The 55,288-nt window shown below is 52.7% G+C and carries 59 protein-coding genes and 1 pseudogene (1 of these 60 cut by a window edge); 39 read left to right on the forward strand and 21 right to left on the reverse strand.

The annotated features are described in order from the left end of the window. Positions 1-145: 145 nt before the first annotated feature. Positions 146-376, forward strand: a pseudogene (locus CJO09_RS12115) (integrase core domain-containing protein); the annotation flags it as partial. Positions 377-626: 250 nt separating this feature from the next. Here the strand turns inward: CJO09_RS12115 and CJO09_RS12120 are convergent. From CJO09_RS12120 to CJO09_RS12145, 6 genes are all read right to left on the reverse strand, one after another. Further along, positions 627-1,583, reverse strand: a complete 957-nt coding sequence (locus tag CJO09_RS12120) for a PDR/VanB family oxidoreductase (protein WP_119442582.1) — start codon at positions 1,581-1,583, stop codon at positions 627-629. A 96-nt stretch (positions 1,584-1,679) separates the two neighbouring features. After that, positions 1,680-2,390: an ABC transporter ATP-binding protein gene (locus tag CJO09_RS12125; protein WP_119442583.1), complete on the reverse strand. Its 711-nt coding sequence runs from the start codon at positions 2,388-2,390 to the stop codon at positions 1,680-1,682. Then, positions 2,387-3,136 (reverse strand): ABC transporter ATP-binding protein, encoded by a 750-nt coding sequence (locus CJO09_RS12130; RefSeq protein ID WP_119442584.1) that lies wholly within the window; start codon positions 3,134-3,136, stop codon positions 2,387-2,389. The genes CJO09_RS12125 and CJO09_RS12130 overlap by 4 nt, the downstream gene beginning before the upstream one ends. Before the next feature lie 9 nt (positions 3,137-3,145). Continuing rightward, entirely contained in the window at positions 3,146-4,156 is a 1,011-nt protein-coding gene (locus CJO09_RS12135; protein ID WP_179950537.1) for a branched-chain amino acid ABC transporter permease, read from the reverse strand. A 6-nt stretch (positions 4,157-4,162) separates the two neighbouring features. Further along, positions 4,163-5,044, reverse strand: a complete 882-nt coding sequence (locus CJO09_RS12140; protein WP_119442735.1) for a branched-chain amino acid ABC transporter permease — start codon at positions 5,042-5,044, stop codon at positions 4,163-4,165. A 76-nt stretch (positions 5,045-5,120) separates the two neighbouring features. Next, positions 5,121-6,275 (reverse strand): ABC transporter substrate-binding protein, encoded by a 1,155-nt coding sequence (locus CJO09_RS12145; RefSeq protein ID WP_119442585.1) that lies wholly within the window; start codon positions 6,273-6,275, stop codon positions 5,121-5,123. A 544-nt stretch (positions 6,276-6,819) separates the two neighbouring features. Here CJO09_RS12145 and CJO09_RS15610 point away from each other — a divergent pair. Next, positions 6,820-6,981, forward strand: a complete 162-nt coding sequence (locus tag CJO09_RS15610; RefSeq protein ID WP_158582755.1) for a hypothetical protein — start codon at positions 6,820-6,822, stop codon at positions 6,979-6,981. Between the two features lie 373 nt (positions 6,982-7,354). Here CJO09_RS15610 and CJO09_RS12155 read toward each other — a convergent pair whose 3' ends face one another. The 3 genes from CJO09_RS12155 to CJO09_RS12165 all read right to left on the reverse strand — a co-directional run bounded on the left by CJO09_RS12155 (position 7,355) and on the right by CJO09_RS12165 (position 10,225). Further along, entirely contained in the window at positions 7,355-7,762 is a 408-nt protein-coding gene (locus CJO09_RS12155) for a LexA family protein (RefSeq protein WP_245961324.1), read from the reverse strand. A 130-nt stretch (positions 7,763-7,892) separates the two neighbouring features. Next, positions 7,893-9,107 (reverse strand): tyrosine-type recombinase/integrase, encoded by a 1,215-nt coding sequence (locus CJO09_RS12160; RefSeq protein WP_119442588.1) that lies wholly within the window; start codon positions 9,105-9,107, stop codon positions 7,893-7,895. 176 nt (positions 9,108-9,283) lie between these two features. Further along, positions 9,284-10,225 carry a YicC/YloC family endoribonuclease gene (locus CJO09_RS12165; protein ID WP_119442589.1) on the reverse strand — a complete coding sequence of 314 codons (942 nt, stop codon included), beginning with the start codon at positions 10,223-10,225 and terminating at the stop codon, positions 9,284-9,286. 101 nt (positions 10,226-10,326) lie between these two features. Here CJO09_RS12165 and rph point away from each other — a divergent pair, with 101 nt between their 5' ends. The 6 genes from rph to ntrC all read left to right on the forward strand — a co-directional run bounded on the left by rph (position 10,327) and on the right by ntrC (position 17,187). Beyond that, complete coding sequence (gene rph, locus CJO09_RS12170) at positions 10,327-11,061, forward strand: ribonuclease PH (protein WP_119442590.1); 735 nt, start codon at positions 10,327-10,329, stop codon at positions 11,059-11,061. Positions 11,062-11,075: 14 nt separating this feature from the next. After that, positions 11,076-11,678 (forward strand): RdgB/HAM1 family non-canonical purine NTP pyrophosphatase, encoded by a 603-nt coding sequence (gene rdgB, locus CJO09_RS12175; RefSeq protein WP_245961325.1) that lies wholly within the window; start codon positions 11,076-11,078, stop codon positions 11,676-11,678. 5 nt (positions 11,679-11,683) lie between these two features. Beyond that, positions 11,684-12,922 (forward strand): radical SAM family heme chaperone HemW, encoded by a 1,239-nt coding sequence (hemW, locus tag CJO09_RS12180; RefSeq protein ID WP_119442736.1) that lies wholly within the window; start codon positions 11,684-11,686, stop codon positions 12,920-12,922. Between the two features lie 263 nt (positions 12,923-13,185). Next, positions 13,186-14,598 carry a type I glutamate--ammonia ligase gene (glnA, locus tag CJO09_RS12185; RefSeq protein WP_119442592.1) on the forward strand — a complete coding sequence of 471 codons (1,413 nt, stop codon included), beginning with the start codon at positions 13,186-13,188 and terminating at the stop codon, positions 14,596-14,598. Between the two features lie 10 nt (positions 14,599-14,608). Continuing rightward, complete coding sequence (glnL, locus tag CJO09_RS12190; protein ID WP_245961326.1) at positions 14,609-15,691, forward strand: nitrogen regulation protein NR(II); 1,083 nt, start codon at positions 14,609-14,611, stop codon at positions 15,689-15,691. Beyond that, a complete protein-coding gene (ntrC, locus tag CJO09_RS12195; RefSeq protein ID WP_119442593.1) occupies positions 15,688-17,187 on the forward strand; it encodes a nitrogen regulation protein NR(I) in 1,500 nt (499 codons plus the stop codon). Before glnL ends, ntrC begins: the two co-directional genes overlap by 4 nt. A 1-nt stretch (position 17,188) precedes the next feature. Here the strand turns inward: ntrC and smpB are convergent, their stop codons facing one another. Further along, entirely contained in the window at positions 17,189-17,647 is a 459-nt protein-coding gene (gene smpB, locus CJO09_RS12200; protein WP_114421626.1) for an SsrA-binding protein SmpB, read from the reverse strand. A 60-nt stretch (positions 17,648-17,707) separates the two neighbouring features. On the opposite strand from smpB, the gene CJO09_RS12205 reads away from it, so the two are divergent. From CJO09_RS12205 to CJO09_RS12215, 3 genes are read left to right on the forward strand one after another with little or no spacing between them, the layout of a single operon-like run. Beyond that, positions 17,708-18,139, forward strand: a complete 432-nt coding sequence (locus CJO09_RS12205; protein ID WP_119442594.1) for a type II toxin-antitoxin system RatA family toxin — start codon at positions 17,708-17,710, stop codon at positions 18,137-18,139. Next, positions 18,132-18,464, forward strand: a complete 333-nt coding sequence (locus tag CJO09_RS12210) for an RnfH family protein (protein ID WP_158582756.1) — start codon at positions 18,132-18,134, stop codon at positions 18,462-18,464. Before CJO09_RS12205 ends, CJO09_RS12210 begins: the two co-directional genes overlap by 8 nt. Next, a complete protein-coding gene (locus CJO09_RS12215; protein ID WP_119442595.1) occupies positions 18,445-19,572 on the forward strand; it encodes an enoyl-CoA hydratase/isomerase family protein in 1,128 nt (375 codons plus the stop codon). The genes CJO09_RS12210 and CJO09_RS12215 overlap by 20 nt, the downstream gene beginning before the upstream one ends. 16 nt (positions 19,573-19,588) lie before the next feature. Here the strand turns inward: CJO09_RS12215 and ygfZ are convergent, their stop codons facing one another. Then, positions 19,589-20,587: a CAF17-like 4Fe-4S cluster assembly/insertion protein YgfZ gene (ygfZ, locus tag CJO09_RS12220; RefSeq protein WP_119442596.1), complete on the reverse strand. Its 999-nt coding sequence runs from the start codon at positions 20,585-20,587 to the stop codon at positions 19,589-19,591. Positions 20,588-20,716: 129 nt separating this feature from the next. On the opposite strand from ygfZ, the gene mltG reads away from it, so the two are divergent. The 5 genes from mltG (at position 20,717) to CJO09_RS12245 (ending at position 25,117) form a co-directional block, all read left to right on the forward strand. Next, entirely contained in the window at positions 20,717-21,727 is a 1,011-nt protein-coding gene (gene mltG, locus CJO09_RS12225; protein ID WP_119442738.1) for an endolytic transglycosylase MltG, read from the forward strand. A 2-nt stretch (positions 21,728-21,729) separates the two neighbouring features. Next, the gene (tmk, locus tag CJO09_RS12230) at positions 21,730-22,365 is read left to right on the forward strand and encodes a dTMP kinase (RefSeq protein ID WP_119442597.1); all 636 of its coding nucleotides are present in this window, start codon (positions 21,730-21,732) and stop codon (positions 22,363-22,365) included. Between the two features lie 11 nt (positions 22,366-22,376). Further along, a complete protein-coding gene (gene holB, locus CJO09_RS12235) occupies positions 22,377-23,411 on the forward strand; it encodes a DNA polymerase III subunit delta' (protein WP_119442598.1) in 1,035 nt (344 codons plus the stop codon). A 61-nt stretch (positions 23,412-23,472) separates the two neighbouring features. Continuing rightward, complete coding sequence (locus CJO09_RS12240) at positions 23,473-24,267, forward strand: TatD family hydrolase (RefSeq protein WP_119442599.1); 795 nt, start codon at positions 23,473-23,475, stop codon at positions 24,265-24,267. Continuing rightward, the gene (locus CJO09_RS12245) at positions 24,260-25,117 is read left to right on the forward strand and encodes an ankyrin repeat domain-containing protein (protein WP_119442600.1); all 858 of its coding nucleotides are present in this window, start codon (positions 24,260-24,262) and stop codon (positions 25,115-25,117) included. The genes CJO09_RS12240 and CJO09_RS12245 overlap by 8 nt, the downstream gene beginning before the upstream one ends. A 24-nt stretch (positions 25,118-25,141) precedes the next feature. Here the strand turns inward: CJO09_RS12245 and trxA are convergent, their stop codons facing one another. Together trxA and CJO09_RS12255 are read right to left on the reverse strand one after the other, a co-directional pair. After that, positions 25,142-25,531, reverse strand: a complete 390-nt coding sequence (gene trxA / locus CJO09_RS12250) for a thioredoxin (RefSeq protein WP_119442601.1) — start codon at positions 25,529-25,531, stop codon at positions 25,142-25,144. Positions 25,532-25,638: 107 nt separating this feature from the next. After that, the gene (locus CJO09_RS12255; RefSeq protein ID WP_119442602.1) at positions 25,639-26,934 is read right to left on the reverse strand and encodes an NCS2 family permease; all 1,296 of its coding nucleotides are present in this window, start codon (positions 26,932-26,934) and stop codon (positions 25,639-25,641) included. A 143-nt stretch (positions 26,935-27,077) separates the two neighbouring features. Between CJO09_RS12255 and tsaD the strand changes: the two genes are divergently transcribed. Then, entirely contained in the window at positions 27,078-28,115 is a 1,038-nt protein-coding gene (gene tsaD, locus CJO09_RS12260) for a tRNA (adenosine(37)-N6)-threonylcarbamoyltransferase complex transferase subunit TsaD (protein WP_119442603.1), read from the forward strand. A gap of 9 nt (positions 28,116-28,124) precedes the next feature. On the opposite strand, the gene plsY is transcribed toward tsaD, so the two are convergent. Further along, positions 28,125-28,787, reverse strand: a complete 663-nt coding sequence (plsY, locus tag CJO09_RS12265) for a glycerol-3-phosphate 1-O-acyltransferase PlsY (RefSeq protein ID WP_119442604.1) — start codon at positions 28,785-28,787, stop codon at positions 28,125-28,127. A gap of 119 nt (positions 28,788-28,906) precedes the next feature. Here plsY and surE point away from each other — a divergent pair, with 119 nt between their 5' ends. From surE to rlmD, 6 genes are all read left to right on the forward strand, one after another. Then, positions 28,907-29,665, forward strand: a complete 759-nt coding sequence (surE, locus tag CJO09_RS12270; RefSeq protein ID WP_119442739.1) for a 5'/3'-nucleotidase SurE — start codon at positions 28,907-28,909, stop codon at positions 29,663-29,665. Continuing rightward, positions 29,650-30,489 (forward strand): protein-L-isoaspartate(D-aspartate) O-methyltransferase, encoded by an 840-nt coding sequence (locus CJO09_RS12275; RefSeq protein WP_119442605.1) that lies wholly within the window; start codon positions 29,650-29,652, stop codon positions 30,487-30,489. Before surE ends, CJO09_RS12275 begins: the two co-directional genes overlap by 16 nt. Before the next feature lie 10 nt (positions 30,490-30,499). Further along, a complete protein-coding gene (locus CJO09_RS12280; RefSeq protein ID WP_119442606.1) occupies positions 30,500-31,297 on the forward strand; it encodes a peptidoglycan DD-metalloendopeptidase family protein in 798 nt (265 codons plus the stop codon). A gap of 14 nt (positions 31,298-31,311) precedes the next feature. Next, positions 31,312-32,085, forward strand: coding sequence for a 3'-5' exonuclease (locus tag CJO09_RS12285; protein ID WP_119442607.1), 774 nt, complete (start codon positions 31,312-31,314; stop codon positions 32,083-32,085). A 107-nt stretch (positions 32,086-32,192) separates the two neighbouring features. After that, positions 32,193-32,759, forward strand: coding sequence for a hypothetical protein (locus tag CJO09_RS12290; protein WP_119442608.1), 567 nt, complete (start codon positions 32,193-32,195; stop codon positions 32,757-32,759). A 64-nt stretch (positions 32,760-32,823) separates the two neighbouring features. After that, positions 32,824-34,137: a 23S rRNA (uracil(1939)-C(5))-methyltransferase RlmD gene (gene rlmD, locus CJO09_RS12295; RefSeq protein ID WP_119442740.1), complete on the forward strand. Its 1,314-nt coding sequence runs from the start codon at positions 32,824-32,826 to the stop codon at positions 34,135-34,137. Here the strand turns inward: rlmD and argH are convergent. Beyond that, positions 34,134-35,555 carry an argininosuccinate lyase gene (argH, locus tag CJO09_RS12300; RefSeq protein ID WP_119442609.1) on the reverse strand — a complete coding sequence of 474 codons (1,422 nt, stop codon included), beginning with the start codon at positions 35,553-35,555 and terminating at the stop codon, positions 34,134-34,136. The two genes, rlmD and argH, sit on opposite strands and share 4 nt — an antisense overlap. A 72-nt stretch (positions 35,556-35,627) precedes the next feature. On the opposite strand from argH, the gene CJO09_RS12305 reads away from it, so the two are divergent. From CJO09_RS12305 to CJO09_RS12330, 6 genes are all read left to right on the forward strand, one after another. Then, positions 35,628-35,966: a P-II family nitrogen regulator gene (locus tag CJO09_RS12305; RefSeq protein WP_114421643.1), complete on the forward strand. Its 339-nt coding sequence runs from the start codon at positions 35,628-35,630 to the stop codon at positions 35,964-35,966. Between the two features lie 52 nt (positions 35,967-36,018). After that, positions 36,019-36,918 (forward strand): amino acid ABC transporter substrate-binding protein, encoded by a 900-nt coding sequence (locus CJO09_RS12310; RefSeq protein WP_119442610.1) that lies wholly within the window; start codon positions 36,019-36,021, stop codon positions 36,916-36,918. Positions 36,919-36,944: 26 nt separating this feature from the next. Beyond that, complete coding sequence (locus CJO09_RS12315) at positions 36,945-37,685, forward strand: amino acid ABC transporter permease (RefSeq protein WP_119442611.1); 741 nt, start codon at positions 36,945-36,947, stop codon at positions 37,683-37,685. 9 nt (positions 37,686-37,694) lie between these two features. Then, complete coding sequence (locus CJO09_RS12320; RefSeq protein WP_119442612.1) at positions 37,695-38,384, forward strand: amino acid ABC transporter permease; 690 nt, start codon at positions 37,695-37,697, stop codon at positions 38,382-38,384. A gap of 15 nt (positions 38,385-38,399) precedes the next feature. Then, positions 38,400-39,134: an amino acid ABC transporter ATP-binding protein gene (locus CJO09_RS12325; RefSeq protein ID WP_114421647.1), complete on the forward strand. Its 735-nt coding sequence runs from the start codon at positions 38,400-38,402 to the stop codon at positions 39,132-39,134. 84 nt (positions 39,135-39,218) lie between these two features. Then, positions 39,219-39,977 (forward strand): pseudouridine synthase, encoded by a 759-nt coding sequence (locus CJO09_RS12330; RefSeq protein ID WP_119442613.1) that lies wholly within the window; start codon positions 39,219-39,221, stop codon positions 39,975-39,977. Here the strand turns inward: CJO09_RS12330 and CJO09_RS12335 are convergent. Beyond that, entirely contained in the window at positions 39,950-40,852 is a 903-nt protein-coding gene (locus CJO09_RS12335; RefSeq protein WP_119442614.1) for a 23S rRNA (adenine(2030)-N(6))-methyltransferase RlmJ, read from the reverse strand. The genes CJO09_RS12330 and CJO09_RS12335 overlap by 28 nt on opposite strands. Positions 40,853-41,020: 168 nt before the next feature. Here CJO09_RS12335 and CJO09_RS12340 point away from each other — a divergent pair, with 168 nt between their 5' ends. Continuing rightward, positions 41,021-42,994, forward strand: coding sequence for a SurA N-terminal domain-containing protein (locus CJO09_RS12340; RefSeq protein ID WP_119442615.1), 1,974 nt, complete (start codon positions 41,021-41,023; stop codon positions 42,992-42,994). Here the strand turns inward: CJO09_RS12340 and CJO09_RS12345 are convergent. Next, entirely contained in the window at positions 42,964-43,638 is a 675-nt protein-coding gene (locus tag CJO09_RS12345) for an arylesterase (protein ID WP_119442616.1), read from the reverse strand. The genes CJO09_RS12340 and CJO09_RS12345 overlap by 31 nt on opposite strands. On the opposite strand from CJO09_RS12345, the gene CJO09_RS12350 reads away from it, so the two are divergent. From CJO09_RS12350 to CJO09_RS12360, 3 genes are all read left to right on the forward strand, one after another. Continuing rightward, complete coding sequence (locus CJO09_RS12350; RefSeq protein ID WP_119442617.1) at positions 43,637-44,308, forward strand: ABC transporter ATP-binding protein; 672 nt, start codon at positions 43,637-43,639, stop codon at positions 44,306-44,308. The two genes, CJO09_RS12345 and CJO09_RS12350, sit on opposite strands and share 2 nt — an antisense overlap. A 75-nt stretch (positions 44,309-44,383) precedes the next feature. After that, positions 44,384-45,256 (forward strand): DMT family transporter, encoded by an 873-nt coding sequence (locus CJO09_RS12355; RefSeq protein WP_119442618.1) that lies wholly within the window; start codon positions 44,384-44,386, stop codon positions 45,254-45,256. After that, entirely contained in the window at positions 45,253-46,113 is an 861-nt protein-coding gene (locus CJO09_RS12360) for a peptidoglycan DD-metalloendopeptidase family protein (RefSeq protein WP_119442619.1), read from the forward strand. The genes CJO09_RS12355 and CJO09_RS12360 overlap by 4 nt, the downstream gene beginning before the upstream one ends. A 4-nt stretch (positions 46,114-46,117) precedes the next feature. On the opposite strand, the gene CJO09_RS12365 is transcribed toward CJO09_RS12360, so the two are convergent. The 4 genes from CJO09_RS12365 to CJO09_RS12380 are packed head-to-tail and all read right to left on the reverse strand — an operon-like array spanning position 46,118 to position 49,656. Then, a complete protein-coding gene (locus tag CJO09_RS12365) occupies positions 46,118-48,403 on the reverse strand; it encodes a RelA/SpoT family protein (RefSeq protein WP_119442620.1) in 2,286 nt (761 codons plus the stop codon). Positions 48,404-48,423: 20 nt separating this feature from the next. Further along, positions 48,424-48,627, reverse strand: coding sequence for a DNA-directed RNA polymerase subunit omega (gene rpoZ, locus CJO09_RS12370; protein WP_114421656.1), 204 nt, complete (start codon positions 48,625-48,627; stop codon positions 48,424-48,426). A gap of 32 nt (positions 48,628-48,659) precedes the next feature. Continuing rightward, positions 48,660-49,295 carry a guanylate kinase gene (gene gmk, locus CJO09_RS12375; RefSeq protein WP_119442621.1) on the reverse strand — a complete coding sequence of 212 codons (636 nt, stop codon included), beginning with the start codon at positions 49,293-49,295 and terminating at the stop codon, positions 48,660-48,662. A 34-nt stretch (positions 49,296-49,329) separates the two neighbouring features. Then, positions 49,330-49,656, reverse strand: a complete 327-nt coding sequence (locus CJO09_RS12380) for a hypothetical protein (protein WP_114421658.1) — start codon at positions 49,654-49,656, stop codon at positions 49,330-49,332. Positions 49,657-49,720: 64 nt separating this feature from the next. On the opposite strand from CJO09_RS12380, the gene CJO09_RS12385 reads away from it, so the two are divergent. The 6 genes from CJO09_RS12385 to CJO09_RS12410 form a co-directional block, all read left to right on the forward strand. Beyond that, positions 49,721-50,518 (forward strand): exodeoxyribonuclease III, encoded by a 798-nt coding sequence (locus tag CJO09_RS12385; protein ID WP_119442622.1) that lies wholly within the window; start codon positions 49,721-49,723, stop codon positions 50,516-50,518. A 1-nt stretch (position 50,519) separates the two neighbouring features. Next, on the forward strand, positions 50,520-51,293 hold the full coding sequence (locus CJO09_RS12390; protein WP_119442623.1) for a class I SAM-dependent methyltransferase: 774 nt from the start codon (positions 50,520-50,522) through the stop codon (positions 51,291-51,293). 44 nt (positions 51,294-51,337) lie between these two features. Next, positions 51,338-52,306, forward strand: a complete 969-nt coding sequence (locus CJO09_RS12395) for an ABC transporter substrate-binding protein (protein WP_119442624.1) — start codon at positions 51,338-51,340, stop codon at positions 52,304-52,306. 13 nt (positions 52,307-52,319) lie between these two features. After that, on the forward strand, positions 52,320-53,213 hold the full coding sequence (locus CJO09_RS12400) for an ABC transporter permease (RefSeq protein WP_119442625.1): 894 nt from the start codon (positions 52,320-52,322) through the stop codon (positions 53,211-53,213). A gap of 2 nt (positions 53,214-53,215) precedes the next feature. Then, positions 53,216-54,010: an ABC transporter ATP-binding protein gene (locus CJO09_RS12405; RefSeq protein ID WP_119442626.1), complete on the forward strand. Its 795-nt coding sequence runs from the start codon at positions 53,216-53,218 to the stop codon at positions 54,008-54,010. Between the two features lie 157 nt (positions 54,011-54,167). After that, positions 54,168-55,288 carry the 5' portion of an efflux RND transporter periplasmic adaptor subunit gene (locus tag CJO09_RS12410; RefSeq protein ID WP_119442627.1) on the forward strand. 130 nt of this gene lie beyond the right edge of the window, so only the first 1,121 of its 1,251 coding nucleotides appear in the window; it begins with the start codon at positions 54,168-54,170; its stop codon lies off the right edge, out of view.

Below are 55,288 nucleotides of genomic sequence, written 5' to 3' on the forward strand. Positions count from 1 at the left end.
AGGCGAAAAGGTATTTTGTTTCTTCATAGCTTCATTCTCTCAGGAAATGAAGCCTCCTCAAAACCCGGTTTGATTCACCTGTCCTTCAGTGTTGTTAGTCGGTCTCGACAGTATTGACGAAAAGCGACTGACTTTTAAAGACTTACTCAGAAGGTACTACGGTCCGGAGTTTGTGAGCACGCAGCTGTTGCAATGGGCCGTGGATGAAAAACTCGAAACGGTTCTGATCGAACCGGGCAAGCCATGGCAGAACGGCACCAACGAGAGCTTTAACGGAAAATTCCGCGACGAATGCCTGTCGATGGAATGGTTCCGCAATCGCTTGGAAGCCCGGGTCATCATCGAAGACCGATGTCGCCACTACAATGAGATCCGACTGCAACAAGACATTTTTTGGGGGTGCTGGTGAGGCCAACATCCTACATATTTGAAATCTGAGCAGGTCTAACTATATTTGTACAGTGGTGCTTTTGCTTGAGTCCATTGTTCTGGTTCATGGCCTGGACCCCAGCATTCGATCGCTGTGCCATCGCGACGAACGACTGGGCCGCATTTTTGTTAGGTGGAGCTTATAATTCCCGGAAGAGAAGGGCTTGCTTTGTGCCATTTGAGGAATGGTTGACGACCTACAGATCAAGCGTAAGCATTGCTGACTTAGCTCTAGAGCAGCAGGGCAGAATCTGGTTGTTAGCTGTTTTCTCTGCATCCGTCAGGTATAAATCACGGTGATCAGGTTCACCTTCGATAACGCGAGTAAGACAAGTTCCGCAAACGCCCTCCTCACAAGACACGGGTATGAATACGTCATTCTCTTCCAGCACCCTTGTAATTGACTTACCCGGTGCGACATCAAGAATAGTTCCCGAACTAGCGATTTTTACCTTGAAGACTTTGTCGCCGCTGGTATCGATTTCCCCTGCTCCGAAGTATTCAAAATGGATTTGGTCACTCGACCACCCGGCTTCTTTGGCTGAGTCGACGACATAGTCGATAAATCCTTTTGGGCCGCACACATAAAGATGAGTTGTTGGCGAAGGTTTAGCCATTAATGTTTTGAGATCAAGTTTCTGAGCATCATCACCGTCGTCGAAGTGGAAATGAACGCGGTCTGAAAACTCTGATGATTGAATCGTGTCCAGGAATGCAGTACGTTCACGTGACCGAGTACAGTAGTGCATTCTGAAAGCAGCATTGGTGCGATTCAGTTGGTGTGCCATACTCAAAATCGGGGTTACACCAATACCACCAGCTAACAGCAAGCTTTGATTTGCACTAATGAGCGGAAAGTGATTTTTCGGCGTGCTAATTCTTAGTACGTCGCCCACTTTGATTTTTTTATGGATAGCGACTGAGCCCCCTCTTGACTCGGCATCTTTCAGTACAGCGATTACATAGCGGTGACTTTCGGTGGAATCGTTCAGCAGTGAATACTGCCTAACGATTCCACCAGGCAGGTGTACGTCTATATGCGCACCCGCGGTGAAGTATGGTAGTTGTTTTCCGTCTACTTCGGCTAATTCAAGGCTGATGATATCAACGGCTTCAAAGATTTTATTGACAACAGTTACTGATAATTGATTCATTACATTTAAAGGTTTAGTTGAGAAACTAGGCTTAAGAGCGAATTGAGTTGAATAGAAAGGTGAGCATCTCGGGCTCTGTATGCTTTTGGAGGTATTTCAAACGCCTAGATATTGAGTTAACAATTCAGGTTGTTGAATTAGGGCTGCACTCTGTTTTTCATGGACAACCACACCTTTCTCAAGGACAACGCAGCGGTCCGTGTTGGCCAGTACCTTGCGATAATTCCGATCAACGATCAGGGTGGCTACGCCAGTTTCACGAATCGTGCCGATAATGCGCCATATCTCGGCGATAATGAGGGGCGCTAGTCCCTCTGTTGCTTCATCAAGGATTAACACGTCCGGGTTCGTCATTAAGGCACGACCAATCGCTAGCATCTGCTGTTCACCCCCCGACAGCTGTTGTCCACCGTGCCCAAGCCGCTCTGTAAGCCTTGGAAATGTCTCTAGAACACGATCGTAGCTCCAGTCGTTGCGTTCGTTAACTCCGGGACGAGCTGCGACCAGTAGGTTTTCGCGAACATTTAGGTTTGGAAAAATACCTCTGCCTTCGGGTACATAAGCTACGCCGAGGCGTGATACTTGATGAGGTGCTGAGCGTGTGTGGTCATCACCTCGGATTTTGATTTGTCCAGAGCTAGGTCGTACATGTCCCATAAGAGTTCTGATCAATGTGCTCTTTCCCATGCCGTTTCGACCTAGTAGACCAACAGATTCACCAGGATTAATTTTAAAATTGACATCAAACAGAATATGGCTCTCACCGTAGTGGGTGTTTAGACTTTTTGCTTCGATCAAACTGCTCATGCTTCATCCCCCAAGTAAGCTGTTTGCACATCGGGGTTATTGCGGATTTCCTCAGGTTCACCATGAGCGATTACGCATCCGTTCACCATAACGGTGATTTCGTCGGAAATGCGAAAAACAGCATCCATGTCATGTTCGACTAGTAAGACAGCATGTTCTTTCTTTAGGTCGTTTAATAGGCCAAGCATGCGATCGGTTTCTTCTGCCCCCATGCCAGCGAGTGGCTCATCGAGTAGGAGCACTTTGGGTCGAGTGGCGAGACACATCGCGATTTCGAGTTGGCGTTTTCCACCATGAGAAAGAAGGCCAGCTTTGCGATGGGCAAACTGTGATAAACCCGCGAGCTCCAGTGCGTGACTGGCAGCTTCATTAGTAAAGTCACATTTTGTATGTGGTGTGCCCCAATTCCAGAATTTCTGGTGCTTGGATTGCGCGGAAATTCGACAGTTTTCGTGGACTGATAAGGAGGGGAAGATTGTTGTGCGTTGATAGCTTCGTCCGAGGCCTGCTTGAGCTCGATCTGGTTGTGACCAGTCTGTTATGTCTTTATCCAACATCTTAATTTGACCCTCGTTGGGTGGGATTTCACCTGATAGCACACTGACAAGTGTGGACTTTCCCGCACCGTTCGTACCGATCACTGCATGGACAGCACCCTGATTTAGGTTGAGTGATGCGTTGTTAATGGCGATTAAGCCTCCGAAGCGTCGTGTTATGTTTTTTGCTGATAAAAGTGTTTGAGACATGCCTAGACCTTAATGTACTGTTGCTGAGCGTACTGTTGGTGATGGTTTTTTTTTGCCACGTCTTTTACTGAGCTGTTTCGGCAGACCGATCAAACCTGTCGGCATAAGTGCCACCAGCGCGATCACGGTGAGACCAAAAGTTAGGTGCCAGTGGACGGCAAACGCGCCAAAAATTGCTTCTGATTGGAAGAGTTCTTGCAGAAAAATGAGGCCAGCTGCTCCGATCATCGCACCCCATAGTCGACTGGTCCCCCCCAGAATGACCATGAATAGAACAATGCCCGATTGCTCCCAGCTCAGCAATTCCGGATTGACGTAGCCGTCCTTAATCGCGTACAGCACTCCTGCAAGGCCGCCAAATCCTGCCGCTACGATGTAAGCGGTGAGCTTGTAACCAAAGGTCGAATACCCGACAGCTCGCATACGCTGTTCGTTGACGTGTATACCTGTTAGCGCCGCTCCGAACCGTGAACGCATGAGGATGGTCAGAAAACCCCAAGTAAATATCAGGCATCCGAGGGTAAAGACATAAAACGAGTAATTGCTACTGATGTCGAGAAGAACAGCGTCTCCGATTCGTAATTCTGGGCGCGTATTCAGATAAATGCCGTCAGTACCACCCCCGAGTTTGGTGTCGTGAAAGACGTAGTAGGCCATTTGCGCAAATGCTAGCGTGACCATGATGAAGTACACCCCTTTGGTTTTCAGGGCTAAAGGACCTGTGATTAAGGCGTAAACCATGGCAGATATCACCGCTACAGGCACAAGCCATAAAAGGTTGCCAGCCGCGAATTCGGGCGACAGTAGCGTGACTGCGTAAGCAGAAACTCCAAAAAAAGCGGCGTGTCCTAGGCTGATCAAACCTGTGCATCCAACCAGTAATTGAAGGCTCAGTGCAAAAATACTGTAGATCATGACTTTGATGATCAACGTCGTGTAGTAGGCGGTTGTTATCATTGGTAAAAAGGCGATAACAATAACCAGTGTTAGCATCAAAAGAGTGCGAGATTTTGAATTCATTTCGCATCAGCCTTGTTTAAATAGCCCTTCAGGCTTGAAGAGGAGAATGGTTGCCATCATTATGTAGACGAGAACTCCGGCGACCTGAGGAAATAGAATTTGACCGAAAGTGTCGACAAATCCAATCAACATTGCGGCGATAAAGGCACCCTTAATCGAGCCGATGCCACCGATGACCACGACGACAAAGCAGATAATGATGACGGCATTCCCCATGCCTGGATACACCGATGAAACTGGTGCTGCAATTGCCCCCGCTAGTGCAGCCAAAGCAACGCCAAGTGCAAATACGACACGAAACAGTTGATTGATATCGATGCCCAGTGAGTTGATCATTTCCCGATTGCTGGCGCCGGCTCGGATCATCATGCCTAGTCGGGTGCGTGACAGTAGCCAATACATGAAGACAGCAACAATGATGCAAACCGCCGATATGAAAAGTCGGTAAGTTGGGTATGTCATGAGATCGCCAAGTTGAATAGAACCGCTGAGCCATTCTGGGGCCGATACGCCGTGTACATCGTTGTCGATGATAATGCTGCGTAGTTCCTCAAAAACCAAAATCAGCCCATAGGTCATAAGGACCTGTTGAAGGTGGTCGCGTGTGTACAGATAGCTGTAGAAGGCCCACTCAAGAAAATAGCCGAGTAGGGCAGCCAGAACAATGCAGACCAGAACAGTAGTAATGAAGCCCCCTCCCAGGTACTGCGCCACCAAAGGCTGGAGAGCAAAGGCCATATAGGCACCGATCATGTAGAAACTACCATGTGCCAGGTTAATAATGCCCATGATGCCGAAGATAAGTGTCAGTCCACTGGCTACTAAAAATAGCAGTAATCCATATTGGACAGCGTTCAGGCACTGAATAAGGTAAGTGGTCACGTCCACAACCGTTCCTTTTCTAAAGATTTGTGCCTCTTTCTTGACGATAAATTGATCATTGTCAAAAAAGAGGCGAGACAAATTAGAGTTTGCAGCCCCGTGCTGGGTCGGCAAGTTTCTCTACAGCAACTTTAACGATTTCATTTTTGCCATTCTTTACTTGGCGAAGATAAATATCTTGGATCGGATTGCCTGCAGCGGACAACTTGAATTGACCTCGGGGGCTGTCGACCACGGCGTTGCTCATAGCTTCATGCATTTGGTCGCGTTTCTTAATGTCGCCACCAACTGCTTTCAGGCCTGCGTCAAGTAACTGCGCCGCGTCGTAACCTTGCATCGCGTATACGTCAATCGGATTGGATGGATAGCGCTTCGAGAAACTAGCGCGGAAAGCATTGTCACGTGGAGTGTTTAAGTTGTCGGCGTAATGAAGCGTTGTTAAAAGGCCATCAGCTGAAGCACCTTGGGCTTCGAGAGTACCGTCGGTTAAGAAGCCGCTACCTAATAGTGGAATATTGGCAGCTAGGTTTGCGCCGGCATAATCTTGTACAAATTTGACTGCGCCACTACCCGCAAAGAAGGCATAAACAACGTCAGGCTTAATTGACGCAATTTCCGTCAATAGAGGCTGGAACTCAACGGTAGGGAAGGGTACAGTCAGGTGTCTGATTACTTTTCCGCCTTTCTCTTCAAAAGCCTCTTTGAATCCATCGGTCGATTCTTGGCCGGCAGCGTAGTTCCAAGTGATTGTGACGGCAGTCTTGTAACCCTTATCGATAGCGACCGGTCCCATCGCGTAGCCTGGTTGCCAATTTGAAAATGATGTTCGGAATACACCTTTGCTGCACAGTGGGCCAGTAATCGCATCAGCACCTGCATTAGGAATAATTAGTGTTACACCCGCATCCTTAGCAGCCTTTGCTAAGGCCATTGCTACGCCTGAGTGCACCGACCCGACCAGCACATCAACTTGGTCTCGTTTAATGAGTCTATTTGCATTGTCAGGACCTTTTGATGGATTGGATTCGTCATCGACCCGAAAGTACTGGATATCTTGACCTGCCAGTTTTCCACCTTGCTCTTCAACATAAAGCTTGAAGGCATTTTCGATCGTTTGTCCGATTGTTCCGTAAGCGCCACTGTACGGAAGCATGAAACCAACCTTTACAGTTGCTGAAGCTTGAGCGCAAGCGACTGTAAAGAGCGTTGCCGTGGCAAGAATCTTCAATTTCTTCATTTGTCTACTCCAGGTTATTTATTGACGCACAATACCGTCATTTTCAAAATGTCCATTAGGTGGACATTAGTATCATTTTAAGTGAAGAGGTTTGTATCCGCTAGTCTTATAGGTAGGCACCTAGGGAAATCCCCACGTTGATCCGACGTTTTGCAGCACTTAGGCCATTTTGTTTTATGACGGGTTAGTTGATGTGGCCTGTCCCGGCTTTTTCGATCTACGGTAACTTGAGATAATGGTCTCTTGGACGGAGAGAGGCACATGAAGAAGAACCGATACAGCGACTGGGTATTTCGGAGCAACGTGACCACTGATTTCGGCCGAACGTGACCGACGGTTTCGCTCCAACGTGACCGCCCATTTCGGCTGAACGTGACCGATTTTTGCCTTTGACCGAAATGGGCGGTCACGATAGCGAAATGGCCTGTCACGATGCCGTGACGGCATCCTACAGCGGCGTGACGGTGTTGCGCATAGAACGAACTTAAAGCGGGTACGCTTGCCGGTTTCCACGGAGAAGCCAATGCCCGCGCAAAGGATGACTATGCGTAAGATTAAAAATGTACTGTGCCTCAAATTGCAGGCAAGGTTGTCGCGTGAACACATTGCTACGGCCTTGCACATATCCAAAGGGGTCGTTGCCAAATACATCGGCCTGGCCGGCGCGGCGGGGCTGGACTGGACTGGACTGGGCGTCGATCCGTGACCTTGACGAAACGCAACTAGAACACCGTTTGCTGAGCAAGCCGGTCAAGCGGTCGGACTACGTGCTGCCAGACTACGGTCGAATCTAGCAGGAGTTGCAGCGAAAAGGCGTGACCCTCATGCTGCTGTGGGACGAATACCAGACCGAGTATGCAGTCATTGATTTCATTGCGCTCCTTTTACCCCCTAGACCTTGACCTGCTACTCGCCCACAAGAGACGATGAACCCCGATATCAAGAGTCGGAAAAGCATGACGCATGCTACTAACAAACTTGATCCATAAGATCGTTGTTGCTGAGTCCCACCAGGGGTTTGCCTTCGAGGCTTGGGCGCATCACGCGCTCGCAGGAGCAGTAAAAGCTGTTGCCGTCGATCAGGGCGATACGCTGCTGGTGTGTGGTCGAAACGTCCATGTCACTACTCTCCAGACATACAGCTCTTGCCCGTCCTTAAGCTCAATGTTGGCAAACGTAGGGTTGGCGCAGTCCAGCCGAACCACGCCTTTGCACTTGTAAAGGCGTTTGACGGTGTATTCCCCATCAACTACCGCCACCACAATACGTCCATGAGCCGGTGTGACTGACCGATCCACGAAGACGTAATCCCCGTCTTGAATGCCAGCGTCGCGCATGGAGTCGCCACGCACGCGCATGAAGAACGTGGCGTCGGGCTGCTTGACCAACAGATCATTTAGATCAAGCCGTTTCTGGGCATGGTCCTGAGCAGGGCTAGGAAAGCCGCATTGCACTGTGCTGGGTATGCCCCAGACAGTTACCGGCATTTGATTTACTGGAACGGGTTTGCCCATATTTTTACTGTGTATAGAAACAGTATTTTAGCGTTATATGAGCAACAAATTAATCGTCGGCAGAAAATTCCTAACGAGGAAAACGGGTCGATCCCTGCCTAGGCTAACCTGACATCATTGGTGCGAGCTTCTTGGCAAGCAGCTCCAAAGCTTCCCTTCGTTCATTGAAGTAGTCATGACGATTGTAAATGCCCTCTACACCTTTGAGTTTATGGTTCAAGCACCGCTCTGCCACGTGCCCAGGAACGCCTAGCGAAGCTAACAAGCTCCGGCAGGTGCGTCGTAAGTCGTGAACGGTGAAATGCGCCAGATCTTCCATTTTGTTTTCAGGTTGCACATCTTTGCCAGGGTCCCTACCAAACAGTTTGCATATCGCCCGATTCAGTGTGTCTTTACCCATGTGTGGCATTTTGCTCGACCGCCTATTTGGGAAAACATAGTCAGACCCAAATGCACGCACTTTAAGCTCGTTTAGCCACTGAATGGCTAAGTCAGGTAATGGGATGTCAATGGCAATACCCGACTTGCTTCGTTCTTTGGGCAGGTACCAAACCTTTTCGTTCAGGTCGAATTCGCTCCACTTTGCTTCCGTTAGCTCGCCTTTTCTGACGCCCAACAAGACTAAAAGCCCACAGGCCAAGTAGTTTTCCCGGGTAAAGCTAGTTGCTTCTTCTCTGAACTTCTTGAACGCAAATGTAAGCTCTTCGAAGCTCAGGGCTCTATCTCTGCTTTTTTCTATACCGCCAGCATCGTCTACCGAAAAGGCAAAAGCAGGGTTGCTGGAAACGATGTCTAGTTTGATGGCGTGGTTAAACATCTGCTTGCAGTACAGCAACGCATCGTTGGCAATCGTTGGCCTGCCGCTTTCCGTAATGTTACGCAGAATCTGCCTGATATCGCGCCCCGTAACAGCCGCTGGTTGTATTTGCCCAATGACTGGGGCGATGTCTTTTGTGTAGACCCGGAAGGGGATGTGGTGGTGCTTCAGGCGCTTTTTATTGCCTTCGTGCCAGTCCTTGAAAAGGTCATCGACGCAGTTGATCTCGCCATAACTGGCTCTCTTCTTTGCAACGAGGGGGTCAAGACCCTCTCGGAGTTGCTTCATCTGCAAAGCCGCCGCCACTCGGGCATCTGCAAGCGAAAGGTCGTCCACCTTGCCTAGAGTCATTTCTTTGCGCTTTGCGTTGGATGTGTAACGCAACATCCAGTACGCACGACCAACTTTGGGAACGACAAGGTAAAGGCCATTGCCATCGGCGAACCGTCCGGGCTCCCCCCTAATTCGTGCGCTGACGGCCTTGCTGGTAAGTTCTGCCATAACCCCCTCCAAATGTACCCACCACCAGGCTTGGTGGGTATTACATCATACTCACCATTATACCCACCGATTTAGACTTGATTCTGGTGGGTATCAGTAGACACCCATGGAGTTTGTTTTTTATATAAACTATTGATTTTATTTGTTATGTTGATATAGGTTGACATCGATTTACATCACTCAATATTCTGGGCCTGCTCGCGCATTTGCTCAATAAGCAATTTCAAATCAATGGCCGCGCGCGTAACGCTAATGCCCGCCGCTTTCGAGCCCAGGGTGTTGGCTTCACGGTTCATTTCCTGAAATAGGAAGTCCAGCCGTTTCCCGGTGCTGCCTTTATTTCGCCGGGCGTTATTAGCCGGTGCTTCGGATTCGTCACCGGCCAATAATTCACGCAATTCCGTTAAATGTGATTGCAGGCGGGTGAGTTCTTCGGCAACATCGATTCGTAAAGAAAACAGTGCGCTTTCCTGTGCGATACGGGCGGTAAGTTCTTCGCCGCTAATATTGGTGAAACCGTTGGGGTTGGCATTTTCCAGCGTTTCACGCAGCTTGCCGGTGAGCTTTTGGCGGTGTTCGTCCAGTAACTGGGGCAACACATGGCCAACACTTTCCACAATTTCATTAATCTGGTCGGCGCACTCCAGCAGCATGGTGGCCAAACGAGTCCCTTCACGTTCGCGGTTGGCCTGCATGTCGGACAGCGCCTGGTGTAAGGCTTGTTGTGCCAGCGTGACCCAGAAGTCGGGGGCCGTTTCTTCAGTGTCCTGTCCCGACGCGCCTTTAATTAAATCAGTTAAAGAGGGTGCCCCTGTGTCGGGTAAAACCTGGCGTGCCAAACGCAGCTGTTCAGCCACTTTTTTCACGTACTCGTGGTCCAGTTTATCCATAGGGTCGGTGCGTTGGCGACTATAGGACAGCCGGATTTCGACCTTGCCGCGTGACAAAGTACGGGCAATTTGTTCCCGCAAGTGTGTTTCCACCACACGTAACTCGTCGGGCAGACGGAAATTGATGTCCAGGTAGCGGCTATTGACACTGCGTACTTCCAGCGTCACGAAGCCGTCAGGGCCTTCTGCGCGGGCGGTGCCGTAGGCTGTCATGCTGCGAATAGTCATAAATATTCCATTCCCTGTTACGAGGTTGCAAAAGTTTGCGGGGCATTATGAATTAACATTGATGCATTCGCCAAACTATAGAAAGGATTGTTTTGACCGATATGACGCATGCCCGATCTGCCGGGCGAACACCCAATCAATTACGGTCGATGTCTTTGGTAACGGGCTATACCCGTTATGCCGAGGGATCAGTGTTAATCAAGGCGGGTGAAACGCATGTGCTTTGCAATGCCAGTGTACTCGACAAGGTCCCGCCTTTTTTGAAAGGCAAGGGGCAAGGCTGGGTGACGGCTGAATACGGCATGTTGCCGCGCTCCACGCATACCCGCTCCGACCGTGAGGCGGCACGGGGCAAACAAAGCGGGCGAACTCAGGAAATTCAGCGCCTTATTGGGCGCAGTCTGCGCGCCGTGTTTGATTTGGAAGCACTGGGCGAGCGTACGCTGCACCTTGACTGCGACGTAATTCAAGCCGACGGCGGTACGCGTTGTGCCAGTATTACAGGCGCCTGGGTGGCGGCGGCGTTGGCGGTTCATACGTTGATGCGTGAGGAAGTGCTAACGCAGAACCCTATTCGGGATCATGTTGCCGCGGTATCTGTCGGCTTGGTTCAAGGCAAACCGGTGCTTGATCTTGACTACAACGAAGACAGCAACTGTGATGCCGATATGAATGTGGTGATGACGGGTTCGGGCCATTTTGTGGAAGTCCAGGGAACGGCCGAGGGCGCGGTGTTTGGGCGCACGGCCTTGAACGGGTTGCTCGATATGGCAACGGCCGGAATCGCCGAACTGGTCAAGCATCAGCGTCAGGCGCTGGATTTGGCAACTGAGTGAAAGTGGGCGGTAACGTGAGAAAAGTTGTTCTGGCTTCAAATAACGCGGGAAAATTGCGCGAGTTTGATTCTTTGTTGGCACCGAAAGGGTGGACACTGGTGCCGCAGGGTGAATTGGGTGTGCCCGAAGCACCCGAGCCTCACCTTACATTCGTGGAAAATGCGCTGGCAAAGGCGCGCCACGCTTGCGAATTTACGGGCTTGCCGGCATTAGCCGACGATTCGGGGCTGTGTGTATCTGCGTTGAATGGTGCGCCTGGTGTTTATTCAGCACGCTTCGCCGCAATGAATGGGGGGGAAAAGTCGGATCAGGCGAACAACCTCTACCTGCAGCAGCAGCTTAAGGGCGTTACAGACCGCCGGGCGCATTACGTAGCGGTGCTTGTTTTCATGCGTGCCGTCAACGATCCTCAGCCTGTTATTGCGCAAGCGCAATGGCACGGCGAAATCATTTCCGAACCTATAGGAACAAACGGTTTCGGCTATGACCCTTATTTTTATGTGCCCCAATTCAATAAAACCGTAGCGCAACTGGAGCCGGGCGAAAAGAATGCGAATAGCCATCGCGCACAGGCATTGCAGTTACTGGTTGGGCAACTTGGCGGTCATTCAATTTAATGGGTATGCGTCGCATTATTCCGGTTGTGCAAGAGGGTGTGGTCTCGGCTGGTCGAGTACAAACACCGGTTAAAGCCATTGATAAGGGTAGTACTGCGCTTACCAGCTTGCCGCCTTTGGCGCTTTATGTGCATGTGCCGTGGTGTGTGCGCAAGTGTCCTTATTGTGATTTCAATTCTCATGAACTTAAGGAAGACTTGCCGGAAGACGCCTATTTGCTGGCGTTGCAAGCTGATCTGGAACAGTCGCTACCGGATATTTGGGGGCGTTCCGTGATATCGGTGTTCATTGGCGGCGGCACGCCCAGCTTGCTATCAGCCCGTGCCATTGATCGCATGTTGTCATTATTTCGATCGCATTTGAATTTATTGCCCGATGCTGAAATTACGATTGAAGCGAATCCCGGTACCGTTGAAGCCGGTCGATTCGATGATTACGCGCGCAGCGGCATTAACCGCATCTCTCTTGGTGTGCAAAGCTTCAACAATGCGGCGCTTCAAGCCTTGGGGCGTATTCACACAGCCGAGCAAGCGGGCCGCGCTATTGAACTGGCTCAACGCGCTGTGGGCCGGGTGAACCTCGACGTGATGTTTGCTTTGCCGAATCAAACTTTTGCACAATGTGAGGAAGATATCCGTCAGGCGGTAGCCTGGTCTACGTCGCATTTGTCGTTTTATAACCTGACCCTTGAGCCGAACACCGTGTTCGCCAAGTATCCGCCGGCCATTCCTGATGATGACGCCGCGGCGGTCATGCAGGAGACGGTGGCGCAACGTTTGCAGGATGCAGGTTATGAGCGCTACGAGGTTTCCGCTTATGCCAAACCCGGTGCCCGGTGTGTTCACAATGTGAATTACTGGGAGTTTGGTGATTATCTGGGTTTGGGCCCAGGGGCCCACGGAAAGCTCTCATTTCATCATGGCATTATCCGGCAGGCGCGCCTTAAAAACCCGGTTTCCTGGATGGAAAACGCAGTGAAGCGCAACGGTTCGCATCTGGCACAGTCCGGCCCGGTTGATGGCGCCGATTTGCCATTTGAGTTCATGTTGAATGCCTTGCGCTTGCGTCATGGGGTGCCGGCGCATTATTTTGAGGATCGAACCGGCTTGCCGCTGATTCAGGTTTCAAAGACCTTGCAGCAGTTGACGGACCAAGGACTATTAAGGCCGGATCCTTCGCGTTTGTGTGCGTCCGATCACGGTTGGCAATATTTGAATGAGGTGTTGGCCCGTTTCCTTCCTTGAGGCGGTGTGGGAATACGTATTTTTGCATGTCCAAAACCGGCTTTGTCGCACCAAAATGTAAAACACGTTGGTTTGCACCATCATTCGCACCATAATAGTGCATTCGCACCGAAACGAGGCGCGCGTGACGTGTTTTGATCACCGTTTAATTCGATTCGACTATAAAAGTGATCTGTTTTGGCGCGTTAAAAGTTGGCACGGATATTGCTTTATTTCAAGCAGTAGTATTTGTTTCGTTGAACGCTTTTTGCTCAGGAGTTTTTATGTCCACCCCAGAAGAAGTCATTAAATTGATGCAAGACAAAGAAGTCGCGTTTGTGGACTTCCGCTTTACCGATACGCTTGGTCGCGAGCATCACATGACCGTGCCGTCACATACTGTTGATGAAGAAAAATTGGAGTCAGGCCAGGCTTTCGACGGCTCATCGATTAGCGGCTGGAAGGGCATCGAAGCGTCTGATATGTTGCTGGTTCCCGATACTGGGTCGGCACGGATGGATCCTTTCCGCGAAGAGTCAACCTTGATTCTGACTTGTGATGTCGTTGAGCCTTCCGACCTCAAAGGCTATGATCGCGACCCACGTTCGCTGGCCAAGCGCGCGGAAGCCTACCTGAAATCCAGTGGCTTGGGCGACACCGCTTATTTCGGGCCGGAACCCGAGTTTTTCATCTTCGACGGCATTACCTGGAACGATGACGCGTCGGGTTGCTTTGTAAAAATCCAATCGGAAGAGGGCTCCTGGTCGCGCGGTATGGAACTTGAGGGCGGTAATCTGGGCCATCGCCCCAGCGTGAAAGGCGGTTATGTTCCCGTCCCCCCCGTGGATTCCTTCCACGATATGCGCTCCGAAATGTGCTTGCTGCTGGAGCAGCAAGGTGTGCCGGTTGAAGTGCACCACCACGAAGTGGCCGGCCCGGGTCAGTGTGAAATCGGTACCAAGTTCAGTACGCTGGTTCAGCGCGCTGACTGGAATCAGATTCTGAAGTACACGGTACACAATGTGGCCCATGTTTACGGTAAAACCGCGACATTCATGCCTAAGCCGGTAGTGGGTGATAACGGTTCCGGTATGCACGTGCACCAATCCGTCTGGAAAGACGGCCAAAACCTGTTTGCCGGTAACGGTTATGCCGGGCTTTCTGAGTTTGCCCTGTATTACATCGGCGGCATTATTAAACATGCCCGTGCACTTAACGCCTTAACTAATCCGGCTACCAACTCGTATAAGCGCTTGGTACCGCATTTTGAAGCGCCCGTTAAGTTGGCTTATTCGGCCCGTAACCGCTCGGCTTCCATCCGTATTCCCTACGTGGGTAGCCCGAAAGCACGCCGTGTTGAAGCCCGTTTCCCAGATCCTCTGGCGAACCCATACCTGGCTTTCTCCGCGTTGCTGATGGCCGGTCTCGATGGTGTACAAAACAAAATTCATCCCGGCGATCCGGCCGACAAGAACCTTTATGATCTGCCTCCCGAGGAAGACGCAAAGATTCCAACGGTGTGTGCATCGCTTGAAGAAGCCGTTGCTGCGCTGGATGCTGATCGTGAGTTCCTGACACGTGGCGGTGTGTTCAGCAACGATATGATCGACGCGTATATCGATCTGAAGATGGCTGAAATTACGCGGTTGCGCATGACGTCTCACCCAGTTGAGTTCGACATGTACTACAGCCTGTAAGGGGTAGGAAATGGCAAGTCGTGACAGAGCCATGATCGACAGTTACGACTTGCTTGCCACCGCCGTGTTGTTGCTGGATGACAAAGGGGAGGTGGTCCATGCCAACAATAGCGCCGAGGAGCTGTTCGGCCTGTCCCGAAGGCAACTTAAAAGCTTGTCGGTAGCCGTGCTGTTTGGTCCTGATCCCATTTTGCAGGGGCGTTTCCAGGAAGCCTTGCAAGGGCGGTTCGGGATTTTGCGACAAGACAGCACGATTCGGGCGCCGGGAGGCCAGTCGATATCGGTCGGTTTGGCCTTGGTTCCGCTTGATCACCAGCCATGGGCGGCCTTGCTCGAGGTTCGGGGTTTTGATCAGCACGATACGCTCGATCGCACGCTTCAGCTTACCCGTGAGTTAAGCGTCCAACGAGAATCCCTTAGAAACCTGGCCCATGAAGTCAAGAATCCTTTGGGGGGGATTCGCGGAGCGGCTCAATTACTTGAGAGCGAGCTGGGCGATTCTTCACTGCAGGAATATACCGGCGTTATTGTGGCCGAGGCGGATCGCCTTGGTGCCCTGATTGATCGTTTGATCGCGCCGCAAGGTGAGGGTTTGGCCACGACGCAATTCAATGTCCACGAAGTGTGTGAGCGCGTCTACACCCTGGTGAAGGCGGAGTACGCCAATCAGATTGAGTTCGTGCGCGACTACGACGCGTCGGTGCCGGATATTGAAGGAGACCAGCCGCGTCTGGTACAGGCCTTCTTGAATGTTGTGCGAAACGCGGCACAGGCTTTAACCGAACAACGCAATCCAGACCCTGAAGCGCCGCCTTGCCTGACATTGCGCACGCGTATTGGTCGTCAACTCACCCTGGCGCGGCAAACGGTCCGGCTTGGCGTCATTGTGTCGGTGATCGACAATGGGCCAGGTATTGCAACAGAGTTACGGGAAAAAATTTTTCATCCGCTGGTAACGGGTCGCGCCAGCGGCAGTGGCCTTGGCTTAAGCCTGGCTCAAGAGTTTGTACAGCAGCATGGTGGCGTGATTGAGTTTGACTCCCGTCCGGGGCATACGGAATTTCGCCTCATTCTACCGTTGGAGCAGTCATGAAACCGGTCTGGATAGTTGATGATGATCAAAGCATTCGCTGGGTGCTTGAAAAAGCGTTGGCACGCGAGGCCATCCCCGCGCAAGCGTTTTCCAGTGCCGATGAAATGCTGGATGCGTTAACTGATCAGGCGCCATCGGTTTTGGTCACGGATGTTCGCATGCCGGGTAAGGACGGATTGGCCTTATTACAGGAAATCAAAGCGCGTTATCCCGATTTGCCCGTGATTGTCATGACGGCGTATACCGATCTGAGCAGCACCGTGTCGGCCTTCAAGAAGGGCGCTTTCGATTATCTGGCAAAGCCTTTTGATATTAATGACGCCGTCGCCTTGATTCAGCGGGCCATGCCGGTATCATTGCATTCCGATGCCCCGGGTCCAGAAGCAAACATGCCTCACGTCGAGCGCGCAGAGCCTGATACGACGTCGCAGGTCATGATGAAATCGGCATCGGTTGCCATGCAGGAAGTGTTTCGCGCGATTGGTCGTTTGGCTGTGTCACCGGCGACCGTGCTGATTACCGGTGAGTCAGGCACAGGAAAAGAATTGATAGCACGCGCTTTGCACACGCATAGTCCGCGGGCTTCAGGGCCGTTTGTGGCGCTCAATGCCGCGGCGATTCCCCGCGACCTGCTAGAGGCGGAGTTGTTCGGCCATGAGAAAGGGGCATTTACGGGTGCCACCCAGCAACGCCGCGGGCGGTTCGAAGAGGCTAACGGCGGCACGCTATTCCTTGATGAGATCGGCGATATGCCGTTTGAGCTGCAAACACGCTTGTTACGCGTGTTGGCCGAAGGCAGTTTTTATCGCGTGGGGGGGTCCCAGGCGATAAAAGTCGATGTACGCATCGTCGCCGCCACTCACCAGCCGCTGGAGCAACGAGTGGCGCAAGGGCAATTTCGTGAAGACCTTTTCCATCGTCTGAATGTGATTCGTTTGAGGTTGCCGCCGTTGCGCGAGCGTAAAGAAGACATTCCCGCGCTAACAGAGTTATTTCTCGCAAACAGCGCTCGCGCGCTTGGGGTGAAGCCAAGGCGTCTAACGAATTCGGCAATGGAAACGCTCAAGGCGTTTGATTACCCTGGAAATATCCGGCAACTCGAGAATTTCTGTCATTGGCTGACGGTGATGTCTTCAGGGCAGACGGTTGACATAAAAGATTTGCCACCCGAAGTGTTGTCTGCAGCTGGACAAAATGACAATAGCGAGTCGGCGATGAGTAAACCGTCGGCTCTTAGTGAAATACAACCCCAGGTTACAACAAGCGACGATCAGGCCGATTGGGTGAGTTTGCTTGTAAAAACAGCCCGAAGCAAGCTGGAACGCAATGAGCCTGCGATTATGGCGACGTTAACACGAGAGTTCGAAAGTGCTTTGTTGAAAACGGCGTTAAGCCATTGTCGTGACCGTAAGGCTGAAGCGGCACAGCGCTTGGGTATCGGGCGCAATACCTTGACGCGAAAGTGCCAGGAATTGGATGTGTATACCGATATGTAGGTTAATCGCGATTACGCGTGTCGTGCTTCATTAAACGTTCTTTCTCGCGTGCCCAGTCTTTATCTCGAGCCGTGTCGCGTTTGTCGTGGTGCTTTTTACCCCGCCCCAGCGCAATATCCAGCTTAATGCGACCGTTTTTATAATGCAGGTTCAAAGGCACCAGCGTGTAGCCTCGCTGTTCGGTTTTACCAATCAGCTTATTGATTTCCTCCGCTTTTAATAGCAGCTTGCGGGTTCGGGTGGCGTTGGGATGGATATGCGTTGAAGCAGTTTTCAGCGGGCTGATATGCATGCCAATAACAAAAATCTCGCCATCGCGCACAATGACGTAGCTTTCCTTTAGCTGTACTTGCCCGGCGCGGATGGCTTTTACTTCCCATCCCTCCAGAACAAGACCGGCTTCAAAGCGGTCTTCAATGAAATAATCGTGCCGGGCCTTGCGGTTTTCAACAATGCTCATGAATAAGTAAAGCTATAGAAGGTAAAATCAACCTTACATTCTAGCGATTAAAAAGATTCAATGCATACAGTCCAAAGATCAGTCCTGGTTCCTTACACGTGCGCGCAAATGTTCGATTTGGTCGCCGATGTTGAAAAGTATCCACAGTTTATGCCTTGGTGTGGCGGGGCGAGTGTTCAGTCGCGCGATGAACACGGCATGCAAGCGTCCATTACCATTAGTTTTGCGGGTATTCGGCAATCGTTCACGACGCGCAACGAACACGATTACCCCCGGCAGATTACATTTAATCTGGTCGATGGTCCGTTTTCCGAGCTAACGGGAAAATGGGAGTTCATAGAATTGTCTGCCGATGCCTGCAAAGTGGTGTATACCATGCAGTATGCGTTCTCCAGTCGGGGGCTGGAGCGTGTTGTCGGCCCGGTTTTCAACCGCATTGCCAGCAGCTTTATCGATTCCTTCACCCAGCGTGCCCAAGCCTGCTATGACTGAATCGCACACCTGCGACGCTTCGTGTATTCATGTTGAGGTGGTGTTTGCGCAACCCGACACGATCTGGCGGAAAACGCTTCAAGTGCCTATCGGAACCACAGCGCGTCAGGCGCTGGATCTAAGTGGTTTTGACCAGGCATTTCCCAACGAAGTGCGGCAGGTTGGTGCGATGGGTGTCTATGGTCAACACTGCCAAGACGATTATGTTTTGGTAGACGGTGACCGGTTGGAACTGTATCGACCCTTGCAGTTTGATCCCAAAGAGTCGCGTCGTCGGCGTGCAATGCATAAACAACGAGTGAAAAATGGAAACAGTGCTGTTTGAGCGGATCCCCGCCGCCAACGGTAGTGAGGTTGGCGTTATTGTTTTGAATCAGCCCAAATGGCTGAATGGGTTGTCGCTTGAAATGGCGCAGGCGGTGACACGGCAATTAGCGCTCTGGCGCGACGATGACCGTGTGCGAGTTGTTCTGTTGCGGGGGCAGGGTGAAAAAGCTTTTTGCGCTGGTGGCGATTTGCAATCTTTTTATCGCCATATTCCCGAACCAGGAATGCCGATTTGGTCTTCTGAATATTTGCGAACCTTTTTCCGAGACGAATATATTCTCGATTACATGATTCATACGTATCCAAAACCCATCGTATGTTGGGCGAATGGTTATGTCATGGGTGGCGGTGCGGGCTTGATGATGGGTTGCAGCCATCGGGTTGCCACTGAAACAACTCGATTTGCCATGCCGGAAATCAGTATTGGTGTTGTGCCCGATGTGGGCGCAAGCTGGTTTTTGAACCGTATGCCCGAGTTTTTCGGACGCTTGCTGGGTATGACGGGTATGAGTATCAATGCGGCCGATACGCTTTTTTTGGGGTTAACGCAGTACGTTGCACACAGCAGTCAGTGGGAACAGCTTTTACACGATGTTCAGGCCGAATCCTGGGCAACGCGTCGTGAGGCTAATGATGTCTTGCTTGAACAGATAATACGTCGGTTAACATCCGCAGATATCCCTGACGGTGTTATGCAACGCAGCACAAAGACGATTCAATCGGCATGCAGCGGGCCGGATTTCCTCGCGATTTACGGCAATATTCTGCGGTGGGAGTCGGAGGATGAAGAAGTTCTTGGGCAGGCGGCACAGCGCATGAAGGCGGGCTCTCCCGGATCCGTGCGACTAACTTTCGAGCTGTTGAAAAAGGGGCGCTTTCTTAGTCTGGCCGACGCGTTCAGGCTGGAATATATTGCGGCGTTGAATTGCGCCGGCAATCCTGATTTAAAAGAAGGGATTCGTGCCCTGTTAATTGACAAAGATCGCACGCCGGCCTGGATGCCCGCCACCATTAACGAAGCCGATGCGGGCTTTGTCGCGCGTTATTTCGAGCCGCCCTGGCCGTCGGGTGAAGCGCACCCGCTGGCTTCCTTGGGGGCCGGGTAGGCGGGTGCCTTAATTGTTACTGTTCGCCGGGCTCAATGCTATAAGGCAAACTTGCCGGCGTTATTACTGGGCCATTGGGTTCGCCCAGCCGATACTGTGCCTGATTCATGTCGGCCAGTTTTACCTCAAGCAGTAACTGTGCCTGCGTGTCGTCGTGAGCTGCGTTTATAACGCGCCCTGCGGGTGAGTCGGGGTGTGCCGAATGTGCATCGAATATGTCTTGCCCGGCCAGCGATGCGATATGCTCGACTGGCACATGGGCAGTGCCTCGAGTCATTCTGCGTTTGACCGTACCCCGGTAATGACTGCGTGCCACGACTTCCTGGCCCGGATAGCAACCTTTGGTAAAGCTTACGCCGTTTATCAGATCAAGATTCAATGTTTGGGGAATAAATGCTTCTTGTGTGGCATGTTCAACCCAGGGCAGGCCGGCCAGAATGTCGGCTGTTTGCCATTTGCTTAACGCGTTTGCATTTGGCTCTAACGCAGTGGGGTGCGTGTCGGCGGGGATGAACCACCACCTTTGCGACTCCGGTTGGCTTTGCGGCGCGGCAATGCTAACGCCGCCGGGGTGTGCAATAACCCGATAAGGCTCAAAGGCATCAGGTAGTGCCCCCAGGTTCAGGCCGTTGACTTCGGGTACGGCGACATTGGCCGCCGTGTTGCCGCTTTCCAGCTTGAGCCCGATCGCTTCAGTGGACAAGCGGCGGATTTTTACCTTCGATCGCAAAACAAACATGGTTAAACGTTTGACCAAGGCGTCGGCAATGTCTGCTTTTACAAGGGCCTGGAATACGGGCTCATTGTTTTGGGTGTCGGGCATTTTCCATAAAACAAGCGTTGCCAGCGTTCTGCCTTTTGGGTTGCAATAGGCGGCCAGCATGGCTGTATCGATCGTGGCGGCCATGACATCGTTGCTGAGCTGGCCCTGCAAAAAGGCGGGCGTGTCGACACCTGCAAACTCAAGTATGGCCAAGTCGGAAAGTACGGTAGCGGAACTGACGGCAAAATTCATTGCGAGCCTACAAATAATAAGGAAAATGAAGTGTTCAACACTTTATGATAGCGGTCTTTGTCTTGCGTTGCAGAGCACCTTGCGGTGCTTGCGTACAATAACGCTGGTTATATAACTTATAGTGGCGCCATGTTGAAAATTATCAAGTCCTGGTTGCTTTGGTCGGTAAGTCTTTTGCTCGTGCTGGCCGGGCTGGTTGCGGGCGCTGCCTGGTATTGGGCAACGTCACCGGTAACCATGCAAGTTGATCCTGCCGATTACCGTATTGAGTCAGGTACGGGGGTGCGCGGCGTGGCGCGCGCCATGAGCGATGCAGGTATTCAGGTGAATGAAGATTTATTTGTCATGATGGCCCGGTTATCCGGCCGCGACATCATGATCAAGGCGGGTGCCTATGAAGCGACACAAGGTGATTCGCCCTGGACGCTACTCGAGCGCATGGCCAACGGCGATATGACACAAACTCGCATTACCCTGCTGGAAGGCTGGACATACCAGCGAATTCGTGAGGCGCTGGCAGCGCATCCCGATGTCCGTCAAACGTTGGATGGCGTTGATGATGCTCAATTGCTTGACAAGCTTGGGGTTGAGTATCCCAGCCCGGAAGGCCTTTTCTTTCCTGATACTTATGTTTTTACGCCGGGCACGACTGATTTCGACATTTTGCGACGGGCTCATGTGGCGCAAAAATCGTTGCTCGATCAATTGTGGTCGCAGCGTAACGCCGATATTCCACTTAAGACACCCTATGAAGCGTTGATCATGGCATCGATTATTGAAAAAGAGACCGGGCACGCGGCAGACCGCGATCGGGTCAGTGGGGTGTTTGCCAACCGGCTGCGTTTGGGTATGCCGTTACAAACCGATCCCACGGTGATCTATGGCATGGGTGATAAGTACCAGGGCAGAATCCGAAAGCGGGATCTGACAACCGACACCCCCTGGAACACGTATACACGAAATGGTTTGCCGCCTACGCCCATCGCCAGCAGTGGTCGTGCCGCGTTGGAAGCCGCATTGAATCCCGAGCAGCACAAGTTTCTGTACTTTGTGTCAAGGGGCGACGGAACGAGCGAATTTTCAGAGAACTTGCGCGAGCATAATCGCGCCGTTGCAAAATACATTTTGGGGCGAGACTGATAATGGCTCATAAAACAGGCATGTTTCTCACGCTGGAGGGCCTTGATGGCGCGGGTAAAAGCACCCATGTTCCCTGGCTGGTTCAGGAGTTGTCCCGGCGCGATATCAATGTGTTGAATACACGCGAGCCCGGTGGCACGCAGTTGGGGGAACAACTGCGTCAGATATTGTTGAATCAGCCGATGACGCTGAAAGCGGAAACCCTGCTCATGTTCGCTGCTCGCGCCGAGCACGTTGAAGCTGTCATTAAACCGGCATTGGCACGAGGGCAATGGGTGTTGTGTGATCGCTTTACTGATGCAACTTTTGCTTATCAGGGTGGCGGGCGTCAATTAGGTGGCGGGGCGGTGAATGTGCTTGAAGAGTGGGTGCACCCCGATCTGCAACCCGATTGCACTTGGTTTTTCGACGTGCCATTGAGTGTGGCGCGAGATAGGTTGGCCCGGTCGCGCGATCTGGACCGTTTCGAGAAGGAAGGAGCGGACTTCTTCGAGCGTACACGTGCTGCCTATCATGAGCGTGCCCGGCAATTTCCGGCTCGTATCAGGGTGGTGGACAGTGCGCGCGCTATTACCGACATTCAAACTGAACTAGCCGAGCAAGTCGATGAGCTGCTAACGCGGTGGCGTTCCGGTTAAGGGGCATGAATATGGCGCTGCCGCAGTTCCTTCCCTGGCAAAAAGAGATGGCACGAACATGGTTGGCCGGGCGAAACAATTTCGCCCATGCGTGGCTTATTCATGGCTTGGCCGGTATTGGCAAGCAACAGTTTGCTTTGGCGGCTGCGGCAGCGCTGTTATGTGAGTCGCCGCAAGAGCAAATGGCCTGTGGTCGTTGCTCGGCATGCCAGTGGGTCGCGGCAGGCAGTCATCCAGACTTGCGGCGTATCCGTCCAGATGCGGTTGCCGCCCTTGAAGGGGATGAAACAGAGGACGACGCAGCGACACCTAAAAAGTCATTGTCGCGCGAGATCCGTGTTGAACAGTTGCGGCAGTTGCACCACTGGTTCAACACGGCAACACATCGCGGCGGCTTCCGCGTTGCCGTACTTTATCCGGCAGAGTCATTAAATATGATTTCCGCCAATGCTATGTTGAAAGTGCTCGAAGAGCCACCGCAGGGTACGGTGTTTTTGTTGGTGTCGGACACGCCGGATCGTTTGTTGCCCACGTTGGTATCACGCTGTCGTCGATTCCCGTTGTCAGTGCCTGCGCCTGAAACAGCGCAAAAGTGGCTTCAACAGCAGGGGCTCGCAGAGCCGCACAGTTGGCTTGCAGCAGCAGGCGGCGCGCCTTTGAAGGCGCTCGCGTTGTCTGCTGAATCCGATACGGCATGTCCGGTATGGTTGCGGGCGCTTGTTGTTGGTTTGACGCAAGACAAGGAGGCCGACCCAGGCGGGGTTGCCGATGCGCTTGAGAAGCAACCTGTCACTATGTGGGTGGATGCTCTGCAACGTTGGTGGCTTGATTTAATGCTTGTCGCGCAGGGTGTTGAGCCCCGGTATTATCCAGAACTTACCACCTTTACCCGACAAATCGCATCGCGTGTCACTGCGTCTACCATGGCTGAAATGGCGCGCTGGCTGGTGCAGCAGAAAGCGGTGTCAACCCACCCATTAAGTACGAAGTTGTTTATTCAAACCGCACTTCAACGAGTGGTTCTGGCTTGTCAGTCGGCCGGCTGATTACGACACGGTAAGCGCGTTAGAATAGTACGTTTCAGTTTTAGAAAGCGGGTTGCTATTTATGTACGTTGACTCTCACTGCCATCTGGATTTTCCCGCTCTGTCGGAAAATCTAGATACCATTTTGGCCGACATGAAGCGTAATCAGGTCAGTCATGCACTGGTGGTTAGTGTGAACTTGCCCGACTGGCCACGTTTAATCGAGATGGTTAAACCGCATCCACAGCTTTTTGCCTCTGTGGGCGTCCACCCCGATTACGAAGACACAACTGAGCCAACCGTTGATGATCTCGTCGATCGGGCCGGCGCCAACGACAAAGTGGTGGCAATTGGTGAAACCGGGCTTGATTATTTTCGTTTAAGTGAACCGTTGAATTGGCAAAGGGAGCGGTTTCGTACGCATATTCGGGCAGCGCGCACCAGTAATTTGCCGCTGATTATTCATACCCGCGCGTCGCGTGAAGATACGCTGCGTCTTATGCGGGAAGAGGGTGCGGCTGAATGCGGCGGCGTAATGCATTGCTTTACAGAGTCTCTGGAAATGGCGCGTGCTGCAATCGACATGAATTTTTATATTTCTTTGTCGGGGATCGTCACGTTCAAGAAAGCCCAGGAAGTGCAGGAGCTTGCCAAGGTGCTGCCGCTCGACCGCCTACTAATAGAAACCGACTCGCCGTATCTTGCGCCGGTGCCGTATCGCGGAAAAACCAATGACCCCTCCAAAGTCATTCACGTGGCGGAAAAAATAGCCGAACTGAAAGGCATACCGGTCGCGCAGGTCGCCCAACAATCCACCGAGAATTTTTTCCGCTTGTTCGGAAAGGTTCCTCGCCCTGCGGAGCTGACGCATGCCTAAAATCAACCGCCCTCATCATTTCCGTTTTTTAACAAGCCTGGCACTTGCGAGTGTCTTGCTTACCGGAACAGCGGTGAATGCAGCATCGGATAACTGGTGGATTGATATCGCCAATGACCGGGTCGAAGCCGTAAAGACGGAGCTGGCACTGGGTGAGGACCCCAATGTGCGCAACGAAAAGGGGCAACCCGCCATCATGCAGGCCATTCAGGATCAGGCTTGGGGCGTTTATGATTTACTGGCCCGACATCGCGACCTGAACCCTAATATTGCCAATACTTACGACGAAACGCCGTTGATGTATCTGGCGATAGTAGGCGATGTCGAGCGCGCCAGGGCTTTGATTCAACGCGGTGCGAAGGTCAATCGTCTGGGCTGGACGCCGCTGCATTATGCCGCTTCGAAAGGCCATATTGAAATGGTGAATATGTTGATTCATGCAGGAGCCATCGTTGATGCACCTGCACCTGACGGTACAACGCCTCTCATGATGGCTGCTTATTCGGGCGATCAGGAAACGGTAAGGGCGGTTCTGGCTGCGGGAGCGGAACCGACGACTCAAAATCTTCAAAAGCTGGATGCCGCCGATTGGGCGCGAAACAAAGAGTTCTCGTCGCTGGCCGATCAGCTTGAAGACCTGATTCAACGCACGTTGGCACAGCGCGGATCGGGCCGTGCCCGGGGCACAGTACCCGGTATCGTGGGTACCACCCCTCCCAGCAAAGCGCCAAGCGCGCCCTCCGCCGCTAAAGCAACGCTGGAACCTTCCGGTACGCAAGCAGAAACCGGCAGTTCCACTTCGCGTTATTTCGACCTCGATCGCTTCGAGCGCGACGACACTCAGTTTTAATTGCGTGCGCCCGGGGCCGATGAGTTATTGCGGCCCTGGGTTTTGCTCTTGCTGCTGTTGTTGGGCTGCGATTTCAGCGTGAACCTGTTCCATATCCACGCTTTTCACCTGAGTTAGTAATTCTTCCAGTTGGCCGGCTGAGAGCGCACCCGCCTGGTTGTACAACAGAACTTGTTCGCGGAAAACCATTAAGGTGGGAATGGAGCGAATACCCAAGGCGCCGGCCAGTTCCTCTTCGTCTTCCGTATTCACTTTCGCAAAAGTGATGTCGTCGTGTTGTTCGGATGCTTTATCGAAAACCGGTGAAAAAGTCTTGCAAGGCCCGCACCAGGGCGCCCAAAAATCAACGATAAGCGGTTTGCTATCGAGAACGGCTTGTTGAAAATTATCTTTGGTGAGTTCTATTGTGCTCATGAGACTCCTGAAATAAAAAAGCGGCTATTGAAGCCGCTTGTAAAAATGGGTGTTTTGCGTTTTACCAGTGTACTGGTTTGTTCGCGTTATTGCATCTCTCGTTTGTATTAGTGTCCGCCGAAGAAGGCATATTTGATAACAAACAAGATGGCCACGATGAGTGTTGCCATGTGGATTTGGTTGAAACGACCGCTGAGTACTTTTAAAGCAACGTAGCTGATGAACCCGAATGCCAAACCATTTGCGATAGAGTAAGTGAATGGCATGGCAATCGCGGTAAGCGCAGCGGGCGTGGCTTCGGTGGCGTCGTCCCACTGTACATCGGCGACTTCACGAAGCATTAAGCCGGCAACATATAACAGGGCGGGCGCTGTCGCGTAGGCCGGTACCGAGCCGGCAAGCGGTGCCAGGAACAAGGCCAGCAGGAATAGAATGCCGATAGTAAGCGCGGTAAGGCCTGTACGCCCGCCCGCTTGCACACCCGAGGTGCTTTCAATATAGGCGGTAGTGCTGCTGGTCCCCAGGAATGAACCGGCCACGATGGCGGTACTGTCGGCCATCAGAGCGCGACCCAGGCGGTTGGGCTTGCCTTCAGGCATAAGGTTCGCACGTTTGGCGACGCCAATCATGGTGCCGGTTGCATCGAAGACCTCGACCAGTACAAGAACCAGAATGACGTGCACAAAACCAAATTGCAGCGCGCCCAAGATGTCGAGTTGGAAGAAGGTGGGAGCCAGGCTGGGTGGCATGTCGAAGATGCCGCCAAACTGGGTGTAACCCATAATAATTGACAGAATGGTGATGGCCAGGATACCGATCAGGATCGCGCCGCGCACCTTCAGGGCGTCGAGTGCACCGATAATGAAAAGCCCCAGAATCGCGAACAAAGCTTGCGGTGAGGTGAGGTCGCCCAGTGTGACGAGGGTGGCGTCACTGCCCACTACGATACCGGCGCTTTTTAGTGCGATCAGGCCCAGGAACAAGCCGATACCGGCCACAATACCCGAGCGTAGCGATTTGGGAATACCTTCAATAATCCAGGTACGAACGCCTGTAACCGTAAGAATGACGAAAATAATGCCGGAAATAAATACGGCCCCCAATGCTTGTTGCCACGTGTAACCCATGGCGCCAACCACGGTAAACGCGAAAAATGCATTCAAGCCCATGCCCGGCGCCATACCGATAGGCCAGTTGGCCAGGAAGGCCATAATAAGAGAACCCAGCGCGGCTGCCAGGCAGGTTGCAACAAATACGGCGCCGCCGTCCATGCCGGTGGTGGACAGGATTTGCGGGTTAACGAAAATAATGTATGCCATGGTCAGGAACGTGGTCACCCCGGCTAAAATCTCCGTTCGGACATTGGTTCCGTGTTCACGCAGCTTGAATAAACTTTCTAGCATGCAAAGCCCCCCCTTTATTAGTGTTAGGCAAAAAACAAATCGGTTTAAACATAAAATAATGCGACGATGCAATTCTAAGCCTTTATTGTTCTGATTTGTAGCTGTTTTTAGTCGTAATAACCCCAAGTTGTACACTGCGATAAATGATAGTAATTGGATACGAAAGTTCTTGTGATGAAACTGGTGTGGCGTTGGTGTGTTCCGAACGCGGCTTGCTGGCGCACGCCTTGCACAGCCAGGTTGCCATGCATAGTGAATATGGCGGGGTTGTGCCGGAACTAGCCTCACGCGACCACATACAGCGTATTTTGCCGCTTACGAACACGGTATTGAAAGAGGCGCGGCTATCTTTGAACGACGTTCAGGCCGTTGCCTATACGGCCGGTCCGGGTTTGGCAGGGGCATTGCTGGTAGGGGCCTCGGTGGCGCGATCAATTGCCTGGGCGCTGGGGTTGCCGGCGATTCCGGTCCATCACCTAGAAGGTCATTTGCTGTCGCCCCGTCTTGCCGACCCGGCGCCCGAATTTCCCTTTGTGGCTTTATTGGTGTCGGGTGGGCATACGCAGTTGATGCGGGTGGACGTCGTCGGCCAATACGAAATGCTGGGCGAAACGCTTGATGACGCCGCTGGTGAGGCTTTCGATAAATCGGCCAAGCTGATGGGGCTGGGTTATCCGGGTGGCCCTGCCTTATCGCGTTTGGCGCAAGAGGGCGACAGTACGGTTTACTCATTGCCAAGACCCATGTTGCATAGTGGCGATCTTGATTTTAGTTTCAGCGGCTTGAAAACCGCAGTGCTGACACAAATGAAAAAGCTTGAGTCGGCCGCAGGAGAAGGTGTGGTAACGCATCAGCAAAAGGCCGATCTTGCGGCGGCCACTGAGGCGGCTATCGTCGATGTTCTGGCCGCGAAAGCGATTCGTGCCATGGATCAAACCGGTATGAAGCGTTTGGTGGTGGCCGGCGGAGTTGGGGCTAACCGGCGCTTGCGTGAACAGTTGCACAAAGCAATGCATCGTCGCGGCGGGCAGGTTTTCTTTCCGCCGTTGGCATTATGCACCGATAACGGTGCCATGATTGCCTATGCCGCATCACAGCGTATTGATGCCGGCCTTGCCGACCTAACCGTGGGAGATCACGCCTTTACGGTACGCCCGCGCTGGCCGTTGCAGGACATCTGAATCGCTCATTCAGGTTTTGGGTTTACCCGCTTGACTCTTTGATTTGCCGATTTTCGGCTCTGTTCCTTTCATTAACCGGGTAATGTTGGCGCTGTGGCGATAACAAAGCACGACTGCAATGATAATTAATACAAACGTGACGCTACCTTGTAAACGCCATGCGATGTTGGCGCCGAATAAATAGTAAAGCGGTGCAAAAATAGCAGCCAGCACGGCCGCCAACGATGAGTAGCGGCTTGCGTAGGCCACAATGAGCCAGGTCACCAACGTGGCTAATGCCAGCACAGGCTCCAGACCGGCGAGCACGCCTAATGCCGTTGCAACGCCTTTGCCGCCTTTGAATTTCAGAAATATCGGATACACATGGCCCAGAAACGCAGCCAGGGCGGCGGCGGCAGGCAGGGCGGCACCCAGACCGAATTGTGTTGCAATTAAGGTGGCCAGAAATACCGCTACCCAGCCTTTCAGCGTGTCTCCAACCAAGGTAAAGATGGCTGCTTTTTTATTTCCCGTTCGAAGGACATTCGTGGCACCGGGGTTGCCCGACCCAAAAGTGCGGGGATCGTCCAGCCCCATGAGCCGGCTTACGACGACCGCAAACGAAATTGAGCCAATAATATAGGCGCCCAAAATAACAACAAGGCTGATCAGAACGGAGGTTGCGGATGCCATTAAGGTTATTCCTTTGTCACAATTGCAAGGCATTCTACCCCGACTCTGTTTTACCAGCCAAAGTCATGGCAAGCGGGTACAATTGGCAACGTTTTCTTAAGTACTGAGATGGAATGCAAATGCGGATATTGGTGTCAAACGACGATGGGTACAATGCGCTCGGAATCGAGGCGTTGGCCAAAGCCTTGCATGGTTTGGGCGAACTAACCGTTGTCGCGCCGGAAACCAATTGCAGCGGGTCTTCCAATTCTCTGACACTGAATCGTCCGTTGTCCGTGCGCCAAGCGCCGAACGGCTATTTCTTCATTAATGGTACACCGTCCGATTGCGTTCATATTGCCTTAACGGGTTTGCTTGATTTTCGTCCCGATCTGGTTGTTTCCGGTATCAACAACGGGGCAAATTTGGGCGATGACACCCTGTATTCAGGTACCGTCGCTGCGGCGACGGAGGGCTATTTGTTTGGTATTCCCGCCATTGCTTTTTCTTTAGTGAAAAGGGGTTGGGAGCATTTGGAAACGGCGGCGCAGGTGGCGCGTCAAATTGTTGCACATCACGTCGAGCAGCCAATCGACGCAAAGGTATTATTGAACGTCAATATCCCCGCCGTTCCTTATGAGGCGCTCGATGGGATCCATGTCACCCGTCTGGGCAAACGTCACCCGTCTGAGCCGGTTGTGAAAACCACCACACCCTACGGCGATCCGGTTTATTGGATCGGGCCGGTAGGCAATGTCTCCGATGCCGCGTCTGATACGGATTTTGGGGCAATCGAAAACAATCGTGTTTCGGTCACGCCTTTGCGTCTTGATCTTACCTACCATGAACAACTCGACGCCGTGCGGGGTTGGGCGGGGCCGTTATGCGTAAACCGGTAAACTCCTTTCCCTTCGCGACGGGAACCACAAATCGGTTTGGCCGTTCCCGAATTGGTCATGGGCTTACGGCGCGCAACAGCAATACCCGCATCAGTCCGCCGGGTATGGGGCCACGCTCCAGCGCGCCTGCCGAATCTAAAACCTTGACTGAAGCAACCGGCGCACTGGGGCAAGGCAATTTGGGCTTGAATTCCGAACGTTTGCGCGCCCAAATGGTTGAGCGTGTTCGGGAGCAGGGCATTACCGACCCACGGGTGCTCAATGCCATGATGGCCGTGGCGCGCCATTACTTTGTCGATCAGGGGTTGGCGAGCCGGGCGTATGAAGACGCTGCTTTGCCAATCGGTTTCGGGCAAACGATTTCCCAGCCGTGGGTGGTGGCACGCATGATTTCCGCCGTTTGCGAAGAGTCGCTGCCCAAACGGGTGCTTGAAGTGGGGGCGGGCTGCGGTTATCAGGCTGCCGTGCTGGCTCAAATTGTGCCCGAAGTTTACGCAATCGAACGCATCCGTGGTTTGTACGACCTTGCGCGTGAACACCTTCGAACGCTAAAGTTAAATACCCGGGTAAGGCTTTCGTTCGGTGATGGTATGCTTGGTTTGCCCAAATCCGCCCCGTTCGATGCTATTGTTGTGGCGGCAGCCGGTTTGCATATTCCGCAGGCATTGCTTGATCAGTTGGCTGTCGGGGGCCGTCTGATTGCGCCTGAGGGCACGTCGGCGCAGCGTTTAGTACTCATTCGACGTACCAGCCCTACCAGTTGGCATCGTCAGGAATTGGAATCGGTTCGTTTTGTTCCTCTTCGTTCAGGAACTCAGTTGTAGGAGATGATTTATGGTTGCAGGAACGTCCGGGCTTTCAGCATTGTCGGCTGCGTCGCAGTTTCCCAGGCGCATGCCGCGTATCTGGCTGGTCATGGTCGTTATGTCAATGGCAGTGCTGGCGGGTTGCGCGTCCCGCGGAACCCAGGCACCTGTCGCCGATATGTCGAGTGGGTCGGCATCCGTTCCGTCAAGCGGGCTATATGTTGTCAGGCCAGGTGACACTTTGTACAAAATTTCGCAAATGTATAACGTTGATGTCAGCACCTTGGTGCAACTCAACAACATCTCCGACCCCGGTCAATTGCGTGTCGGCCAAACATTGCGTTTACGTGGCGACGCGCCACAGGTGGCAAGTAGTGCGGGAATGGGTTCCGATAGTGGCGCGGCTGTTGAGCCGGCTAAAGCCTCTGAACCTGCAAAACCGTCGCGTGCCGGCGATGCCGGCTTGATATCTTGGGGCTGGCCTGCTCAGGGCAAAGTGATTCAGGGTTTCAGCTCCAACACAAAAGGTGTTGATATCGGCGGCAACGTTGGCGATCCGGTAATTGCTGCGGCGTCTGGCAAAGTCATGTATGCCGGAAATGGTGTTCGTGGCTTGGGTAACCTGGTGTTGATCGGTCACAGCAACAGCTTTATTACTGCGTATGCACATAACGAAAAGCTGCTGGTGAAAACCGGGCAGGAAGTTAAGAAGGGCGATCGCATTGCATTAATGGGGCAAACCGACACCACCAGTCCACGCTTGCATTTCGAGATCCGGCGTAGTGGCACGCCTGTTAACCCGCTGGCCTATCTTCCCGAGCGGTAAACCGGGGCGCTTTAATGATTCCCACCCTTGTTTTCGATCTTGAAACCATTCCGGATGCCAATGGACTCAGGCAACTGAATGATTGGCCCGACGCCTTTAGTGATACGGAGGTGATCGAAAAAGCGTTGGCGCAAAGGCAGGCTTCACATGGTACCGACTTTTTGCCCTTGCACTTGCACAAGATTGTGGTGGTAGGGTGTGTTTTTCGCGATGCCCAGGGTTTTCGAATCAAAACATTAGGTCAACCGGACGACCCGGAGGCTTCTCTCATTACGGGTTTTTTTAAAACAATTGAGCGGTATACCCCGCGATTGGTCAGTTGGAACGGATCGGGCTTTGATCTTCCGGTGTTGCATTACCGTAGTCTTATTCATGGGGTGCCGGCGCCCCGTTATTGGGACACCGGTGAAGAAGACCGCGATTTCAAATTCAACAACTACATTAGCCGCTATCATAATCGCCATATCGATTTAATGGATTTACTGGCGAAATATAATGGCAGGGCGAACGCTCCGATGGACGACCTCGCCAAATTATGCGGCTTTCCTGGTAAATTGGGGATGGATGGCAGTCAGGTATGGCGAGCATGGTCTGAAGGGCGCCAGGACGAAGTCCGGGCCTATTGCGAAACCGATGTGGTGAACACGTGGTTATTGTTTTGTCGGTTTCGTCTGTTGCGTGGTGAGCTTGATGCACAGTCTTACCAGGAAGAGATTGATCTTGTACGTGAAACACTTGCGACTTTAAATGGCGATCACTGGGTTGAGTATCTGAACGCCTGGGCTTAGACGCCGATTTCGAAACGCGTTGAAACGAAAGTGCTTGTTTGTGCAACAGGTTTGAAATCAGTTTGCGCGCATGATGAAGGCTCTTATCATTATGAAGGAGCAGTATTATGCCCGGCAAAAAATCCCGTCTTGCCTACTCTTTGGCTACAGTGGCAGCCATGATTGCCCTGCAGGCCCCGCTTGCTGCGGCTGCAGAGCCCAATAATGCAGAAACACAGGTTGATCGCATTGAGCGCACCGGCAAGTATGATCGACACGAGCATCAACGCCACGCACGTTCGCAACAACGTGATATTGCATTCATGATTCCCGGCTACGGTCCGGTCGGAAAAAAAACACTTGATTCGCTGAAGCTGACTGATTTACAGCAACAAAAAGTCAACGCTGCGCAAGCTGAACAGCAAGCGCTTAGGGCTGCTCATAAAAGCACGATGAAATCGAATATGCAGGCGCGCTTTGCACAACTCGAAGAAGGGCGGATTGATCCCCGCGCGGCGCTGCAAGCTATGCAAGCAACCCAGCAAGAGATGTCTCAACATCGCTTGGATGTCGCCGAAAAATGGTTGCAAGCTTGGGAGGCGCTTGACGCCGACCAGCAGAAGGTGCTCACTCAGGCGTTGGCCGATCGGCATGAGCATAGAAAAGACAAAATGCAGCGTCATTCCGCTTCCTGATTCGACTTGGCGGCGTTAGGGTGTCAAAATTCGGTCCTTGCCGGTTTTGTTTGCCCTAACGTTTATGTCTGAAGAAATATTATCAATTGAATCACTCGACCTCGAGGCCCGTGGTGTCGCACGTCTTGATGGCAAAGTCGTTTTTGTTCAAGGCGCTTTACCGGGAGAGCGGGTGGAAACAAGAATAGTGCGGCGAAAGCCCTCATTCGACGTCGCTCATACCGAAAAAATCCTGAAATCTTCGTCTCAACGCGTCACTCCGCGATGTCCGCATTATGGTGTGTGTGGTGGTTGTGCCATGCAGCATCTTGATGCCGCCGCCCAGGTTGCAGTGAAGCAAAGAGCGTTGGAAGATGCGTTATGGCATATTGGCAGGGTGCGTCCGGGGCGAATGTTAACGCCGATGCATGGTCCGACGTGGGGTTATCGTTACCGGGCTCGTTTGTCGGTTCGTTACGTACAAAAAAAGGGCGGCGTGTTGGTGGGCTTTCGTGAGAAGAAAGGGGCCTATGTTGCCGATATGCACGAGTGCCACGTTTTGCCGAGGCACGTTTCCAACTTGATTACACCATTGCGCGAATTGGTGGGGGCACTTTCGATTCCCCGCAGCATTCCCCAAATTGAAGTCGCGGTTGGTGACGACATCGTTGTGCTGTTGATGCGCCACATGGAAGCATTGAGCGAGCAGGATCAGCAGCTTTTGAAGCAGTTCGCTGATGCGCACAATGTAAGCTGGTGGTTACAGCCCAAGGGCCCCGATACGGTTCATCCCCTTAATCCAGACGACGTCGATTGCCTATCGTATCGTTTGCCGGAGTTTGGGTTGCGCATGGGGTTCAAGCCAACGGATTTTACTCAGGTAAATCATGCGATTAATCGCGCGCTGGTCTCGCGGGCCTTGGCTTTGCTGGATATTGCGCCCGAACACCGTGTACTTGATCTGTTCTGTGGTCTGGGTAATTTCACTTTGCCTTTGGCAACGCGGGTCGCTGAGGTGGTGGGTGTAGAAGGCAGCCAAACGTTGGTCGGCCGAGCCAATGCGGCGGCACGTGATCATGGCCTGGAAAAGAAGGCACAGTTTTCTGTTCAGAACCTGTTTGAGGTGGACGCCGGATGGTTGAACGCCTTGGGCCGATTCGACCGGTGGCTAATTGACCCGCCTCGTGACGGTGCCGAAGCCATTGTCCAATCATTGGCACAGCTTGATGCATCGCTTCAACCAGACAGAATCGTTTATGTGTCGTGCAACCCCGCCACGCTGGCGCGTGATGCGGGGATTCTGGTGCGTGATGCGGGTTATCGGCTTGAGGCCGCCGGTGCGATCAACATGTTCCCCCATACAGGGCACGTTGAGTCGATAGCGGTCTTTCAGCGTTAGTTTTGCGTTTCCCACAGTATCCGGTTGGCCTCTTCGCGAACACGCTCAGGGGCTGTGCCGCCGATATGATTACGAGCGGCCACGGATCCTTCCAATGTAAGTACGTCGAAAATATCGTTTTCAATTGAGGCATGGAACGACTGCAACTGTTCCAGCGTCAGGTCGGCCAAATCACAATTTTGTTCTTCGCACGTGCGCACCGCCAGAGCAACGGTTTCGTGTGCATCGCGAAAGGGCAGGCCTTTTTTCACCAGATAGTCGGCTAAATCGGTGGCAGTGGCGAAACCTTGCATGGCGGCGGCGCGCATGGCGTCGGCTTTCACGGTAATGCCGTTAACCATGTCGGCGAAGATCGTTAGCGTGTCGCGTATCGTGTCGGCGGCATCGTACAGCCCCTCTTTGTCTTCCTGATTATCTTTGTTGTAGGCCAGGGGCTGTGCTTTCATCAACGTTAGCAAAGCAACCAGATGGCCGTTTACGCGCCCGGTTTTGCCGCGTGCCAACTCCGGGACATCCGGGTTCTTTTTTTGCGGCATGATTGAGCTGCCAGTGCAAAAACGGTCGGCTAGCTGAATAAAGCCCACCCGAGGACTCATCCAGATAATCAGCTCTTCCGACAGGCGTGAAACATGCATCATGATAAGCGCCGCGGCAGCGCAAAACTCGATTGCAAAGTCGCGGTCGGAAACGGCGTCGAGCGAATTACGGCACACCGAATCGAACCCCAGTGTGCGGGCAACCCTTTCACGGTCGATAGGATACGACGTGCCGGCCAGAGCGGCAGCGCCCAGTGGTAAGCGGTTGACGCGCTTTCGGCAGTCTTGCAGGCGCTCGGCGTCGCGGGCGAACATTTCGGCGTAGGCCAGCAGGTGATGTCCGAATGTAACGGGTTGTGCAACCTGCAGGTGCGTGAAGCCGGGTAAAATTGTTTCGGCGTGCTTGAGCGCCAGTGCCGCGAGGTTGTGGCGCAATTGGCGCAGCAGTTCCAGCGAAGTATCAATTTCCGCGCGCAACCAAAGGCGGATATCGGTGGCGACCTGGTCGTTGCGCGACCGGCCCGTATGAAGCCGTTTGCCCGCATCGCCAATCAGTTCAACCAGCCGTTTTTCTATGTTCAGGTGCACGTCTTCAAGGTCGATCGACCATTCGAACTTGCCGTCCTGAATTTCCTGCAGAATTTGCTGCATGCCGCGTTGTATTGCTTGCAGATCGTCGGTACTGATAAGCCCGATCGATTCAAGCATATCGGCGTGAGCCAATGAGCCCTGAATATCGACTTGGGCCATGCGCTGATCGAAGCCTACAGAGGCGGTATATCGTTTTACAAGATCCGAAACAGGTTCGGAAAAACGGGCGGACCAGGCTTGGCTCTTGTTGGCAAACTGGTCGTGGGGCGGAGTAGAAGCATTTTTTGACATAGTGCGCAATTATAAGGTGAGCGTGCGATAATTTTACCCAGAGACACTTTATTCTTACCGGAGCACCGCTTTATGAAGCTGATTACGGCCATTATTAAACCGTTCAAACTCGATGAAGTACGCGAGGCGCTTGCCGAAATCGGCGTCAGTGGCCTCACGGTTGCCGAAGTGAAAGGGTTCGGGCGTCAGAAAGGGCATACCGAACTGTACCGCGGCGCCGAGTACGTTGTGGATTTTCTGCCCAAGATCCGTATCGACGTCGTGTTGCCGGCCACGATGGTCGAAGAGGCAGTCGAAGCCATTATCAAGGCAGCGCACACCGGCAAAATAGGTGACGGCAAGATTTTCGTCATGCCGGTTGAGCAGGCCATTCGCATTCGAACCGGTGAAAGCGGAACCGAAGCACTCTAAATCGGTTGCCCCAATCGTATGCTTGCGGTTAAGTTGTAAAAAAGGAGGACAAATGAAATCAGCATCATTGGTATTGGCACTCACTGTTTTTGTTACCGGCATGGCGGCGGCGCAAACTGAAAGTCGCCTCGATAGAATTCAGTCCGATCAGCAAATAACGTTGGGCTACCGTGAATCGTCGATCCCATTCTCCTATCTCGACGGCGACCAAAAGCCGGTTGGGTATTCCATGGATATTTGCCGAAATATCGTCGAGGCGGTCAAACAAGAGCTCAAACTGAGTACCTTGAACGTTCGTGAGGTCCCGGTCACGTCGTCCACGCGCATTCCCCTGGTGGCCAATGGTACGGTCGACCTGGCCTGTGGGTCCGCCACGAATAATGCTCAACGTCAAGAGCAGGTCAGCTACGCGCCAACCACGTTTGTTACTGCAACCCGGTTCGCCGCACTGAAATCGTCTAATGTGAAAGCGCTTGAAGACCTGAAGGGCAAAACGGTTGTCTCTACCGCCGGCACCAGTAATCTGCGCTGGCTGACTCAGGCGAATGCCGAACAAGACCTGGGTTTAAGGATTATTCCGGCCAAAGATCACTCCGAGGCGTTTCTTACCGTGAATAGTGGTCGTGCCGCCGCTTTCTTTATGGACGATATTCTTCTGGCCGGGCTAGTGGCCAATTCCCGCAATGCCAACGACTGGATGATTAGTTCGAAGGCGTACACAACCGAACCTTACGGCATTATTCTTCCCAAGAACGACGCACGTTTTAAGCAGGTTGTTGATAATGCGGTTATTGCCATGATGAAAGATGGGCGTTTGGAAAAAATCTATGATAAATGGTTCATGCAGCCGATTCCGCCGCGTAATATCAATTTGAATTGGCCCATGACCGATGCCCTTAAAAAGGTCATGGCCAATCCCACTGATTCGCCTGATCCCGCAACTTATCAATAACCACCCCGGCCAGGAAAAATGTCCGCATGAGTTACAACTGGAACTGGTCGGTTTTTTGGGATCTATCACCTGGCGGCAGCGGTACGTATATGGACACCCTGATACAGGGGTTGTACTGGACGCTGGCCGTTTCGACGGCCGCCTGGGTTCTTGCGCTGGCGTTAGGGGTCGCGGTGGGTGTTTTCAACACCAGTGGCCATCGCGGGCTTGAGCGTTTGTGCCGTGGTTACGTTGAGTTGTTTCGCAACGTTCCGCTCTTGGTTCAAATGTTCCTTTGGTATTTCGTTTTTCCGGAAGTTCTGCCAGATGCGTGGGGTGATTACATTAAAACGGCTGACCCGGTAATGAGTACCTTTTGGACTGCCGTTGTGTGTTTGGGGCTGTTCACCTCGGCGCGGATCGCCGAGCAGGTTCGGGCGGGTATTGAATCGTTACCTCGCGGCCAAACATTGGCGGCGACCGCCCTGGGGCTGACACGAAGGCAGGTGTATCGCTACGTGTTGCTGCCGATTACAGGGCGCATGATTCTTCCCCCACTGACTTCCGAGGCACTGAATTTAATCAAAAATTCTTCGGTCGCGTTCACGATTGGCCTACTCGAAATTACCGGCGCAGCGCGCTCGATGCAGGAGTTCAGCTTTCAGATTTTTGAGGCTTTTGCCGCCGCAACGGTTTTGTATGTGCTCATTAATATTGTCGTCGTGATTCTGATGCGCTGGGTCGAGAAAATGGCTCGGGTACCCGGTTTCATGGGCGCTGCAAAATAAGGATGGGCCATGCAGGGTTTTGATTTCCAGGTTATTTTCGACTCCTTGCCGTACTTGCTCGGCGTTGGAATGGTTTTCACGTTGAAACTGACAGTGCTGGCAACCATTTTTGCCTTGATCCTGGGCACTTTACTGGCCATGATGCGGTTATCGTCGAATCGCCTTGTTTCAGGCGTGGCCGGCAGCTATGTGAATTTGCTCCGGGCGCTTCCGCTTATTCTTATCATTTTCTGGTTTTATTTTCTGGTTCCCTATATTGTCGGTTGGTTAACCGGCGAGGGGCGCCCGGTTCCCGTAGGTGGGTTCACGTCGGCACTCATTACATTTACGTTGTTCGAAGCGGCTTATTTCTGCGAGATTATGCGTGCGGGCATTCAATCGATTCCACGCGGCCAGATTGAAGCGGGTTATGCGCTGGGGCTTAATTATTTTGGTGTGATGCGGCACATTGTTTTACCGCAGGCCTTTCGTAATATGGCGCCGGTGTTGTTAACCCAGGTTATTGTGCTGTTCCAGGACACATCGTTGGTTTATGTTTTGTCTTTAACCGATTTCCTCGGTGCTGCGAATATTGTGGCGCAACGTGACGGGCGCCTGGTGGAAATGTTTGTGTTTGCTGCAATCGTGTATTTTGTCATTTCCTACCTGGCCTCAAGGTTGGTGCGGATTTTGCAGGCGCGCACCGCAGTCGTGCGTTAAAGGAGTACAGGTTTAATGATTGAGTTCAAAAACGTCAGCAAGTGGTATGGTGATTTTCAGGTTCTGAAAAATTGCACTACATCAGTTGCCAAAGGTGAAGTGGTGGTGGTTTGCGGGCCCTCGGGCTCAGGCAAATCAACCCTGATTAAAACAGCCAACGCATTGGAGCCGTTTCAAGAAGGTGAGATTAGAATCGATGGTGTGTCGGTGGGCGCACCCGGTACGAATTTGCCGGCATTGCGTGCAAAAATCGGCATGGTATTTCAGCACTTTGAACTCTTTCCGCATTTATCGGTACTACGCAATCTTACCTTGGCACAAGTGAAAGTATTGAAACGGTCGCAGGCGCAGGCGCAAGCGCGTGCTCGTGAACTGCTGCAGCGGGTGGGGCTTGAAGAACATATCAACAAGTTTCCAGGGCAGTTGTCGGGCGGGCAACAGCAAAGGGTTGCGATTGCCCGTGCGTTGGCAATGGACCCCATTGCCATGTTGTTTGACGAACCCACATCGGCCCTCGATCCCGAAATGGTAAACGAGGTGCTTGATGTGATGGTGGACTTGGCGCGAGAGGGTATGACCATGATGGTTGTAACGCACGAAATGGGTTTCGCGCGCAAGGTTGCTGATCGGGTCGTATTTATGGACCAAGGGCAAATTGTTGAAGACTGCACCAAAGATGAGTTCTTCGGGCAGCCCGAAGCCCGCTCGGAACGCGCCAAGCATTTTCTGTCTAAAATTTTGGCTCATTAATTTTCCTTCCGTTAACTTCTGTTTGCTTATCGTTTTGTGCTTGCATCAGAAGTACAGCGTTGGCTTTTCCGGTTTGATATCACCATGGCGAAATCCTTTTCAAAGCAGGCGGACGAAAAAGTCCGCATTTCCAAACTGATGGCACAGCGCGGATTATGTTCGCGTCGTGAGGCCGACGCCTATATAGAGCGCGGTTGGGTGCGCGTCGACGGACAAGTCGTTTCCGAACTGGGCAGTAAAGCGTATCCGCATCAAACCATTACCTTGGCTCGTCAGGCGCAGCAACGTCAAACGGCTCGCGTGACTATTTTGCTCAATAAGCCGGTTGGTTATGTCTCCGGGCAGGCGGAAAGCGGTTACCGGCCGGCTGTTACTTTAATTACGCAGCACAATCAGTACCAACGCGGCAAGTCTCCTATTCGTTTTGAGCGCGACCATTTGCGGGGCTTGGCACCCGCGGGTCGGCTGGATATCGATTCACAGGGTTTGCTGGTTCTGACGCAAGATGGGCGCATTGCCCGTCAGTTGATTGATGAGCATTCCGATATCGAAAAAGAATACCTTGTGCGGGTGGAAGGCCGTTTGTCAGCAGGGGGGTTGAAAATGCTGAATCACGGCTTGAGCCTGGATGATCAACCCTTGAAGCCTGCGCAAGTGAGCTGGCTTAACGATGATCAATTGCGCTTCGTGTTGCGTGAAGGGAAGAAGCGTCAGATTCGCCGAATGTGTGAAATGGTGGGCTTGAAGGTTGTGGGGCTTAAGCGTGTTCGTATGGGGCGTATCGTGCTGGGCGACTTGCCACAAGGCCAATGGCGCTATTTGCCCGAGGGCGAGCGTTTCTGAACCCCTTTTGATGCTTGTTTTTGAGCCTCATTTGAACGCAGCGTAAAAGTGGCAAACTTATCTTGTGCCAGTGTTTCCGCCAGCCACGGCAGTGTGTTTTTAAGTGACTTTTGAAGCGTCCAGGGTGGGTTCACGATAAAAATACCGCTCCCGTGCAAACCCAGCCCATCACGTGACGGCCTGTGCACGGTAAGTGACGCATTCAGCCAGTTAACGTCATGCAAGCGTTCCAGGGCACGTACCATTTCGGTGGCTTCGCGGCGCTGGACCAGCGGATACCAAATCAAATAGCATCCTGTTGGAAATCGCTTCAAGGCTTCCTGAAGACATAAGAGGGTTCTACGATAATCGGACTTGTCTTCGTAGGAGGGGTCGATGAGTGTGACGGCTCGTCGGGTGGGAGGTGGTAATAGTGCCTTTAGTCCGGCGAATCCGTCGCGCTCAAAAGTTTGAATCTTTTTCTGGTCTTCCGACGCCAACGAGGCGATATTGAGCCCCAGATTCCTGAACTCGGTGGGGTGAAGCTCGAAAAGACGAAGACGGTCTTTGGGACGCAAAAGGCTTAGAGCGAGCCAGGGGGAACCGGGGTAAAAGCGTGCCTCACCGTCGGGATTGAATTGCTCGATGGTCTCCAGGTAACGTGCAATCATGGGTGGCGGTTTCGCCCCAAGCAAGCGATCAAGGCCGCTTTCGTGCTCGCTGTTCTTCGAAGCCCACTCATCAGTCAGGTCATAAATGCCGGCACCGGCGTGGGTGTCGATGACCCAGTAAGGACCATCTTTCTGGTTAAAGTAATCAAGAACCTGCACCACGGTTGCGTGCTTGATGACGTCGGCATGGTTGGCTGCGTGGAAAGCGTGACGATAGCTGAACAAAATAAGCCTTGTAACAAAGGAAACCTGAATTCGTTATTGTAGTCGTTCGGCCGCCTGTAATAGGGAGCAGACGGTGGTAAACTCGCTGCACTAGAACATGGCTGTTAATAAAACGGTAGCGTCGGCGTTTTTGTGCGCGCCGGCCCAGAGACTTTATAGGTTCGATGAATGTTTGATTTTATTCGTTCGCATCAGCGTCTGATGCAACTTGTGTTGTTGATTCTGATTTTCCCTTCTTTCGCGTTGGTCGGAATCAGTGGATACACTAATTATGTATCGGGTGATGAAGACTTGGTGCAGGTTGGCGACGCCACGATCACGCTCCAGGATTTTGAAGCTGCGCAACGAAACCAAACGCAGCAATTGCAAGCGCGTATGGGGGCTGCCTTCGATCCGTCGGTACTTGAAACGCCGCAAGTAAGAGAGAGCCTGCTTGAGTCGCTGATCGACCGGGGCGTTATCATTGATACGGCACAACGAGAGCATTTCAGCGTATCCGACACGGTTTTGCGGCGGGCGATTTCCGCTATCCCGGAGTTGCAGGTTGATGGCCGCTTTTCGCCTGAGCGTTACAACGAAGTGTTGGCGTCAATGGGCATAAGCTCACGCGATTTCGAGCAAAGCCAGCGTTCCGAACTGGCTTTGCAACGTGTTTTGGGGCCTATCGCGTTTACAGCCAACGTGCCGGCCACCGTCGAACAATACCTCTCCAAAGCGTTGACGGCTCAACGCACCGTGCGGCTCGAAGTGTTTGACGCAGCCGATTATGAAGCGGATATTCAGGTGGATGAGGCAGACATTCAGGCCTGGTACGAGAATAACCAAGAACAGTTGCGTGTACCCGAGTACGTGAAAGCCGATTACCTCTTGCTGAACGAGGCGGCGGCAATGGCTGCAGTTGCGTCGCCTACTGAACAGCAATTACAGGATTATTACGAACAGAATAAGCGTCGTTATGTTCTGCCGCCGCGTGTGCAGCTCAGCCATATTCTGATTCAGGCCGGTGCCGATGCCAGTGCAGATGAAAAACAGGCGGCACGTAAGAAAGCAGAAGAGATCGCCACCCGTGTTGCCCAGCAACCGGACCAGTTTGCTGATATCGCGCGGGAATCTTCGGAAGATATCGGTTCTGCCAACCAGGGTGGGCAGTTGGGGTGGGTTACCCGTGGCACGTTGCCGCCTAACCTCGAGCAAGCGGTGTTTTCACTCGACAAAGGCGAGGTTTCCGGTGTAGTCGAGGGGCCTGACGGTTTCCATGTGTTTTTGGCCAACGACGTGCAAGTAGAGCGCGGTGAAACCTTTGAGCAGGCAAAAGCCAAAGTTGAAGCGGAAGTGCGCCGCCAACTAGGTGCCGAGCAGTTTGCCGATATGGCTTCCCGCTTGCGTGATTTGGCCTACGACAATCCTCAAAGTCTTGAGCCCGCTGCGCAGGCGCTGGGCCTGGAGATTAAAAGCGCATCCGGCATTGGCGCCGACCGCTTGTTGCCGGCCCGGCAGGTGAAAGGAAATGCCGCCTCGGCAGGGGAGGACGCCACGCTTCTTGAAGACCCGCGTGTGCGGCGCGCCTTGTTTTCCAACGCGCTTATGGCGGAAAAGCAGAATTCCGGTGTTATCGAGATATCTCCCGACACAATGTTGGTGGTTCGGGTGAACGAAGTTGTACCCTCCCACATTCAGCCGTTGGAAGATGTGAAAGAGGTTATTCGACAAGCACTGGTGCGTGAGCGGGCCGCACAAGCGGCCATTAAGGCAGGCGAAACCGCTTTGCAGGCTTATCAAAACCAAGCCGAGAAAGCCGAGGTGCCGGAAGGTTTTGGTTCGGCTCAAACAATTAGCCGCTCTAATCCGCAGGGTGTCAACCCGGAAGTTTTATTGGCGGCGTTCGATGTTGCTTCAGATTCGTTACCCGCTTATACCGGTGTTTCGGGTGATTCGGGCTACGTGGTTGTTCGGGTGGAGTCTGCCGAGCAGGGCGCAGCCAATGAAAATCTGAACGTTGCATTGCAACGCGAGCTTGATATGTTGTGGGCCCAGGCTGAAGAACGGGCGGTTTTACGCGAGTTGCGCAAAACCGTGGGTGTTGAAATGCTGCCTGAAGCGCAGAACGTGGTTCAGGAAGGGCTCGACGACGAAGACGCTTGATTGCTGTTGAGTAGCGGTTTCAGGTAAGTCCATACATGCTCTGCCAGAATGGCCTGAGCGGATTCATTGGGATGAATGCCATCGTCTTGAAAGTAATTTCGGTTGGTGGCAATGTCTTCAAGTAGAAAGGGCACCAGTGCGGTTTGGTGTTTTTCCGCCAACTCTTGAAAAAGGTTGTAGAACGCTTTTGTGTATGTTGGCCCGTAATTAGGTGGAATGCGCATGCCGATCAGCAAGGTTTGCGCGTTGGCCTGCTTAACCAGAGTAATCATTTGTGTCAGGTTTTCGCGTGTCATATCCAGCGATAAGCCGCGCAAGGCATCATTACTGCCCAACTCAATGATCACAATCGAAGGTTGATGCTTCTCGAGCGCATCGGGCAGGCGGGTTAAACCGCCACTGGTGGTATCGCCACTGATGCTGGCATTTCTGACCCGATATCCGGCAGAAATTTCATCCAGTTTTCGGTTAAGGTGTTCAACCCATCCACTTCCTCTTTCTATGCCGTATTCGGCGGCCAGGCTGTCGCCAATAACCAGCATCGTTTGTTCGTTTTGTTTCGGCGTTTCAGTTTGCGCCGCAGCGGTCTTGATGTGAATCAGGCAAAATAGGGAAGCAAAAATTATTAAGCAGCGAGTCAGCATGAGTTTGGTTAATTCCGTTGAAGTTCAAAACCTTTGCCGGCGCGTCACTGATCGGGGCGGCGAGCTGACAATTCTCGATAATATCAGTCTGAATGCACACCCGGGCGAGGCCATTGCCATTACGGGTAGCTCGGGTTCGGGTAAATCCACGCTGCTTGGACTCATGGCGGGGTTGGATGTTCCCACGTCGGGCTCTGTGCATTTAATGGGACACAGTTTATTTTCTCTGGACGAAGAAGGGCGTGCTGCATTGCGGGCACGGCATATTGGTTTTGTCTTTCAGTCGTTTCAGTTGTTGCCCAATTTAACCGCACTTGAAAACGTGATGTTGCCGCTGGAATTGTCTGGGCAACCGGCGCTTGAGGCCGCCACCCGGATGCTTGAGAAAGTCGGGCTGAAAGATCGTCTTCGTCACTATCCCAGAACTTTGTCGGGCGGCGAACAACAACGTGTTTCCCTGGCGCGGGCCTTCGTCGTTCAGCCTGACATTCTATTTGCCGATGAACCCACTGGCAGTCTTGACGAACAGAATGGGCAAATCGTTATTGAATTGATGTTTCGCCTGTTGAAAGAGCAGAATGCAACGTTAGTGATGGTGACACATGACCCGGCTGTTGCAGCACGTTGCGACCGCCAACTTAGGTTGCAGGGTGGTCGGCTGGCTACATGATTTTTTGTTATAAGCTTAAAACAGTGCTGTGCCTGTGGTATGTTACGTGCGGAAGTTTTAAGGGAAGCACGTGAAATGATGGTTTTTTTTGCAGCACTGTTTGTTTTTATATGGTCTACCGGGTTTATTGTAGGTAAGGCCATCGTGCCTTATGCCGATCCCACTCTCTTCCTTTTTGTTCGAATTTGTATAGCAGCCGTGTTGTTTACCGGCGTGGCCTTGTACGGGCGGGTAACCTGGCCGCCATGGCGGGAAGTGCATAAGCACATGATCGCAGGTGTATTGCTGCAAGGGATGTATTTGGCGGGTATTTTTTGGGCTATTGCAGGAGGTGTTCCCCCTGCCATCATGGCTCTCATGGGGGCTTTGCAACCACTCCTTACCGCAGCTATTGCCATCCCGCTTCTCAAAGAGGTTCCCACAAAACGTATCTGGATCGGCCTGACAATGGGGATGGTCGGTGTCTTTTTCGTCATACAACCCGCGTTAAATAATGATGGGGTCAATGCCTTTCCTTTATGGGCATTTTTGGTGGGTGTTGCAGCAATTCTGGCCATTACTTTTGGCACAATTTTGCAGAAAACCTCTATTTCCCAAGTGGATATCCGCGTGGCGTTGTCGCTGCAAAATTTCGGGACACTGATCTTTTTAGGCATTTGTGTCCTTGTTTTGGGGGCTGATCGTTGGGTTTGGTCGCCGGAGCTTTGGGCGTCTTTATTGTGGGCGGCTTTTGTTTTAACGGGTATCGGCACCGTTTTGCTTATTTATATTATTCGGCGCGGCCAGGCGGCAACGGCGTCTTCGTTGATGTTTCTGGCACCGCCCCTGGCGGCCATTGAAGCCTATTTTATGTTTGGTGACACGTTAGGACCGATTCAGTTACTGGGTTTCATCGTGGTGCTAACGGGCGTTATTATTTGCAATACACGTAAGGGTGCCAAAGCATGACGTTATTGTCGTTAACACGCTTGCTAGCGCTTATAACAGCGTTGTTTATGGCCGTACCGGTATGGGCGCAAGCGGGTGGCTATATCGCGAGGTCGTTGCATCACGCCTTTCCCGGTGGTGTTGCTGTGTTGCCGTTGGGGTCGCATGAGCAGCCGCCGCAGGCGCACTACAACGATCGTCCCGTGATGGTTTTGAAAGATACCGATGATCAATGGGTGGCGGTTGTAGGTATTGGGCTTGAGGCTTCACCCGGTCCGGAAAATATTCAGGTAACGGATGCCGCGGGCACGGTATCCGTGATGTCATTTAACGTGGCCCCGCGCGACTACAAGGAACAACACATCAAACTGCGTAATCGCAAGCATGTGAATCCCGACCCTGAGCAACTCAAGCGTTTCGAGCGGGAATATCAACAGCAGATTAATGCGTATGCGCAGTTCAGGCCTACGGGTCCCAGCAATATTTTGCTCGACGAACCCGTTAGCGGGCCATTGTCCAGTCCCTTCGGATTAAGGCGTTTTTTCAATGGTGAAGAGCGTAACCCACATTCGGGGCTTGACTTTGCGGTTCCCAAGGGAACACCGGTGAAAGCACCGGCCAACGGAGTGGTCACGATTGTTGATGAGTTTTTCTTTAATGGGAAAACCATCTTTCTTGACCATGGTCAGGGTTTAATTACCATGTACTGTCATTTGTCGGCTACCGATGTTGCGGTAGGCCAAACCGTACAGCGGGGGCAAGTCATTGGTAAAGTAGGCGCAACCGGCCGGGTGACGGGCCCGCATTTGCACTGGAATGTCAGTTTGAATGGTGAAAGGGTTGACCCCGCCATTTTTATAGGGAAAGTGTCCCGTTAGGTGTTTAACCTTTTACACGGACAATTTTCTGCACTTGTTGCACGTGCCGGATGGCACGGATAACCTGGGCCAAGTGCTTGCGGCTGTCTACTTGAATCGTTAAATGCAATAGCCCGGTAGCCGCCGCTTCTTCCTGCATTGTCAGATGCAGAATATTAGAACCTGCATCGGTAATTTCGGCCGCCAGACGCCCGAGCACGCCACGTTCGTTAATGACTGTGACTTCGAGCCGGGTGTTTAGGTGGCGTGCCGTATCGTTGGCCCATGCTACCGGAATCCAACGTTCCGGTTCGCGGGCTCGCTGGCGCTGCGCAACAGAACAATCGGCCATATGAATGACCAGCCCATGCCCCAGGCGAATGCCGCCGATAATGGCGTCACCCGGAAGTGGACCACAGCACTGTGCCAATTGAACAGCTTGCCCTTCATTGCCATGAATCAAAATAGGCGTTGCCTTGGCGGTGGTAATTTCATCGACGGCTGCCGCAGTAGTGGCCAGGATGGTGTTCTCAGGGGCAAAACGGCGCGCCACGACAGCCGCCAGGCGCTTGCCCAGGCCAATATCAGCAAGAATTTCCTCGCGCGACGCCGCGCCTGAGCTTTTGGCGAGCTTTTCCCAGTTCAGGTCATCGTCTTGCGGGTATGGCGCTCCGATTTGGTCGAACGCCTGCATGAGCAGACGCTGGCCAAAGGCAACCGATTCTTCATATTTCACTGTGCGCAAATAGTGCCGGATTTCCGATCGGGCACGACCGGTGCGCACGTAGTTCAGCCACTGGGCGCTGGGGCGCGACGCGGGGGAGGTAACGATTTCAACCTGGTCGCCGCTTTTCAATTCCGTGCGTAACGGTGAAAATTCGCCGTTGATTTTCGACGCGATTGCCTGGTTACCGATATCGGTGTGGATTGAATAGGCAAAATCGACCGGCGTGGCCCCACGGGGCAATGAAACAATTTTCCCCTGGGGGGTAAACACGTAAACGGCATCGGGGAACAGGTCGACTTTTACGTGCTCAAGGAACTCGCCTGAGTCGCCCGTTTGGCTTTGAATGTCGAGCAGCGACTGAAGCCATTGATGGGTGCGTTTTTGCAGGGTGTTAAGTTCACTATCGTCGTTCTTGTAAAGCCAATGCGCTGCCACGCCTTCTTCGGCAACCCGATCCATGTCGCGTGTGCGAAACTGGAATTCAACAGGTGTGCCATAGGGCCCCAGTAACGTGGTATGCAGCGACTGATAGCCATTCAGCTTTGGTATGGCGATGTAGTCTTTGAATTTGCCCGGCACCGGTCGATACAATTGGTGCAGCGTCCCAAGGGCCAGATAGCATTCAGGCAGGGTGTGAACCACCACCCTGAAGCCGTATATGTCGAGCACGTCAGAGAATGACTTCTTTTGTTCGACCATTTTTTTGTAAATGCCGAACAACGATTTCTCGCGGCTGGAAATTTCAGCTTCGATACCTGCGGCAGGCAGTGCCACCTTAACGGCTTCGGTAATTTTGCCCAACACTTCCCGGCGGTTACCACGCGCTGACATAACGGCTTTTTTCAAGACCTCGTAGCGATTGGGGTAGGTAGCCTGAAAACAAAGGTCTTGCAGCTCACGGAAAAGGGCATTTAACCCCAGCCGATGGGCGATCGGGGTGTAAATTTCCATGGTTTCGCGGGCGATGCGCCGCCGCTTCTCAGGGCTGACCGCGTCGAGCGTGCGCATGTTGTGCAAACGGTCGGCCAGTTTGATCAGGATAACGCGAACGTCGCGCGCCATGGCCAACAGCATTTTACGAAAGCTTTCTGCTTGCTGTTCGGCTTTGGTTGCGAATTCAAGCCTGTCTAGTTTTGAGAGACCGTCGACAATTTCCGCCACATCGGGGCCAAAGCGTTCGGCCAATTCTTGTTTGGGTACGCCGGTGTCTTCCATGACGTCGTGCAAGAGCGCAGCCATGAGTGAATCGGCGTCCAGCTTCCAGCCTGCACAGATTTCGGTGACGGCAATGGGGTGGGAAATATACGGTTCTCCGCTGGCGCGGAACTGGCCCAAGTGGGCCTGATCTGAAAAGCGGTAAGCTTCTTTCACACGCTCGATGTCTTTCTCATCGAGGTATTGACTGATGATTTGCGTTAACGGCGCAAGCGAAGCAATGGGGGGGGAAGCGGGTGTTGCATTTGCCGGTGATGTTGGCGTACTGCTGCGAACTTTAGTTTTTTTGGCGCGTTTACGCAGCCGCGGACCCTTCCGGAGGACAGCCAGAAGGCCGGAAGAGGCACCACGAAAACTGGTAAACGCCATACATCATCCTTTTAGCGGGATCAGGTGGGAACTTTGCGCAACATGTCCAACCCCGTGACACCGGCTGCGATTTCACGCAAGGCCGTTACAGTGGGTTTATCTTTGGATTCGATGCGTGCTTCATGACCCTGTGCGAGCTCACGGGCACGGTAGGTGGCCGCCAGCGTAAGATTAAAACGGTTTGGAATTTTGTTCAGGCAATCTTCAACAGTGATGCGGGCCATAATTAAAGTCCTTTAAAAACAAAAGGTTGAATTTAAGATTTGGTGGGGCTGATACCCAATTGAGAGAAGAGTTCTGCGTGCCGCGTAGCCTGTGCGGGGTATCGCAGCCTAGCGGATTCCACAATGTGGGAAAGTTGGTTTAAAGCTGTGCTAAATTCTTGATTAATAATAACATATTGGCACTCTGATGCGTGGGACATTTCACCGCCGGCAGCCAGTAATCGTTTGGTAATGACTTGGGGTGCGTCTTGGCCCCGTTTCTTCAGGCGAGTCTCAAGTGCTTCAATAGACGGCGGCAAGATGAAAATGCCAATGGCATCGGGGTAATGCTTTTTTATTTGGCGCGCGCCTTGCCAATCGATCTCAAGTAACACGTCGTGCCCGTTTTGGGTTGCCTGTTCAATGCGGTCGCGCGGGGTGCCGTAGAAATTGCCGTGTACCTCGGCCCATTCAAGCAGTTCGTTATTATCGCGCATGGCTTTGAAGGCCTCTTTAGAGACAAAACGATAGTGTTCCGCATCGACCTCCCCAGGCCTGGGTTCACGGGTAGTGCACGAAATAGACAAAACAATTGAGGGGTCGCGCTCGAGCAGGCCGTTGACCAGGCTGGACTTGCCTGCGCCGCTGGGGGCTACCACCATTAAAATTGAACCGGAAGTCATTGCCATGGCTGTGTTTTGGTTGGCGAGGCTGGCAAGTTTATCATTCCGGCGCGGCGTCTGGTTGGCCGAGAGCGGCCAGTGTTGCAAGACATGCGCTTTCATCGACACACAGAAAAACCGCAGCATCGCCGGGGTTCATGTTGAAGGCCAGATCTTCGACTTGCTGTTCGGCTTGCGCCTCGGTTTCCACCGCCGTTACGTGCCAGTCGTTCGCCTGGACGTATTCTTCTTCGGAAACCAGTTCCGCCATTTTCTCAATGCTGGGTTCGCTAACGGCGACGTAAGCTTTGAACGAGAGCTCACCCATTTCGACCTGAAGTATCAGACCCTGCGGAAGGGTCGCTAAAATAGTGCTTTGCGCTTTCATTTAAGGATTGTAGCGCAACGGGTGCTAAGCTGAGCCCCACTTTAGCAATAGGAAAAAGAGAGTCATGAAACTGGCGACATGGAATGTGAATTCGCTAAAAGTACGTTTGCCGCAGGTGCTTGAATGGTTGGGCACAAGTGGAGTCGATGTCTTGTGTTTGCAGGAATTGAAGATGCCGCACGACAAGTTCCCCTTGGCGGAATTTGAGGCAATTGGATATCAGGCGTGCTGGGCAGGGCAGAAAACATATAACGGCGTGGCGGTGATTTCCCGCGACCCGGCCCGTTCAGTGCAAATTAATATGCCGGGCTTTCCCGACGATCATCAGCGTCTTATTGCCGCCACTTTGCCGAGTCCACAGGGCGATATTCGTGTTGTGAGTGTGTATTGCCCGAATGGGCAGGCAGTGGATAGCGACAAATACACTTATAAACTGGCATGGTTTGCCGCCTTGCGTGAGTGGCTGCTTACGGAGCTGGCCGCACACCCGCGCATGGTGGTGCTGGGCGACTATAACGTCGCGCCTGCCGATGCCGACGTACATGACCCGGCAAAATGGGAGGGTGACATCTTGGTTTCACCATCCGAACGGGAGGCCTTTGAAGCGTTGTTGAGTTTGGGTTTTACCGACGCTTTTCGTCATTTTCCCCAGGAAGAGAAAATGTTTAGCTGGTGGGATTACCGGCGAATGGCATTTCGCCGGAATGCGGGTCTGCGCATCGATCATGCATTGGTTTCGTCGGCCTTGCTGCCTTTTTGCACGGCATGTGAAATAGATAAAGGGCCGCGCCGTAACGAGCAGCCTTCTGATCACACGCCCGTTATTGTGACGCTGGATTTGCCAGTCGAAAAAGAGGCTTAACATGGCGCGCCGCAGCGGGCCGGGTCCCGACGACGACCCGGTGATGTCGGAACAGCAGGGCGTGCGCTATCTGCACTTCGGTTCCGAGTGGGTTCAGGGCGCCATGCGCGTGCGCCGGCCGGATGAACTAGTGCTGGTTTACACACAGCAAATGATGGCCTGGTTATTGTTTTTGGAGCCGGCCGGAAACGATGAGTTAGCCATGCTGGGGCTTGGGGCGGGGTCGTTAGCGCGGTTTACCCACCGCTACACAACAAGTCGTCTTCATGTGGTGGAGTGGAACCCGCAGGTAACCGCCATTTGTCGCGCTTATTTTCGTTTGCCTGAATCGAGTCGAATGAAGATTTGGCATGAGGACGCGGCCAACTGGGTGGAGCGCCCTGATGTAATGGGTCGATTCAGATCGTTAATGGTTGATTTATACGATGCCCAGGCGCAAGGCCCCGTGTGTGACAGCCAAGCGTTTTATGACGCTTGTTTTCGTTCCCTGGAAGATGCCGGTATGCTGGTGGTGAACTTGTTTGGGCGCCATAGCAGTTTCAAGCGCAATATCGATCATATGCACAAAGCCTTTAACGGCCGCTTGCTCTTGCTGCCCGAAATTGATCAAGGTAATCGCGTTGCGATGGCATTTAAAGGGCCTTTGCTGGACGTTTCGGTTGCGCAGTTCCTGGCTCGCGCAGCGCAGGTCCGGCATCAGTATGGTTTGCCTGCTGAACAGTGGGCGCGTTCTTTGCTGGCCGAGGCGAACCGGCACGGGCGCGTTGTCGTTTGAAATCAACTCATTAAAATAGATCAACTTTAATCAGGAGCGTCTTCATGATTCAACTCAAACTTGTTCGTCCGTTGCTGGGCGCGCTGCTGTCTTTATGCGTGGCAATGCCTGTTGCAACGCAAGCACAATCGGTTGCCGTTACTTCTATTGTGGAACATCCAGCGCTTGATTCCATTAAAGATGGTGTAAAGGCGGCGCTTGAAGAGGCAGGCTTCACCGAGGAAAAAGGGTTGAAATGGCAGTTTCAAACCGCCCAGGGCAATACGGCCATCGCCGCTCAAATTGCCCGTAAGTTTGTCGGTGATCGCCCCGATGTCATCGTCGCCATTGCAACGCCGTCGGCCCAGGCCGTTGTCGCCGCCACGCGCGATATTCCTGTTGTGTATTCCGCCGTTACCGATCCTGTGGCCGCACAATTGGTTGAATCGTTCGAGCCTTCAGGAACCAATGTAACCGGCGTGTCCGACATGCTTGATCTGGAGCGTCAAATTGAGCTTATTCGCGCGGTTGTGCCCAACGCCAAAACAGTGGGTATGGTGTATAACCCCGGCGAGGCCAATTCCGCCGTTGTGGTTAAGCAGATGCGTGAAATGTTGCCTGAATATGGTATGACGCTTATGGAAGCCAGTGCGCCACGCACAGTTGATGTCGGCGCCGCGGCGCGCAGTTTAATCGGCAATGTTGATGTTATCTACACCAACACCGATAACAACGTTGTCTCTGCTTACGAGGCATTGGTAAAAGTGGGCAACGATGCGCAAATTCCTCTGGTGGCTTCTGACCCCGATAGTGTCAAGCGAGGCGCTGTTGCTGCGCTTGGCGTGAATTATTACGACTTGGGTTTGCAAACCGGCGCGATGGTGATCGACATTCTGAAAGGTGCCGAGCCGGGTGAAATGCCCTCGCAGCTTAGCGAGGGAGTCGAATTGCATGTGAATCTGCAAGCTGCAACCAAACAAGGCGTAACGCTCTCCAACGATTTGATCGATTCGGCAGCCAATGTGATTCGCTGACGCGGAGTAAAACATGTCGCTTTATTCAATGTGGGGGGCACTGGAAATTGGCCTGATCTTCGGGCTGGTCGCGCTGAGTGTACTGCTTTCCTTTCGCATCCTGCGCTTTCCGGATCTCACCGTGGACGGCAGCTTTCCGTTGGGTGCTGCTGTGGCGGCCGTTCTGATTCAGGCTGATTGGGATCCTTTTTTGGCTACGCTCATGGCAGTACTGGCCGGTGCGTTGGCCGGGGCGCTTACCGCGTGGTTGAACATTCGCCTGAAGATCATGGATTTATTGGCCAGTATTCTGGTCATGATTGCCTTGTACTCGATTAACTTGCGCATTATGGGCGCGCCTAATATCCCCCTCATTATGGAGCCCACTGTTTTTAGTGTGCTGCAACCTGAGCAGGGAATAAGTGATTATGTTTTTCGATCCTTGTTGATGATCTTGATTGTGGTCATAGTCAAGTGTGCGCTCGACGCTTATTTGGCGACGCGTTCGGGTCTGGCCATGCGCGCAACAGGGTCGAACCCGCGCATGGCACGAGCTCAGGGTGTAGCGACGGGCGGAATGGTTATCTTAGGCCTGGCCATTGCCAATGCCTTATGTGCCCTGGGCGGTGCCTTGTTTGCACAGTCTCAGGGCGGCGCCGATATTTCGATGGGGATCGGTACCATTGTGATTGGTCTGGCGGCTGTGATTGTGGGAGAGAGTATCTTAAGCTCGCGCAAATTGTTCTTCATGACGCTGGCAGTCATTGTTGGAGCAGTTTTGTACCGTTTTTTTGTCGCGTTGGCCCTCAACGCCGATTTTATAGGCCTGAAAGCACAAGATTTGAACCTGATCACGGCAGTATTGGTCACGTTTGCATTGGTTATTCCACTTTTGCGTAAGCGCTTGCGAACGCGCGGGGGCAATTGAGTATGCTGAAGGTCGATAATCTACACGTTACTTTTAACCCTGGCACACCCATTGAGAACAAAGCATTGCATGGCTTGTCATTGGAAATTCCGTCCGGACGATTTGTGACGGTAATTGGGTCTAACGGCGCGGGCAAGTCAACCTTGCTAAATGCAATTTCAGGTGATTTGTTTACCGATAAGGGTCGCATACAGGTTGATGATCAAGATGTGACCCGGACGCCTGTTTGGGAACGGGCAACACATGTGGCCAGGGTGTTTCAGGATCCCATGGCGGGTACTTGCGAAGATCTGACGATCGAGGAAAACTTGTCGCTGGCAACTAGTCGAGGCGCGCCGCGAGGTTTGCGCCGGGCTGTGAAAAAATCGATGCGCGAGGCTTTTCGCGAACGTCTGGCCTCGCTGGGCCTGGGTCTTGAAAACCGGTTAACCGATCGCATTGGCTTGCTGTCGGGCGGGCAGCGCCAAGCCGTCAGTCTACTTATGGCGACCTTGCAACCTTCGCGCATTTTGTTGCTCGACGAGCACACGGCCGCGTTGGACCCGCGTACCGCTCAATTCGTGCTTGATTTAACCTGTGACATCGTGGCGCAATACAAACTCACCACACTCATGGTAACTCACAGCATGAAACAAGCGCTTGAAGTAGGGGATCGCACTGTGATGCTGCATCAGGGCAAGGTTGTGCTCGACGTTCAAGGTGATCAGCGCAAGAACCTTGATGTTCCCCAGTTATTGCAGTTGTTTGAGCGTGTACGCGGTGAAATAGTGTCTGACGACACTTTATTACTGGGTTGAAACCGGCCTTTTCTTTTCATTATGATGAGGCGGCCTTTGAAATTCTTTGAAATCTTTATTATTACTGTACGGGCTGGTTTCGTTTTATACTTTCTCTTTTCCAAACATTACAGATATTGCAGAACCTGTTAAAAGGTTTTGTTGCTGGAGCCGTTCAATGCTTAAACCCCGACTCTCTGGCTGGCAGAGAACCAGTGTTATTGTGCTTCTCTCGGCCGGCTTGCTTGCTGCGTGCAGTGAGGAGCCAGAACAGAAACCACAGGGAATGAAAATCCCTGTCAATGTCGTCACCGTTGAGCCTACTTCAACCGAGGTGACGGTAAATTTGCCGGGGCGGGTTGAAGCCATTAAAGATGCACAAATCCGTGCACGGGTAAATGGCATTGTTACTGATATCAAATTCGAGCAAGGCGGCGTTGTCGAACAAGGCCAGTCACTCTTTACCATTGATCCCGCTCCTTATCAGGCGGTGCTCGACGGCGCCAAGGCACAGTTGTTGCAGGCGCAAGCCGACGCTAAAAGCGCCCGCCTTTTGGCACAGCGCTACGCGCGCCTGGTTAAAGATAACGCAGTAAGTCGTCAGGAGTATGATAACGCTCAGGCCGCTGCCGCGCAGGCCGAGGCTGCAATTGCAGCAGCCAAAGCGGCTGTGCAATCGGCGCAAATTGATCTGGGCTACACCGAGGTTGTGTCGCCGATCGACGGTCGTATCGGCAAGTCTTATGTTACTGAAGGGGCGTTGGTTAGCGCTACGCAGGCCACTCAGTTGGCCCTTGTGCAGCAACTCGACGAAGTTTATGTCGACATCACACGCTCAACCTCAGAAGTTATGCAATTACGCAAGGCGCTGGAAAGCGGCATGCTTGAGCAAGCCCCCGATGGGTCGGCAAAAGTTGAAGTGATGCTTGAAGACGGCACGCTGTATCCCGAGTCGGGCAAACTGCTGTTCTCCGGGGTTACGGTTGATCCGGCTACAGGTCAAGTCAGCTTGCGTGCGGTCTTTCCCAATAAGGATGAAATTCTGTTGCCCGGTATGTATGTGAGGGTGAAGCTTGGGCAAGGTGTTGATCGCAAGGCGCTTTTGGTGCCGCAGCAGGCTGTTCAGCGTAGCCCCGATGGCAGCAGCACATTGATGCTGGTGAAAGACGGCAAAGTGGCGGCGACACCGGTGACGGTCGGGCCGTTACTCGATAATAAGTGGTTGATTACCGACGGTTTATCGGCGGGCGACGTGGTTATTGTGGCGGGTTTCCAAAAAATTCGTCCTGGTGCGCCGGT

Source organism: Neopusillimonas maritima, from assembly GCF_003576595.1.
Lineage (GTDB): Bacteria > Pseudomonadota > Gammaproteobacteria > Burkholderiales > Burkholderiaceae_B > Neopusillimonas > Neopusillimonas maritima.

What these genes read in the sequence shown, in the direction of transcription:
- CJO09_RS12245 (WP_119442600.1), top strand. Translation starts at nt 24,260, where the DNA reads ATGCCTAAAATCAACCGCCCTCATCATTTCCGTTTTTTAACAAGCCTG.
- CJO09_RS12365 (WP_119442620.1), bottom strand. Translation starts at nt 48,403, where the DNA reads ATGGCGTTTACCAGTTTTCGTGGTGCCTCTTCCGGCCTTCTGGCTGTC.
- CJO09_RS12395 (WP_119442624.1), top strand. Translation starts at nt 51,338, where the DNA reads ATGATTCAACTCAAACTTGTTCGTCCGTTGCTGGGCGCGCTGCTGTCT.
- CJO09_RS12345 (WP_119442616.1), bottom strand. Translation starts at nt 43,638, where the DNA reads ATGCTGACTCGCTGCTTAATAATTTTTGCTTCCCTATTTTGCCTGATT.
- trxA (WP_119442601.1), bottom strand. Translation starts at nt 25,531, where the DNA reads ATGAGCACAATAGAACTCACCAAAGATAATTTTCAACAAGCCGTTCTC.
- CJO09_RS12165 (WP_119442589.1), bottom strand. Translation starts at nt 10,225, where the DNA reads ATGACTATTCGCAGCATGACAGCCTACGGCACCGCCCGCGCAGAAGGC.
- CJO09_RS12145 (WP_119442585.1), bottom strand. Translation starts at nt 6,275, where the DNA reads ATGAAGAAATTGAAGATTCTTGCCACGGCAACGCTCTTTACAGTCGCT.
- hemW (WP_119442736.1), top strand. Translation starts at nt 11,684, where the DNA reads ATGCGTCGCATTATTCCGGTTGTGCAAGAGGGTGTGGTCTCGGCTGGT.
- CJO09_RS12390 (WP_119442623.1), top strand. Translation starts at nt 50,520, where the DNA reads ATGGCGCGCCGCAGCGGGCCGGGTCCCGACGACGACCCGGTGATGTCG.
- holB (WP_119442598.1), top strand. Translation starts at nt 22,377, where the DNA reads ATGGCGCTGCCGCAGTTCCTTCCCTGGCAAAAAGAGATGGCACGAACA.
- ntrC (WP_119442593.1), top strand. Translation starts at nt 15,688, where the DNA reads ATGAAACCGGTCTGGATAGTTGATGATGATCAAAGCATTCGCTGGGTG.
- CJO09_RS12125 (WP_119442583.1), bottom strand. Translation starts at nt 2,390, where the DNA reads ATGAGCAGTTTGATCGAAGCAAAAAGTCTAAACACCCACTACGGTGAG.
- CJO09_RS12130 (WP_119442584.1), bottom strand. Translation starts at nt 3,136, where the DNA reads ATGTCTCAAACACTTTTATCAGCAAAAAACATAACACGACGCTTCGGA.
- smpB (WP_114421626.1), bottom strand. Translation starts at nt 17,647, where the DNA reads ATGAGCATTGTTGAAAACCGCAAGGCCCGGCACGATTATTTCATTGAA.
- CJO09_RS12340 (WP_119442615.1), top strand. Translation starts at nt 41,021, where the DNA reads ATGTTTGATTTTATTCGTTCGCATCAGCGTCTGATGCAACTTGTGTTG.
- rph (WP_119442590.1), top strand. Translation starts at nt 10,327, where the DNA reads ATGACGCATGCCCGATCTGCCGGGCGAACACCCAATCAATTACGGTCG.
- CJO09_RS12285 (WP_119442607.1), top strand. Translation starts at nt 31,312, where the DNA reads ATGATTCCCACCCTTGTTTTCGATCTTGAAACCATTCCGGATGCCAAT.
- CJO09_RS12405 (WP_119442626.1), top strand. Translation starts at nt 53,216, where the DNA reads ATGCTGAAGGTCGATAATCTACACGTTACTTTTAACCCTGGCACACCC.
- mltG (WP_119442738.1), top strand. Translation starts at nt 20,717, where the DNA reads ATGTTGAAAATTATCAAGTCCTGGTTGCTTTGGTCGGTAAGTCTTTTG.
- CJO09_RS12155 (WP_245961324.1), bottom strand. Translation starts at nt 7,762, where the DNA reads ATGCCGGTAACTGTCTGGGGCATACCCAGCACAGTGCAATGCGGCTTT.
- tmk (WP_119442597.1), top strand. Translation starts at nt 21,730, where the DNA reads ATGGCTCATAAAACAGGCATGTTTCTCACGCTGGAGGGCCTTGATGGC.
- CJO09_RS12350 (WP_119442617.1), top strand. Translation starts at nt 43,637, where the DNA reads ATGAGTTTGGTTAATTCCGTTGAAGTTCAAAACCTTTGCCGGCGCGTC.
- CJO09_RS12325 (WP_114421647.1), top strand. Translation starts at nt 38,400, where the DNA reads ATGATTGAGTTCAAAAACGTCAGCAAGTGGTATGGTGATTTTCAGGTT.
- CJO09_RS12240 (WP_119442599.1), top strand. Translation starts at nt 23,473, where the DNA reads ATGTACGTTGACTCTCACTGCCATCTGGATTTTCCCGCTCTGTCGGAA.
- glnL (WP_245961326.1), top strand. Translation starts at nt 14,609, where the DNA reads ATGGCAAGTCGTGACAGAGCCATGATCGACAGTTACGACTTGCTTGCC.
- plsY (WP_119442604.1), bottom strand. Translation starts at nt 28,787, where the DNA reads ATGGCATCCGCAACCTCCGTTCTGATCAGCCTTGTTGTTATTTTGGGC.
- CJO09_RS12255 (WP_119442602.1), bottom strand. Translation starts at nt 26,934, where the DNA reads ATGCTAGAAAGTTTATTCAAGCTGCGTGAACACGGAACCAATGTCCGA.
- CJO09_RS12215 (WP_119442595.1), top strand. Translation starts at nt 18,445, where the DNA reads ATGGAAACAGTGCTGTTTGAGCGGATCCCCGCCGCCAACGGTAGTGAG.
- rpoZ (WP_114421656.1), bottom strand. Translation starts at nt 48,627, where the DNA reads ATGGCCCGCATCACTGTTGAAGATTGCCTGAACAAAATTCCAAACCGT.
- CJO09_RS12315 (WP_119442611.1), top strand. Translation starts at nt 36,945, where the DNA reads ATGAGTTACAACTGGAACTGGTCGGTTTTTTGGGATCTATCACCTGGC.
- surE (WP_119442739.1), top strand. Translation starts at nt 28,907, where the DNA reads ATGCGGATATTGGTGTCAAACGACGATGGGTACAATGCGCTCGGAATC.
- CJO09_RS12380 (WP_114421658.1), bottom strand. Translation starts at nt 49,656, where the DNA reads ATGAAAGCGCAAAGCACTATTTTAGCGACCCTTCCGCAGGGTCTGATA.
- tsaD (WP_119442603.1), top strand. Translation starts at nt 27,078, where the DNA reads ATGATAGTAATTGGATACGAAAGTTCTTGTGATGAAACTGGTGTGGCG.
- CJO09_RS12280 (WP_119442606.1), top strand. Translation starts at nt 30,500, where the DNA reads ATGGTTGCAGGAACGTCCGGGCTTTCAGCATTGTCGGCTGCGTCGCAG.
- CJO09_RS12290 (WP_119442608.1), top strand. Translation starts at nt 32,193, where the DNA reads ATGCCCGGCAAAAAATCCCGTCTTGCCTACTCTTTGGCTACAGTGGCA.
- CJO09_RS12330 (WP_119442613.1), top strand. Translation starts at nt 39,219, where the DNA reads ATGGCGAAATCCTTTTCAAAGCAGGCGGACGAAAAAGTCCGCATTTCC.
- CJO09_RS12320 (WP_119442612.1), top strand. Translation starts at nt 37,695, where the DNA reads ATGCAGGGTTTTGATTTCCAGGTTATTTTCGACTCCTTGCCGTACTTG.
- CJO09_RS12160 (WP_119442588.1), bottom strand. Translation starts at nt 9,107, where the DNA reads ATGGCAGAACTTACCAGCAAGGCCGTCAGCGCACGAATTAGGGGGGAG.
- CJO09_RS12310 (WP_119442610.1), top strand. Translation starts at nt 36,019, where the DNA reads ATGAAATCAGCATCATTGGTATTGGCACTCACTGTTTTTGTTACCGGC.
- argH (WP_119442609.1), bottom strand. Translation starts at nt 35,555, where the DNA reads ATGTCAAAAAATGCTTCTACTCCGCCCCACGACCAGTTTGCCAACAAG.
- glnA (WP_119442592.1), top strand. Translation starts at nt 13,186, where the DNA reads ATGTCCACCCCAGAAGAAGTCATTAAATTGATGCAAGACAAAGAAGTC.
- CJO09_RS12120 (WP_119442582.1), bottom strand. Translation starts at nt 1,583, where the DNA reads ATGAATCAATTATCAGTAACTGTTGTCAATAAAATCTTTGAAGCCGTT.
- CJO09_RS12210 (WP_158582756.1), top strand. Translation starts at nt 18,132, where the DNA reads ATGACTGAATCGCACACCTGCGACGCTTCGTGTATTCATGTTGAGGTG.
- CJO09_RS12135 (WP_179950537.1), bottom strand. Translation starts at nt 4,156, where the DNA reads ATGAATTCAAAATCTCGCACTCTTTTGATGCTAACACTGGTTATTGTT.
- CJO09_RS12205 (WP_119442594.1), top strand. Translation starts at nt 17,708, where the DNA reads ATGCATACAGTCCAAAGATCAGTCCTGGTTCCTTACACGTGCGCGCAA.
- CJO09_RS12275 (WP_119442605.1), top strand. Translation starts at nt 29,650, where the DNA reads ATGCGTAAACCGGTAAACTCCTTTCCCTTCGCGACGGGAACCACAAAT.
- CJO09_RS12305 (WP_114421643.1), top strand. Translation starts at nt 35,628, where the DNA reads ATGAAGCTGATTACGGCCATTATTAAACCGTTCAAACTCGATGAAGTA.
- ygfZ (WP_119442596.1), bottom strand. Translation starts at nt 20,587, where the DNA reads ATGAATTTTGCCGTCAGTTCCGCTACCGTACTTTCCGACTTGGCCATA.
- CJO09_RS12385 (WP_119442622.1), top strand. Translation starts at nt 49,721, where the DNA reads ATGAAACTGGCGACATGGAATGTGAATTCGCTAAAAGTACGTTTGCCG.
- CJO09_RS12360 (WP_119442619.1), top strand. Translation starts at nt 45,253, where the DNA reads ATGACGTTATTGTCGTTAACACGCTTGCTAGCGCTTATAACAGCGTTG.
- CJO09_RS15610 (WP_158582755.1), top strand. Translation starts at nt 6,820, where the DNA reads ATGCGTAAGATTAAAAATGTACTGTGCCTCAAATTGCAGGCAAGGTTG.
- rlmD (WP_119442740.1), top strand. Translation starts at nt 32,824, where the DNA reads ATGTCTGAAGAAATATTATCAATTGAATCACTCGACCTCGAGGCCCGT.
- CJO09_RS12355 (WP_119442618.1), top strand. Translation starts at nt 44,384, where the DNA reads ATGATGGTTTTTTTTGCAGCACTGTTTGTTTTTATATGGTCTACCGGG.
- CJO09_RS12400 (WP_119442625.1), top strand. Translation starts at nt 52,320, where the DNA reads ATGTCGCTTTATTCAATGTGGGGGGCACTGGAAATTGGCCTGATCTTC.
- gmk (WP_119442621.1), bottom strand. Translation starts at nt 49,295, where the DNA reads ATGGCAATGACTTCCGGTTCAATTTTAATGGTGGTAGCCCCCAGCGGC.